This window comes from Acinetobacter sp., from assembly GCF_041919735.1.
Lineage (GTDB): Bacteria > Pseudomonadota > Gammaproteobacteria > Pseudomonadales > Moraxellaceae > Acinetobacter.
On record NZ_JAYRTF010000013.1, the window covers coordinates 57,672 to 98,595 of the forward strand.

32 protein-coding genes and 2 pseudogenes (1 of these 34 running past the window's edge) are annotated in these 40,924 nt (G+C 45.2%); 22 read left to right on the forward strand and 12 right to left on the reverse strand.

Going from position 1 to position 40,924, the window contains the following annotated elements; translation table 11 throughout:
- From moaCB to ACE3T3_RS09325, 7 genes are all read left to right on the forward strand, one after another.
- Window positions 1-547, forward strand: the 3' portion of a protein-coding gene (moaCB, locus tag ACE3T3_RS09295; protein WP_374666209.1) for a bifunctional molybdenum cofactor biosynthesis protein MoaC/MoaB. Its footprint begins 377 nt before the window's first position; 547 of the gene's 924 nt are visible here — the last part of the coding sequence; the start codon falls outside the window, past its left edge; the stop codon is at window positions 545-547.
- A complete protein-coding gene (locus ACE3T3_RS09300) occupies window positions 544-1,812 on the forward strand; it encodes a molybdopterin molybdotransferase MoeA (protein WP_374666211.1) in 1,269 nt (422 codons plus the stop codon). Before moaCB ends, ACE3T3_RS09300 begins: the two co-directional genes overlap by 4 nt.
- An 11-nt stretch (window positions 1,813-1,823) precedes the next feature.
- On the forward strand, window positions 1,824-2,579 hold the full coding sequence (gene modA / locus ACE3T3_RS09305) for a molybdate ABC transporter substrate-binding protein (RefSeq protein ID WP_374666213.1): 756 nt from the start codon (window positions 1,824-1,826) through the stop codon (window positions 2,577-2,579).
- A gap of 11 nt (window positions 2,580-2,590) precedes the next feature.
- The gene (modB, locus tag ACE3T3_RS09310) at window positions 2,591-3,274 is read left to right on the forward strand and encodes a molybdate ABC transporter permease subunit (RefSeq protein WP_374666215.1); all 684 of its coding nucleotides are present in this window, start codon (window positions 2,591-2,593) and stop codon (window positions 3,272-3,274) included.
- 2 nt (window positions 3,275-3,276) lie between these two features.
- Window positions 3,277-3,918: an ATP-binding cassette domain-containing protein gene (locus tag ACE3T3_RS09315; RefSeq protein ID WP_374666217.1), complete on the forward strand. Its 642-nt coding sequence runs from the start codon at window positions 3,277-3,279 to the stop codon at window positions 3,916-3,918.
- A 95-nt stretch (window positions 3,919-4,013) separates the two neighbouring features.
- A complete protein-coding gene (locus ACE3T3_RS09320) occupies window positions 4,014-4,250 on the forward strand; it encodes a hypothetical protein (RefSeq protein WP_374666219.1) in 237 nt (78 codons plus the stop codon).
- Window positions 4,251-4,446: 196 nt separating this feature from the next.
- On the forward strand, window positions 4,447-5,775 hold the full coding sequence (locus tag ACE3T3_RS09325) for an amino acid permease (protein ID WP_374666278.1): 1,329 nt from the start codon (window positions 4,447-4,449) through the stop codon (window positions 5,773-5,775).
- 114 nt (window positions 5,776-5,889) lie between these two features.
- Here ACE3T3_RS09325 and ACE3T3_RS09330 read toward each other — a convergent pair whose 3' ends face one another.
- Window positions 5,890-6,546: a TetR/AcrR family transcriptional regulator gene (locus ACE3T3_RS09330; protein ID WP_374666221.1), complete on the reverse strand. Its 657-nt coding sequence runs from the start codon at window positions 6,544-6,546 to the stop codon at window positions 5,890-5,892.
- Window positions 6,547-6,663: 117 nt separating this feature from the next.
- Here ACE3T3_RS09330 and ACE3T3_RS09335 point away from each other — a divergent pair, with 117 nt between their 5' ends.
- Genes ACE3T3_RS09335 through ACE3T3_RS09350 form a run of 4 tightly spaced genes read left to right on the forward strand, consistent with a single transcriptional unit; the run spans window position 6,664 to window position 11,743 of the window.
- Complete coding sequence (locus tag ACE3T3_RS09335) at window positions 6,664-7,668, forward strand: HlyD family efflux transporter periplasmic adaptor subunit (RefSeq protein ID WP_374666223.1); 1,005 nt, start codon at window positions 6,664-6,666, stop codon at window positions 7,666-7,668.
- Window positions 7,669-7,674: 6 nt separating this feature from the next.
- Window positions 7,675-9,486, forward strand: a complete 1,812-nt coding sequence (locus tag ACE3T3_RS09340; RefSeq protein ID WP_374666225.1) for an ATP-binding cassette domain-containing protein — start codon at window positions 7,675-7,677, stop codon at window positions 9,484-9,486.
- A gap of 1 nt (window position 9,487) precedes the next feature.
- Window positions 9,488-10,621 (forward strand): ABC transporter permease, encoded by a 1,134-nt coding sequence (locus ACE3T3_RS09345; RefSeq protein WP_374666227.1) that lies wholly within the window; start codon window positions 9,488-9,490, stop codon window positions 10,619-10,621.
- Between the two features lie 6 nt (window positions 10,622-10,627).
- Window positions 10,628-11,743 carry an ABC transporter permease gene (locus ACE3T3_RS09350; RefSeq protein WP_374666229.1) on the forward strand — a complete coding sequence of 372 codons (1,116 nt, stop codon included), beginning with the start codon at window positions 10,628-10,630 and terminating at the stop codon, window positions 11,741-11,743.
- Between the two features lie 397 nt (window positions 11,744-12,140).
- On the opposite strand, the gene ACE3T3_RS09355 is transcribed toward ACE3T3_RS09350, so the two are convergent.
- Both ACE3T3_RS09355 and ACE3T3_RS09360 read right to left on the reverse strand, forming a co-directional pair.
- Window positions 12,141-12,839 carry an NAD-dependent deacetylase gene (locus tag ACE3T3_RS09355; RefSeq protein WP_374666231.1) on the reverse strand — a complete coding sequence of 233 codons (699 nt, stop codon included), beginning with the start codon at window positions 12,837-12,839 and terminating at the stop codon, window positions 12,141-12,143.
- A gap of 220 nt (window positions 12,840-13,059) precedes the next feature.
- Entirely contained in the window at window positions 13,060-14,007 is a 948-nt protein-coding gene (locus ACE3T3_RS09360) for a LysR substrate-binding domain-containing protein (RefSeq protein ID WP_374666233.1), read from the reverse strand.
- Window positions 14,008-14,253: 246 nt separating this feature from the next.
- On the opposite strand from ACE3T3_RS09360, the gene ACE3T3_RS09365 reads away from it, so the two are divergent.
- The 3 genes from ACE3T3_RS09365 to ACE3T3_RS09375 all read left to right on the forward strand — a co-directional run bounded on the left by ACE3T3_RS09365 (window position 14,254) and on the right by ACE3T3_RS09375 (window position 18,437).
- On the forward strand, window positions 14,254-15,474 hold the full coding sequence (locus ACE3T3_RS09365; RefSeq protein WP_374666235.1) for an acyl-CoA dehydrogenase: 1,221 nt from the start codon (window positions 14,254-14,256) through the stop codon (window positions 15,472-15,474).
- A gap of 240 nt (window positions 15,475-15,714) precedes the next feature.
- Window positions 15,715-17,154 carry an MFS transporter gene (locus ACE3T3_RS09370; protein WP_374666236.1) on the forward strand — a complete coding sequence of 480 codons (1,440 nt, stop codon included), beginning with the start codon at window positions 15,715-15,717 and terminating at the stop codon, window positions 17,152-17,154.
- A gap of 53 nt (window positions 17,155-17,207) precedes the next feature.
- A complete protein-coding gene (locus ACE3T3_RS09375) occupies window positions 17,208-18,437 on the forward strand; it encodes a CaiB/BaiF CoA transferase family protein (protein ID WP_374666238.1) in 1,230 nt (409 codons plus the stop codon).
- A gap of 643 nt (window positions 18,438-19,080) precedes the next feature.
- On the opposite strand, the gene pcaD is transcribed toward ACE3T3_RS09375, so the two are convergent.
- The 8 genes and pseudogenes from pcaD to ACE3T3_RS09415 form a co-directional block, all read right to left on the reverse strand.
- Window positions 19,081-19,860, reverse strand: coding sequence for a 3-oxoadipate enol-lactonase (gene pcaD, locus ACE3T3_RS09380; RefSeq protein ID WP_374666240.1), 780 nt, complete (start codon window positions 19,858-19,860; stop codon window positions 19,081-19,083).
- 64 nt (window positions 19,861-19,924) lie between these two features.
- Entirely contained in the window at window positions 19,925-21,157 is a 1,233-nt protein-coding gene (gene benE / locus ACE3T3_RS09385) for a benzoate/H(+) symporter BenE (protein WP_374666242.1), read from the reverse strand.
- 49 nt (window positions 21,158-21,206) lie between these two features.
- Window positions 21,207-21,992, reverse strand: coding sequence for a benzoate diol dehydrogenase BenD (gene benD / locus ACE3T3_RS09390; protein ID WP_374666244.1), 786 nt, complete (start codon window positions 21,990-21,992; stop codon window positions 21,207-21,209).
- Window positions 21,993-22,009: 17 nt separating this feature from the next.
- Window positions 22,010-23,026, reverse strand: coding sequence for a benzoate 1,2-dioxygenase electron transfer component BenC (benC, locus tag ACE3T3_RS09395; RefSeq protein WP_374666246.1), 1,017 nt, complete (start codon window positions 23,024-23,026; stop codon window positions 22,010-22,012).
- A 90-nt stretch (window positions 23,027-23,116) separates the two neighbouring features.
- Window positions 23,117-23,626, reverse strand: a complete 510-nt coding sequence (gene benB, locus ACE3T3_RS09400; RefSeq protein WP_374666248.1) for a benzoate 1,2-dioxygenase small subunit — start codon at window positions 23,624-23,626, stop codon at window positions 23,117-23,119.
- Window positions 23,623-25,020 (reverse strand): benzoate 1,2-dioxygenase large subunit, encoded by a 1,398-nt coding sequence (benA, locus tag ACE3T3_RS09405; protein ID WP_374666250.1) that lies wholly within the window; start codon window positions 25,018-25,020, stop codon window positions 23,623-23,625. The genes benB and benA overlap by 4 nt, the downstream gene beginning before the upstream one ends.
- 83 nt (window positions 25,021-25,103) lie before the next feature.
- Window positions 25,104-26,024, reverse strand: coding sequence for a catechol 1,2-dioxygenase (catA, locus tag ACE3T3_RS09410; protein WP_374666252.1), 921 nt, complete (start codon window positions 26,022-26,024; stop codon window positions 25,104-25,106).
- A gap of 127 nt (window positions 26,025-26,151) precedes the next feature.
- A pseudogene (locus ACE3T3_RS09415) lies at window positions 26,152-26,268 on the reverse strand (hypothetical protein); the annotation flags it as partial.
- A gap of 164 nt (window positions 26,269-26,432) precedes the next feature.
- Between ACE3T3_RS09415 and ACE3T3_RS09420 the strand changes: the two are divergent.
- The 3 genes from ACE3T3_RS09420 to ACE3T3_RS09430 all read left to right on the forward strand — a co-directional run bounded on the left by ACE3T3_RS09420 (window position 26,433) and on the right by ACE3T3_RS09430 (window position 30,472).
- The gene (locus ACE3T3_RS09420) at window positions 26,433-27,347 is read left to right on the forward strand and encodes a LysR substrate-binding domain-containing protein (RefSeq protein ID WP_374666280.1); all 915 of its coding nucleotides are present in this window, start codon (window positions 26,433-26,435) and stop codon (window positions 27,345-27,347) included.
- Window positions 27,348-27,678: 331 nt separating this feature from the next.
- Window positions 27,679-29,052 (forward strand): MFS transporter, encoded by a 1,374-nt coding sequence (locus ACE3T3_RS09425; protein ID WP_374666254.1) that lies wholly within the window; start codon window positions 27,679-27,681, stop codon window positions 29,050-29,052.
- Window positions 29,053-29,170: 118 nt separating this feature from the next.
- Complete coding sequence (locus tag ACE3T3_RS09430; protein WP_374666256.1) at window positions 29,171-30,472, forward strand: DcaP family trimeric outer membrane transporter; 1,302 nt, start codon at window positions 29,171-29,173, stop codon at window positions 30,470-30,472.
- 123 nt (window positions 30,473-30,595) lie between these two features.
- On the opposite strand, the pseudogene ACE3T3_RS09435 reads toward ACE3T3_RS09430, so the two are convergent.
- Window positions 30,596-31,784 (reverse strand): annotated as a pseudogene (locus ACE3T3_RS09435) (PLP-dependent aminotransferase family protein); the annotation flags it as partial.
- Window positions 31,785-31,967: 183 nt separating this feature from the next.
- On the opposite strand from ACE3T3_RS09435, the gene ACE3T3_RS09440 reads away from it, so the two are divergent.
- The 5 genes from ACE3T3_RS09440 (at window position 31,968) to ACE3T3_RS09460 (ending at window position 40,258) form a co-directional block, all read left to right on the forward strand.
- Entirely contained in the window at window positions 31,968-32,141 is a 174-nt protein-coding gene (locus tag ACE3T3_RS09440; RefSeq protein WP_374666258.1) for a hypothetical protein, read from the forward strand.
- A 364-nt stretch (window positions 32,142-32,505) separates the two neighbouring features.
- A complete protein-coding gene (locus ACE3T3_RS09445; protein WP_374666260.1) occupies window positions 32,506-34,134 on the forward strand; it encodes a long-chain fatty acid--CoA ligase in 1,629 nt (542 codons plus the stop codon).
- Between the two features lie 295 nt (window positions 34,135-34,429).
- Window positions 34,430-35,317: a DMT family transporter gene (locus ACE3T3_RS09450; protein WP_374666262.1), complete on the forward strand. Its 888-nt coding sequence runs from the start codon at window positions 34,430-34,432 to the stop codon at window positions 35,315-35,317.
- Window positions 35,318-35,472: 155 nt separating this feature from the next.
- Window positions 35,473-37,671, forward strand: a complete 2,199-nt coding sequence (gene plsB, locus ACE3T3_RS09455) for a glycerol-3-phosphate 1-O-acyltransferase PlsB (RefSeq protein WP_374666264.1) — start codon at window positions 35,473-35,475, stop codon at window positions 37,669-37,671.
- Between the two features lie 382 nt (window positions 37,672-38,053).
- Window positions 38,054-40,258 carry an OsmC domain/YcaO domain-containing protein gene (locus ACE3T3_RS09460; RefSeq protein WP_374666266.1) on the forward strand — a complete coding sequence of 735 codons (2,205 nt, stop codon included), beginning with the start codon at window positions 38,054-38,056 and terminating at the stop codon, window positions 40,256-40,258.
- The last annotated feature ends 666 nt before the right edge of the window (window positions 40,259-40,924 follow it).

A 40,924-nucleotide genomic window follows, 5' to 3' on the forward strand; every position in this document is an offset into this window, starting at 1 on the left:
TCAAGTCAAACTGCAAACGAAAAAAGGTGGAAAATCACATTTTACCCGTGTGCTTAAGGAAAGTCTGTCAGCGTCAATTATTGTCCTGTCCGATACCGTGGCTTCTGGTAAAAAGCCTGATACCGCAGGGCAGAATGTGCTAGAAATTTTACAGGAAGCCAATTTTAGCAATATCAATTATCAAGTGATTCCAGACAGTCCAGAACAACTTTTGACACTAATAGAACAGCAAAAAAATGACTATCCGCTGATTTTAACTGTTGGCGGAACAGGTTTGGGGCCGAAAGATTTAACCGTGGAAACCATTCAGCCTTTATTAAAGCGCGAAATTCCCGGTTTGATGGAAGCCTCGCGCAGTTTTGGACAAAAACGTACGCCTTATGCAGCGCTGAGTCGTGGAGTCGCAGGTTATATTGACAACAGCCTGGTGATGACTTTACCGGGCAGCCGCCAAGGCGCGAAAGAATCTTTGATTGCGGTGCTGCCAGCCTTGGTGCATTTATTTGATGTGCAGAAAAACATTCCGCATGCGGGAGGCTATCAATGAATCAAGCCTTAAATTCAGCATTAGCGGATACTCAACAGGACAGCTGCGGAAGAGAACAAGGCCTGATCTCGGTTGATCAAGCTTTGCAGTTGATCTTTGAACATAACACACCCTTAGCTGCTGAAATTTTGCCTTTAGCGCAAGTCCTAAACCGCTATCTTTCAGAAGATATCTATTCAGATATTAATCTACCGATTTTTTCACAAAGTGCTGTAGACGGTTATGCACTTTGTGCGAAGACAGACCTTCCAGCGCAGAGCTGTTTTGAATTGGTCGGGGAAATCCGTGCAGGGCAAAGCGCAAATATGGAATTATCTGAAGGTCAGGCAGTACGGATATTTACTGGTGCAAAAATCCCGGCGGGCACGGCAACCGTGGCACGTCAGGAAATTGTACAGCTGCAACATCAGCAGATCTGCTTAACCGAAAATTTAGCGTTACACGCCGATATCCGTGACATGGGCGAAGAGGTTGCGGTAGGTCAGTTGTTGGCAAAGGCCGGACAACAGCTGACCGTTGGCGCGATTGCTTCTTTAAGCATGGCGGGGATTAAACAGATTAAAGTACAGCGTTTTCCCAAAATTGCAGTGCTCATCACAGGCGATGAAGTTGCCGATTCTGTGGCGGATTTAAACTCAGGTAAAATTTTTGATGCCAATGCGCCGATGATTCAGGCTTGGTTCCAATCACAAAATCATCAGGTAGAAATTCTGCATGTGACTGACACTGTAGAAGCTGTTGCTGCATGCTTTGAACAGCTCAAGAATCAATATGATCTGATCATCAGTACAGGCGGGGTTTCGGTTGGCGATTATGATTTCGTCCGTCCAGTCGCTTTAAAAATTGGTTTCGAGCAGATTTTCTGGAAAGTAAAACAAAAACCGGGCAAACCCATGCTGTTTGCGCAATATCAGCGTGAAGATCAAAGCTGTTGTTCATTATTGGGTTTACCGGGCAATCCAGCGGCCGTGTATATCGGCCTGCAAATTTACGTCACGGCATTATTACACGCCATGCAAGGGCAATCGCAGCCAGTGGTGTGGGCGACTGGTATTTTACAGCATGCTCTGAAAGCAGATGCGCGGGAACGTTTTTTACGCATGCATGCTGTTTTTGAACATGGCATTTTAAAAATCAGCAGCCTAGCCAAACAGCAGTCGCATATGCTCAGCAATTTAATGCATGCCAATTGCATCGTCAGAGTGCCAGCCGCTGAACCCATTCAGGCTGGACACATTCTGCACGTCTTGTTTATTCAGCATTAGGAGATGATTCAATGCACTGTTCTATAAAATTATTGTTCGCTGTCAGTTTATTTTCTCCCATGCTGCATGCCGAAACTGTGAAAATTTATGCCGCAGCCAGTTTAACCAATGCGGTCACCGATATTGCCAAACTATACAAAAAGCAAAATCCGAGTGCAGATATTGTTCCTGTGTTTGGTGCATCATCAGCACTAGCAAAACAAATTGAAGCAGGCGCACCGAGCGATATTTACTTTTCAGCAGATCAGGACTGGATGAATTATTTGCTGCAAAAGCAGAAAATTCAGGCCAATCAAGTCAAAACTCTGCTACATAATCAGCTGGTTTTAATAACGCCAATTGCCAGCAAGCAGCAGTTTAAAATGCAACCGCAGTTTAATTTTGCGCAATCTTTTCAAGGGCATTTATGCACGGGGCAAATGGAATCTGTACCTGCTGGAAAATATGCTAAGCAAAGCTTGATTAAGCTGAATTGGTTAAATAGCCTAAATGGCCGAATTGTTGGGACGGATGATGTGCGTTCAGCTTTGGCCTTTATCGAGCGCGGAGAATGTCAGGTGGGCATTGTTTATAAAACCGATGCCTTAATCAGTCAAAAAGTCAAAATCGCCGGAACATTCCCTGACTATAGCCATAGTCCCATTACTTATCCAATTGCGCTGACAGTTCAGGGGGCAAAAAATCCATCAGCAGTGAAGTTTAATCAATACTTGAAACACAGCCCGCAGGCTAAAAAAGTATTTAGCCAATATGGCTTTGGTTTATAGGTTTTTAGACCGTGCTCAGCCCTGAAGAATGGAACGCCTTGTACTTGTCGGCCAAAGTTGCAGTGTGCGCCACGCTGTTCTGCCTGCCTTTTGCCATTGCTTTGGCATGGTTGCTTGCACGCTATGAGTTTAAGGGGAAGTTTATTGCTGAAGCCTTGCTGCAAATGCCGATGGTGTTGCCGCCCGTAGTTTTGGGCTATCTGCTGCTGATTTTATTTGGTGCTAATGGCTGGATTGGACAGCTGCTAAACCACTTTGGCATTCAATTGGCCTTTAATTGGAAAGGCGCGGTTTTGGCTTCGATGATTGTGGCTTTCCCTTTGATGGTGCAGCCGATTCGCCTGTCTTTTCAGATGATTAACCAACAGTTAGAACAGGTTGCAGGTTCTTTGGGCGCAAGTCCGCAGCGCGTGTTTTACAGTATCAGCCTGCCATTGGCACTCCCGGGAATCTTAATTGGCAGCATTTTGTGCTTTAGCCGCAGCCTTGGGGAGTTTGGTGCAACCATTACTTTTGTCGGCAACATCCCTGATGAAACCCGCACCATTCCAATTGCCATTTATTCGCTGATTCAGCAGCCAGAAGGAGAGCAGGCTGCGATGCGTTTGGTCACATTGTCTTTGGTTGTAGCTTTTGGTGCATTGGTTGCCAATTATTGGATTATGCAGAAATATCAGCGGAAATTGGGAGGCTGAAAATGTTGCAATGTAATTTCCAGTTTCAATACGATAATTTTCATTTAAAGGCTGAGCTTTGCATGCAAGAGCAGCTGATTGGCATTATGGGTGCTTCAGGCAGCGGGAAATCCACCTTGCTGAACAATATTGCGGGCTTGCTGCAGCCTGTTCAAGGCTCCATTGTGCTGAATCAAAACTGTTTATTTGATGCCGAAAAACAGATTCATGTACCGATGCATCAGCGGCGGATTGCCCTGATTTTTCAAAAAGCTTGGCTTTTCCCGCATATGGATGTGCAGCAGAACCTGCGCTATGCAGAAAAATTATCTCAGCGCACTCAACAGAAATTTCAATTTCAGCAGATTGCAGATTTGCTGGAATTGAACCCTTTATTGCAGCGTAAAGCGCATCAGCTGTCAGGCGGTGAAGCGCAGCGGGTGTCCATAGGGCGTGCTCTGTTGTCATCGCCAGATTTACTGCTTTTAGATGAGCCCTTAACTGGACTGGACCATAGGCTGAAAAATCAGATCCTGCCATTTTTAAATATGGTGAAAGAACAGACGCAGCTGCCGATGATTTATGTGACACACCATGCCGATGAACTGGCCTATTTACAGGCCAATGTCATGCATATCGAAAATGGCAAAATTATTTCTGAATAAAGTCTTATGCCGCGGGCAAAGGCTGATCAGCCAAACATCAAGATAAAGCCCAAGGCCATATTTAAAGTGCAGCACAGCAGGATGAAAAAATAGAGATGGTCTGTGCTGATCTCTGCGGCAAAGAGGCTGCGCGCTATTTTACCAAGCATATTCGAGCCAATACGGCAGGTGTCAATATTCCGCTTCCGGGATCTGTGGCGTATCATAGCCTCGGCAGCTGGAAACGCCCGCTGTTTGATGATCTGTACGTCCTATGGCTCATGGCATGCATGCGATTTTATACGCCGCAAAACAATGATCCAGCGCTGAGCTTCTGCGCACAAGTCAGTTAAACCCTTGATGCCAAACCATTTGCTATGCCTGCATTCAATTGATGTGCATGAGAGAAAACATAAGGTTTTCTCTTTCTATTTTAGTGATGTTGGAGGTGTTTATTTTTAAGTATTCAATCATTAAAAAGGAATCTAATGAGTGAACAGTGAGAAAACAGCAAAATTAGGCGAAGGATTGTCCAACCGCCATATCAGCATGATCAGCATAGGCGGCGTCATTGGCGCTGGTTTATTTGTGGGGTCGTCTGCTGCGATTGCAAAGGCGGGGCCAGCAGCGGTGCTTGCTTATATTATTACCAGTATCTTAGTTTTTTTAGTCATGCGCATGCTGGGGGAAATGGCAGTCGCGCAGCCAGACACCGGATCTTTTTCAACGTATGCGCGCAAAGCGATCGGCCCTTGGGCAGGCTTTACCATTGGCTGGCTGTATTGGTGGTTTTGGGTGCTGGTGATTCCTATTGAAGCGATTGCCGGTGCAGAAATTTTGCATGCATGGTTCCCCGCAATTTCGAGCGCCGCATTTGCCTTTGCTTTTATTATTTTGCTGAGCCTTGCAAACTTTTTCAGCACCAGAAGTTTTGGCGAATTTGAGTTTTGGTTTTCCTTGATTAAAGTTTTGGCAATTGTCATCTTTATCGGCATTGGCGCAATGGCTGTATTCGGCTTTTGGCCTTTAGCCAAAGATGTCAGCGGTGTGGGCAATTTAATATCAAATGGCGGTTTTATGCCGAATAGCATGGGCGGGGTGCTGTCGGCTATTTTGATTTCAGCCTTTTCTTTTTTTGGCACTGAAATTTTATCAATTGCCGCAGCAGAGTCCAAAAATCCGCAAGAAAAGATTAAACGCGCAACCAACTTAGTGCTGTACCGCATCATCCTGTTTTTTGTGGTGTCTATTTTTCTAGCCGTAGCTTTGGTCGACTGGCGCTCTCCTGACTTGCAGAAATTAGGAACTTTTCAGTATGTTTTGATGAGTTTGAATGTGCCCCAATCTAAGCTGATTATGGATTTTGTTGTGTTTATTGCAGTCGCCAGCTGTATGAACGCGGCGCTTTACACCTCATCGCGCATGCTGTTTGCATTGGGTTCACGCCATGAAGCGCCCAAATCTGTGACTCAAATTAATGCCTTTGGCGTACCGGCAATGGCTGTTTTTGCTTCAGCATTGATTGGCCTGGTGTGCTGTGCCGTGAATTATCTGTTTCCAGGGAAAGTGTTTGGCTTTTTACTGTCAAGCACGGGGTCTATTGCGCTGCTGGTGTATTTAGTCATCGCCTTTTCACAGCTGCGCTTAAGAAGCCGATTGGAAAAAAGCGGCGCCGAAGTGCCCTTTAAAATGTGGCTGTTTCCGTGGCTGACATGGTTTGTGATTATTGTCATCATGAGCGTTCTGATTTATATGTTTCTGTCGCCGGCATACAGCTATGAAACCGCGCTGTCTTTAGGTGTTACTTTGGCCGTCGTATTCTGCAGCCTGATTGTGACCAGAAAGCGAGGCCAAGGACGTTCAGCCACGGTGAATTAGCCTAAAAAACAGCGTTGAATCATTGACCGGCTTGCCGCTTCAGCCTGTCTTGAGGGCGGCAAGCGGCCATAGAAGATCGGAACATTCTGCAGAAAAATGAGCCTTTGAAAATAATTACAAGGCGTCCTTCGGTTGAGCGCTGATTTGCTCACGCACAGCTTTTAAGCCAGCCAATGAAAAGACTTTTAAATGCATTGCCAATGCTTCTGCATCCATATGCGCAACCCGATGCAGCGGACTGGACGCATTTGAACCTGCAAAAATCAGCATAAAGCAGGGCGCCATGACGCTTAAGACGCAAGGCAGCAGCTGCGGGTGATCAATGGACAGGCCAGCTGCATCGCTGATAATCTGTCGAAGCAGTAAAAATTTGCGCGTACCGGAGTGCTCCATAAATTGTGACAGCTGTGCAGATGAAGTAAGCATTTCACGCATAAGCACCTGGCTGTAGCAGGAATTATCGGAGAATAGTTTTTCCGTTAAGGTTTTAAAAAAGTCATGCAGTTTATCTTCTGCAGGCAACGCGGATGCTGTCAGTTCAATTAAATACTGCTCATCCAAATACTGCTGATGCGCTTCCACCAAGACCGCCTGATACAGTCCGTCACGGCCTTTAAAATGATAGTTGATTGAAGCTAAATCCACTTCTGCCGCCTGCGCAATGGCCTTGCTCGTGGTTTTCGCAAAACCGTGCTGCGCAATGAGTTCTGCGGCAGTATGTAAAATTTTTTGTTTGGTGACCTCACCGTCACTGCGGTTCACGCGATGCATTTCTCAATCAGCTAAGACACATTTATTTGCAGAGCAGTATATATTTTATCTGCAGATATATGATAGTTTAAATTACATTTAAACTAATAATGACAACAGATCAGAATCGGGTGTCTTATGAAAAAGGGCGTGATGATTGCCATAGCTGTGCTTGTATTGCTTACTGGGGCAGCGGTGTATTGGTATCTCCATAAAGAGCAGTCTTCAGTTCAGGCACTGACTTTGTATGGAAATGTGGATATCCGGCAGGTCTCCTTGGCTTTTGATCAGGCCGGGCGCATCGCGCAGTTGAATGTGCAGGAAGGCGACCGCGTTAAAAAAGGTGAAGTGCTGGCGCAGCTGAATACAGAGGCTTTAGATATTCAGCGCCAGCAAGCGGAAGCTCAGCTCAAAGTACTGCAGCAGACAGTCATTGAACAAGATGCCGGCACCCGCCCAGAGCAGATCAGTCAAGCCAAAGCTCAAGTGGTTTCCGCTCAAGCGCAATTAGATAAAGCCAATAAAGATTTAAAGCGCTTGCAGGTTTTATTTCATGACACCGCGGGCCAAGCCATCAGCAAGCAGGAGCTGGATTCTGCACAAAGCAATCAAGCCACCGCAGCCGCCGCTGTTCAAGAAAGGCAGGCCAATTTAACGTTGCTGCAAAATGGCGCACGCAAAGAAGACCGTGAAGCGGCAAAAGCGCAGTCTGAGGCGGCGCAATCGAATTTGGATTTAATTCAGTATCAATTGAAGCAAAGCGCATTAATTGCGCCAGTCAATGCTGTTGTCCGTGCGCGCCTGCAGGAAGCCGGCGATATGACTTCTGCGCAAAAACCGGTGTATACCTTAGCTTTAACCGACCCGAAATGGGTGCGCGCCTATGCCAGCGAACAGGACTTGGGGCAGATTAAAATGGGCGCTTCGGCGCAAGTTGTGCGTGATTCTGCGCCCAATCAGCCGATTCAAGGCAAAATCGGCTACATTTCATCTGTGGCTGAATTTACTCCAAAAACAGTACAGACTGAAGATATCCGCACTACGCTGGTGTATGAAGTGCGCATCTATATCCATGATCCCAATGATGCTTTAAAAATGGGGCAGCCCGTCACGGTAAAAATTGCCAAATCATCCGCAGAGTAAATCAATATGGCAAATGTTCATGTGGTGGAGGCGAAAAATTTAAGGCAGGTTTTTGCTTCAGCTGCAAAAAAAGGCCCAGAGGTTTGCGCGCTGCAGGATTTGAATATTTCCATTAAAGCCGGGCAGTTAACAGCTTTGGTTGGCCCCGATGGCGCAGGAAAAACCACATTTATGCGCCTCATGGCTGGGCTGTATAAACCCAGTTCGGGTACTTTGGAGGTATTAGGCATTGATGCCGTGAAGCATCCGCAGCAGATTCAAGACAGCATCAGCTATATGCCGCAGCGCTTTGGCCTGTATGAAGATCTGAGTGTTCAAGAAAATTTGAATTTGTATGCCGACCTGCATGGCGTGCCGATGGATGTGCGCAAGGAGCGCTTTGCGCGCCTGCTGGCGATTACGGATTTAAGCCAATTTACCGAACGTCCGGCCGGCAAGCTGTCTGGCGGCATGAAGCAAAAACTGGGTTTAGCCTGCACATTGGTGCGCTCACCTGAACTGCTGCTGCTGGATGAGCCCAGTGTTGGCGTCGATCCTTTGTCCCGGCGGGATTTGTGGCAGATTATTCAGCAGCTGGTGTCTGAAGAAAATCTCAGCGTCATTCTCAGCACCGCCTATATGGATGAAGCCGAACGCTGTGCAGAAGTCTATGTCATGTACGAAGGGCAAGTGTTAAAGCAGGGGAAGCCCAATGAGCTCAGCGAACTGGTGCGTGGGCTGACTTGGCAGGCGGTTCCGCCTAAAGGCATGAAAGCCCGGACCTTACAGTCGCAGCTGCTGGATTTGCCCAAATTCATTACGGATGCCGTGCCCAAGGGTGATGCTGTGCGCTTTATTACCACGCTTGAAAACCCGCAATTGCCATCGGAATATCTGCCTGGAGGAACCCATGCAGAAGCGCGGCCGCCTGAATTGGAAGATGCTTTCATGATGTTTCTGCATCAGGCGCAGATGCAAAAACAGCAGGCTGGTTCCGCTGGAGGTCTCTCTGTTTCTGCTGGAGATACGGATCAAGGTGAGCATAGCCCCAATAATGACCTGCTGCTCATTCATACAGATCAAGCGGCAATGCAGGACAGGCAAAAGCCTGCCATCGCAGTCAAAGATTTAGTGCGGAAATTTGGTGATTTTACAGCAGTTGCCAATACAACATTTGATGTCAAGCGCGGTGAAATTTTTGGCCTGCTGGGGCCAAATGGCGCAGGAAAAACCACTACGTTCCGCATGCTCTGCGGGCTGCTGCCCGCCAGCAACGGTTCTTTAGAAGTGGCCGGCATGAATTTGCGCTATGCCCGGGCAGAGGCCCGCCGCAAAATTGGCTATGTTTCGCAAAAATTTGCGCTGTACAGCAATTTAACCGTTTTAGATAATTTAAAATTTTTTGGCGGCGCTTATGGCCTGACGGGTAAAAAGCTTAGCCAGCAGATTGAGCGCGCCTTGCAGCAGTTCGAACTGAACCCGCATGCCAAAAGCGGAGATCTGCCGAATGGCTTTAAACAGCGGCTGTCGATGGCGGCATCCTTGCTGCATCAGCCGGAAATTGTGTTCTTGGATGAGCCTACCAGCGGGATTGATCCTTTAGCGCGGCGCGCCTTTTGGTACACCATTGGCGAACTGGCAGATCAGGGCATCACTATTATTATCACCACGCATTTTATGGAAGAAGCGGAATATTGCGACCGCATTGCCATTCAAGATGCTGGCAAACTTCTGGCTTTAGGATCGCCGCAAGATGTCCGCGCGCAGGCGGGTGCCTCACAAGCGCATGATATGAACAGCGCATTTATTGCCATTGTGGAACAGGCGCGGAGGAGCTGATATGGATGCTGCAGCCTTTCTTCGGCGCTTGAGGGCGCTAATTGGCAAAGAAAGCAATCAATTGCTGCGGGATAAAAGCAGTTTGGCGATTGGCTTAATCTTGCCGATTATCCTGATTTTACTGTTTGGCTATGGGCTGTCTTTCGATCTCCATAACGGCCGTGTCGGTGTGGTCGTTCAGCAGAGGACGCTGCAAAGCGATCAGCTGATTTCCGGGCTGGAAGGCAGTCCTTATTTATCCGTCACGCCATTCAGCAATTTTCATGATGCCGAAGCCTCAATGAGGCTGGATGAAATTGATGCGATAGTCAACTTGCCATCCGATTTCGCCGCGCAGCGTGAAAATGGCACAGCCGATATTCAGATTATTACCAATGGCCGTTCCACCAGCATTGCCTCTGCGATGCAGGGCTATGTCTCCGGCGCATTTGCCACGGCGCAGCTTATTCAGGCTGACCGCAGCAATGCGCTTTCGGGTGCATCTGCAGGCGTCATTACCGTTGAACAGCGCATGTGGTTTAACGAATCCGGCAACAGCACCTGGTTTCTCGTCCCTGGCTTAATTGTTTTGATACTGACATTGGTTGGCGCATTTTTAACGGGCTTACTGATTGCCCGAGAACGGGAACGCGGCACCTTAGAAACGCTTTTTGTCACGCCAGTGCGCCCTTTAGAAATTGTCCTTGCCAAGCTTATTCCTTATATCGTTATTGGCATTGTGGATATTGCGGTCTGCCTCTTGGCGGCTGCTTGGATCTTTGATGTGCCGATTCGAGGATCACTGCTGTCGATTATCTGCGCTTCATTTTTATATTTACTGGTGTCCCTGCTGCTGGGCCTTACGATTTCCGGCTTTTCGCAAAGCCAGTTTCAGGCCAGTCAAATCGCGCTCTTGGCCAGCTTTATGCCAGCGCTGATGCTTTCAGGCTTTGTGTTTGATACACGGAATTTGCCGCTTGTAGTGCAAATCGTCAGTCAGATTCTGCCCGCGACACATTTTATGACGCTGCTTAAAACCCTATTCTTAGGCGGCGATGACTGGCGCTTATGGTTTAAAGAATGCAGTATTTTAATGATTTATATCGTAGTGCTGATGGCCGCGTCTTGCATCTCACTGAAAAAGCGCTTGAGGTAATTGCATATGACATCATTTTTTGCATGGCTGAATTACCTGATGGTGCTGGTTCGAAAAGAGTTTTTAACGATTTTCAGCGATCCGGCCAACCGCGCCATTTTGTTTGCGCCAGCACTGGTTCAGGCGCTGCTGTTCGGCTATGCCGCCAGCTATGATGTGAATCATGTGGATTATGCCGTGCTGGATCAAAGCCATGGCCAAGCCTCTGCACAGCTTTTGCAGCATCTGGATGGTTCGGGCATTTTTAAACGGACTGCGACTTTAGAAAATAATCAGCAAATTCAGAAGGTCATTGATGACCGGGAAGCTTTGGCGGTGATCACCATTCCCAGTGACTTTGAACAAAAATTGAATCAGGGGCAAAGCGCGCCAATACAAGTGATTTTGGATGGGCGAAATTCGTCTACAGCCAGCATGGCGGGCACGTATATCAATAGTGTTGTTGCTCAAGTCAATCAAATCCGTACAGGCGCTGCATCCAGCGTCAATATTGAAACACGGGTTTGGTACAACCCAAATGCAGAATCACGCTGGAGCCTCATGCCGTCGCTGATCGCCGCGCTCAGCATGATACAGACGCTGCTGTTGTCAGCGCTCTCCGTGGCGCGTGAAAGGGAACAGGGCACCTTTGACCAGCTCTTGGTTACACCGTATACCCCTTTGCATATTATGATTGGCAAGGCGCTGCCGCCTATTTTTGTCGGGCTGATGCAGTCCACGATCATCCTGCTGATCATTCTGTTTTGGTTCCAAATTCCAATGAACGGTTCACTCGGCCTGCTGTATTTTGGCCTGCTGAGCTTTAACATTGCCGTTGTAGGCATTGGGCTGTCTATCTCTTCGGTGTCGCTGAATATGCAGCAAGCGATGCTGTATACCTTTTTCCTGATTATGCCAATGATGCTCTTGTCTGGTTTATTGACGCCTGTGCAGAACATGCCGCCTGCGCTGGAAATCGCCACCTATGCCAATCCTTTAAGATTTGGCTTGGATCTTATTCAGCGGGTATATCTGGAAGGCGCCAGCTTAGATCAAGTGAAATGGAACTTTGTGCCAATGCTGGTCTTAGCTGTATTGACTTTGCCTTTGGCGGCATGGCTGTTTAGAAATCGGCTGTCTTAACGCTTGATGGCTTTACGACCTAAAAAGCTTAAAGCTAATTCCGCTTAAAAGATCCTGTTTTTACAGCTCAGGTTTTTAGAAAAAAACTGAATGATTACAGTACGGCCGTCACTTCTAAGCGGCCTGCCAGCGCCTCACTTTGCAGTTTTGAAATATTGACCAGCGGAAAAATGTATTCTTCATTCATGCTTTATACCGGTATTGTTGGCCGTCCAGCTGCGCATAGCATTTTCGGATCGTCTCAAAGAGCGATAAAAATTCAATATAAGCAATGTGATGGACTGGATTCTGCTGAATCCGAACTAAATGCCATCATGCTTCATTCAGCTGAACTCGGTTCATCCAGCATTATTTTGCTGATTGCTGTGCAAAAAAGTGCGGCCTGTTTCAGCGTGAATCAGCCCAGCAGCTGTTCTGCCAAGAACTGCATGCCCTTTACAGCAGTTTCGTTAATCAGCTGATACTGTTTTGGCACCCGCAGATGATCGGCTTTTGGGTCTATATAATATGCTTTGCAGCTGGCTGGAATGTTATGCACTAAGCCCGCAACGGGATACACAACCAAACTGGTGCCAATGACCACAAAAATGTCTGCCTGCTGCGCCAATGCGCTGGCATCTTCATAGGCCGGAACAGCTTCGCCGAACCATACCACATGCGGGCGCAGCGGATAGCCGTCTGGACATTTATCTGCGGTCAAATTCAATTCTGCACCGTTAATAGGATAAAGCTCTTGAGTATATTGCGCATTTGGCCCAGAGCTTTTGGCCAAGCGGATATTGCCGTGCAGATGCAGAACCTGAGCGCTGCCGGCACGCTCATGCAAATCGTCAATATTTTGCGTGATCACATGCACATCATAGCGGTCTTGCAACTGCGCAATCAGCTGATGCGCCAGATTGGGCTGCGCATTTAAGATATTTTTACGGCGCTGATTATAAAAACGCTGTACCAGTTCCGGATCGCGCGCCCAAGCTTCAGGAGTGGCCACATCTTCAACGCGATGCTGTTCCCAAAGTCCATCACTGTCTCGAAAGGTATTGATGTCGCTTTCTGCACTCATGCCTGCGCCAGAAAAGACCACTAATTTTTGCATGATGGCTCCTGCATTGCTGGATTATAAAAAAATTGTCAAAGACACCGACTAGCAGAAATAACATAGCAGAATCTGCTGAACAAACGGTGCATGAATCAATACATCAATGGTTATATCTTGCTGTTTAAACAATGATAAATAACAGGGGGGATTTGAAACTAGGCTGATGCATTCCAGTAAATGCCAAATAGTGATTTCACCGCATCAATCACGCTGAATTTTATACGCCAATCTTTTTAGCTTGATTCAATTCCTGCATCAGCCAATCGACAAATTTCTGGATCTGCGGGGAGGTGTCCTGACTGGAATGAACTAAATAATATTTGCGGCTGCCTTGCAGTTTTTTACTGGAAGCAATGACCAACTCCTTTTTCTGCAGTTCAGACTCAATCAGCATTTGCGGAATCAGCGCCATGCCCATGCCATGACTGGCCGCAACGGAAAGCATGGAAAACAGTTCATGGCGCTGTCCGTCAAAGGGTTTTGAATGCTGCATATGGTGCGCCTGGAACCATTCTTGCCAAATGCTGGGCCGGGTGGTTTGCTGCAGCAAAGGCAGCTGCAGCAGTTCATCATCTCTGAGGTCGTAACTGTATTCATTGAGCATCGCCGCATCTGGAAAACGCTGCTGAATCAATTTTGGCGAACAAACAGGAACCACTTCCTCATCCATCAAATAATGTGCCTGAATGCCGGGCCAGTGTTCTATCTGCTGCTGTGTTCCTGCAAAAATGGCCGCGTCAAAAATGTTTTCATTAAATAAAAACGGTTTGGTGCTGGTCTCTAAATGCACCGTAATTTCAGGATGCTGCGTATTCAGCTTATGCAGTTTTGGTAGCAGCCAGCGTGTCGCAAAGGTGGGAACAACGCCCAGTTTTAAGGTGCCGCCCAAACCTTTATGCGTCATGATGTCCGAGGTGCTTTTCTCAATGCCTTGCAAAAACGGTTTAATGCTTTTGGCATACTGCTTTCCGGCTTCTGTTAAATCCACGCCATGCCGGGTACGGCTGAAAAGCGTTACGCCCAAAAAATCTTCCAGCTGCTGAATTTGCCGTGAGACCGCACTTTGCGTAATAAAAAGCTCTTGCGAAGCATGTGTATAGCTTGAATGCTTGGCTGCGGATTCAAAGCAGATCAGGCTTTGCAGCGAAGGAATATTGCGGCGCATAGATAAAGTCCTTTTTATCGGCTGGTATCACAAATTGACATATAAGAATAATTTCCATATACCACCATGGTCTAAACATAGAGTATTGCAAGGGTTAGCGCAGTGGCGGAAATGCTTGAATTCAGACATTTGATCTTAAGTTATTCCATACACGCATATCTGCATGCAAATTAATCGTTTGAACGAAAGACTTTTCACACATAGCATCGAATCAAACAAAGAAAGTCTGATTAAGCAGAGGAAGCGATGAATCAAATGGTGAATGTGAAAAAAGCAAAAGTTCAATTTAACTGGCAAGACCCGTTTTTATTGGAACAGCAACTGACTGAAGAAGAACGCATGATCCGCGATAGCGCGCATGCTTACTGCCAAGACCGCTTGCAGCCGCGCGTGCTGGAACAGTTCCGTCATGAAAAGACCGATGCTTCAATTTTCCGTGAAATGGGTGAGTTAGGCCTACTGGGCCCAACTATTCCAGAACAATACGGCGGTGCCGGCCTGAACTATGTCAGCTATGGCTTGGTAGCGCGTGAAATTGAGTACGTCGACTCAGGCTACCGTTCTATGGCCAGCGTGCAAAGCTCTTTGGTGATGGTGCCGATTAATGAATTTGGCTCAGAAGAACAAAAGCAGAAATATCTGCCGAAACTGGCGACAGGTGAATACATCGGCTGTTTTGGCCTGACAGAACCAGACCACGGTTCAGATCCGGGCAGCATGATTAGCCGCGCGAAAAAAGTCGATGGCGGCTACCGTCTTACAGGCGCAAAAATGTGGATTACCAACAGTCCAATTGCAGATGTATTTGTGGTTTGGGCGAAAGAAGTTTCCGCTGAAGGCAATGTCGGCGATATCCGCGGCTTTATCTTGGAAAAAGGCTGGGAAGGGCTTTCAGCGCCAGCCATTCATGGCAAAGTGGGCCTGCGCGCATCGATTACCGGTGAAATTGTCATGGACAATGTTTTCGTGCCTGAAGAAAACGCTTTTCCAGAAGTGCGCGGTTTAAAAGGCCCATTTACCTGTCTTAATAGCGCGCGTTACGGTATTGCGTGGGGCGCAATGGGCGCAGCGGAATTCTGCTGGCACACCGCGCACCAATACACCATGGACCGTAAACAGTTTGGACGTCCACTGGCAGCCAATCAATTGATTCAAAAGAAACTGGCGGATATGCAGACGGAAATTGCGTTAGGCCTGCAAGCCGCGCTGCGTTTTGGCCGCATGAAAGATGAAGGCATTGCTGCAGTAGAGGGCACTTCGCTGATTAAACGCAACAACTGCGGCAAGGCTTTAGATATTGCCCGTGTTGCGCGTGACATGCTGGGCGGCAACGGCATTTCAGATGAATTCGGCGTGGCGCGCCATCTGGTGAATCTGGAAGTCGTGAATACCTATGAAGGCACGCATGATGTGCATGCGCTGATTCTTGGCCGCGCGCAAACAGGCATTGCGGCTTTCGGCAACTAAGCTGATTCAGCATGCGCTAAAGATGCTCAGACCTTGAGCGTCTTTAGCGGCTTATATCTTAAAACAGAACAGATAAGATTCATCACTATAAAGGATTCATCGTGAAATACTCTTGTAAATCTGCATGTTGCTGACCGACTTTAAGTCAAGCGGACAGAAATAAAAACAATTATCAAATCGGTTAAAAGCAGAGACATAGGAATGTCGGTGACTCATTTGGGAAAATGAGGTAAATGGATAATGAGCAATAAAATGCAAAATGGCGCAGGCGCGCTGAAACTGCCCAGCAATGTCGGGACAATGCACCGCATTCATGGCAACACCTGGAAACTGGCGTTTATTTTTGCCTTTGTATCACTGATCATTGACGGCGTGGACATCATGCTGCTGTCATTCAGCTTAACCAGTTTAAAAGCGGAATTTGGCTTAACCACATTTCAGGCAGGCATGCTGGGCAGTTCTTCACTGGCAGGCATGGCTTTAGGCGGCATTTCAGGCGGATGGGCCTGCGACAAATTCGGCCGCGTCAAAACCATTGCATGGTCAGTGGTTTTTTTCTCCATCATGACCTGTATTTTAGGCCTGACTCAAACTTATGAGCAATTTTTAATCTTGCGCTTTGTTGGCGCTTTTGGCTTAGGCTCTCTGTATATGGCCTGCAATACGCTGATGGCTGAATATGTACCCACCAAATACCGCACAACGGTGCTGGGCACGCTGCAAACGGGCCAAACAGTGGGCTATATCGTCGCAACTTTAATGGCTGGTGCGATTATTCCAGATCATGGCTGGCGCATGCTATTTTATGTGACGATTGTTCCTGCCGCTTTTGCTTTGATTTTCATGCGTTTTGTACCGGAACCGGCGTCTTGGCAAGAAGCTAAAATTGAGCAAATCAAGCGCCGTGAATTGAATTTAGAAACTGCTCCGCAAATGGCTGCTGCTGAAAAAGCGCCATCAGAAAGCATCTATAAGCGTATTTTCGGCCACAGCAATCACCGCAAAATGTTCCTGCTATGGATGAGCACAGCGGCATTCCTGCAGTTCGGCTATTACGGTGTCAACAACTGGATGCCCACCTATTTAGAAACCGAACTCAGCATGAACTTTAAGGCCATGACAGGCTATATGGTCGGCGCTTATACCGCCATGATTCTAGGCAAAATCTTAGCAGGCTATGCTGCAGATAAATTTGGCCGCCGCGTGACTTTTGTCTTCGGTACCGTTGCAACGGCTGCTTTCCTGCCAATCATCATTTTCTATAACACGCCAGCCAATATTGCGTATTTGCTTGTCACTTTCGGCTTTCTATACGGCATCCCATACGGTGTGAATGCGACCTATATGGCGGAAAGTTTTTCGACTGATGTCCGCGGCACAGCCATTGGCGGCGCATATAACATGGGGCGTCTAGGCGCAGCCATTGCCCCGGCAACAATTGGTTTTATTGCTGCAGGCGGTTCATTCACGATGGCATTTATTGTGATGGGTGCGGCTTACTTTATTGCCGGCGTCATTCCTGGATTCTTTATCCGCGAGCGTCAGTATGACCCTCAGCAAGCCACTATTTCATCAGATTCAAATTCAACAGAATCAGAAACAACAGATAGACATGCAGAAGATGCTGCCAATAGCGCAGACGTAAAATCAGCATCTTCAAAATCAATTACGGTCAGATAAAACACTGGAGATGAAGCCTATTAAAGCTTCATCTCCTAATAAGGAGTACATAGATGGGTGCATTGCAGGGTATTCGCGTATTGGATTTAAGCCGAGTATTGGCTGGCCCATGGTGCGGCCAAATTCTCGCAGACTTAGGCGCAGAAGTGATTAAAATTGAACGGCCGCAGGCAGGTGATGATACCCGCATGTGGGGCCCGCCTTGGATGCTGAACCAGCAAGGCCAGCCAACGCGTGAATCGGGTTATTTTCAATGCGCTAACCGCAATAAATATTCAGTCGCCATTGATATTTCCAGTGCAGAAGGCCAAGCGCTGATTTATGACATTGCCAAAACCGCGGATGTGGTGATTGAAAACTACAAAGCCGGGTCATTAGCCAAATATGGCTTGGATTATGCGTCATTGAGCGCGCTCAATCCAAATATTGTGTATTGCTCAATTACCGGTTTTGGTCAGGATGGCCCGCGCGCCGAAGAGCCGGGCTATGACTTTATTATTCAAGGCATGTCTGGCTTGATGAGCATTACCGGTGAACCGGATGATGCAGCTGGCGGCGGCGCGCAAAAAGTCGGTGTAGCCGTGGTGGATATTCAAACCGGATTGTATTCCACAATTGCGATACAGGCAGCCTTGCTGGCGCGCCAGCATACGGGACGCGGGCAATATATTGATATGTCTTTGCTGGATGTGCAGGTTGCGGCATTGGCCAATCAAGGCATGAACTATTTAACGTCGGGCAAAGCGCCTGAACGGATGGGCAATAAGCATCCGAATATTGTGCCGTATCAAACCTTTAAGGCCAAAGATAAGGAATTTATTATTGCTTGCGGCAACGACAAGCAGTTTAAAGATCTATGTATTGCCATCGGCTATGCTGAGCTTCTGGATCATCCCAACTATCTGCGCAATCAAGACCGGGTCAAGCACCGCGAAGAACTGATTCCTTTATTGAGTGAATATTTCCTCAGCAAGGACGCCAAAGATTGGGTGGATGCCATTCATGCCGTCAAAGTGCCTGTCGGCGTGATTAACTCTGTGGAAGACGCCTTGAATGAGCCGCAAATTCAGCACCGCAAGATGGTGGTCAATCTGCCGCATGCGCTGAACAACAGCTTTAAAGTCATTGGCTCACCGATGAAGCTGTCCGATACGCCAGTAGAATACCGCAATGCGCCGCCGCAATTGGGGGAGCATACCGCGCAGATCTTATCGCGCTTTAAAACGGCAGATGAATTGAAAGCCTTAAAAGCGCAAGGCATTATTGATGGGGAGGTCGCCTAGGTACAGTCCTAAAGCTTTCTTTTTATATGGCAGCAGCTTATGCAATATGGCTAATAAAAATGCAATCCAATGATTGAATGGCAGCCCAAAACTCGAAAACTCACTTAAAGGGCCAATTCACTAGAACTGGCCTTTTATTGATAGAATAATTCAAAGAATTCCATATAACGTGCATGATTTTGATTTTAGGCATATTTAATAATTAAGAATCTGACCATAACCAGAAATGAGCTTATTAAATTATTGAAGCAGAAGGGAATCCATCATAGCCGTTACTCTTTTGATGAAATCAAAAATTCTGAATGTATCAGTGTCTTAAAAAAGCAGAATGGTGCGTTTATTACACCAAAAGAGATAAGCCTGAACGTTTATTTTACTCTAGAGAAAAAAGTGAGGCTGATCAATTTGCAGCTGATGAGTTTGAAAGATGGGAGGGCATAAAGAACCATTTCACATCATCGCCATGATATGCAATTCAGGAGATAAGCTCCCATCAAAATAGAAATGTCTGACTCATCCAAAAGCGCCTCAAATAGAAGCATTAAGCCAGTACACATTGCTATTGATGATTGCTGGATGCTTTTTGCAGTGAAAGAGCTCAATTCAGATCAGCCATGTGCTGATCTGAATTGAATATCCGTGTTTAAGCGCTGATGAAATCTTTCACTACCTGATTAAACGCTTTGGGCTGCTCAATATTGGAGATATGCGAGGCATTAAGCTCAAACAATGAACTGCTTCGCACGTTGTTGATAATATACTGCGCATCCGTCATGGTCGTTACGGGATCTTTTTGCCCCGCAATGACCAGCAGAGGAATACGGATTTTGGCCAATTGTTCGCGCATGTCCGCTTGAGCCAAAGCTTCACAGCAGCTTGCATAGCCTTCTGGGCTGCCAGCGCCAAGGTCGTTGCTTAAAGATTCTACAATTGCTGTATTGCTTCGGATAAACGGTTCGGTAAACCAGCGTGCGGCTGCAGTATCCGCAATGGGTTTTAGGCCTTGCTCACGCACAAGCTGCGCACGGTCATTCCATGCCTGTTCTTCACCAATTTTCGCGGCTGTATTGCACACAATCACATGGTTAAAGCGTTCAGGATAATAAATCGCCAGCCATTGGCCAGTCAGCCCACCCATTGAAATGCCGCAAAAACTGGCTTCGGCAATATTCAGATAATCCAGTAAATTGACGACATCTGTCCCCAGCTGTTCTATTTGATAAGGACCCTTGGGCGCGGTAGATTCGCCATGCCCGCGGGTGTCATAGCAAATAACATAGAAATCTTTTTTGAGAAAATTGATTTGCGGCTGCCACATGCTGAACTTGGTGCCTAAAGAATTTGAAAAAATCAGCGCAGGTTTATGGCTGTTACCAAAAGTTTGGTAATTGATCTCAGCATCATTTGATCTAAATGTCGGCATTTTAAAATCTCTCCCAGACTCCCTTTAAAAAGGGAGCGGACTATTCATTTATTTTTAGACTCATTCATGACTTTGAATCAGTAGACGGTACAGTAGGCGCCTGTACTTTGGCTGCAGTTTGCTTTGGCTTGCTCAATATAAGATGAGCGATAACCCCAATACAAATACCCCAAAATACTGAACTTAGACCTAGAAAATGCATTCCAGATACGGTGGCCAAAAATGTAATTAATGCTGAATCACGTTGCGATTCATCGTGCATAGCCGCACTAATATTGGTTGTAATCGCACCCAGCAAAGCAAGGCCTGCAAGTGCGGCCACCAACTCTTTAGGTAAAATACTAAACAGCATGACGATACTGCCTGCAAATAAACCACCTAAAATATAGAACAGACCGTTGGCAATACCGGCGATATAACGCTTTTCTTTCAGTTCATGCGCATCTTTACCCGTACATAAAGCGGCCGTAATTGCAGCCAAGACAATGGTAATACCGCCTGTAACAGCTACAGCTAAAGACACAATACTTGCGGCACTTAAAATCGGTTTTGCAGGGGTGTCATAACCGCTTAATCTGATAATTGCCATGCCAGGCAAGAATTGACCGGTTAAACTTACAATTGTTAATGGAATTGCAAAGTTTAAAGTCGATGACCAAGTCCATTCAGGAGTAATAAATTCAGGAACTGCCAATGAAAAATCCATCGGAATAGGATTGATTTTTCCAAAAAGGAAACTTAAAGAAACACCTGAAATCAGCACCCAAATAATGGCGTAGCGTGGTGAAAAACGCTTGGCCAGTAAAAAGCACAGTAACATGCCAAACACGATGTAGGGCATACTGTCTGTGGCTTTAAATAATCCAACACCAAATTGAAACAAGATACCGGCCATCATGCCGGCAGCCAGTCCTTGCGGGATGGATTTGAGTAATCGATCGAAAGAGCCTGTGATACCAATGATAAAAATAATCACGGCAGAAGTAATATAGGCCGCGACAACTTCATTAAGTGAAATGTTGGGAAATAAAGCGACCAATAAAGCGGTGCCGGGTGCAGACCATGCGGTAATGATCGGGACTTTATATCGAACCGATAAAATAATCCCAGTAATTGCTGCCCCAATGGAGCTGCCCCAAATCCATGATGCCATCATGCTGGATGAAACATCGGCCTGTTGTGCTGCCTGAAAAAAGATAATCATCGGGCCAGCATAGGAAATAAGAACTGCTAAAAACCCTGCAACAGTTGCCGAAATCGACCAGTCTTCTTTTAAAGTTTTAAACAGGGTCGCCATTGTTTTTGCCTCCGTGCTTCAATGATCCTGTATTACAAAATGATCAGGATTAGCCCTGATCACCGCCGCCGACTGGCACGACCGTACCGGTCATATATGAAGATTCATCAGAAGCAAGGAAGAGAATTGCATTCACTTGTTCCTGAATGGTGCCGTAACGGCCTAAGAAAGTACGGTCAATGGTTTGATCAACCACTTCCTGCATCCATTGCTTTTCAGAGTCCGACAATGGATTGGCATTGCGCGGTACTTTACGCGGCGGCGCTTCTGTACCGCCAGTCGCGACAGCATTCACGCGAATGCCATCTTTGGAATGGCAAAATGCTAAAGATCTAGTCAATGCATTGACACCACCTTTAGCCGCAGAGTACGGAATACGGTTAATGCCGCAAGTCGCGATAGAGGATACATTGACAATCGCACCAGCCTGATTTTTTAGCATTTCAGGCAAGACGGCATGGCAGCACCACATGGTTGGAAAAAGTGAGCGGCTGATTTCTTTCTCAATTTCTTCCGGCGCAAATTCAGTGAAAGGCTTCATCCAAATTGCGCCGCCGACATTGTTAATCAGCACATCAATTCGGCCATAGGTTTCAACCGCTTTGGCTGCAACGGCTGCCGCGCCGGCATAGGTCTCCAAGTTGGCTTTCACCACAATGGCATCACCGTCATTTGCTTTAATTTCTGCTAAGGTTTCATCAACATAATCAGAAAAATCGGCTAATACAACTTGAGCGCCTTCGCGTGCAACTTGCAGCGCAACACCGCGGCCGATGCCTTGTGCGGCACCGGTTACGATAACAACTTTATTTAAAAATCTTTGACGATCAGACATTGAAAAATCTCCTAAAATTAGTTTGCAGAGAATTTTTCAAAGTGGAAGCTTGCAGGTTTAACACCTTCAGCATCTAACCAGCTGCGGACCGCTTCAACCATTGGTACAGGGCCGCAGAGGTAAATATCGACATCACCGCCATTCAGCCATTCATTTTCGATATGGCCAGTCACATAGCCTTTACGCTCATGCGCAGATTCAGGGCTTGCAACAACAGTGCGGTATTCAAACCATGGGAATTTGCTTTGCAATTCATCCAGTTTTTCAATCGCAACCAAGTCAAAATCATTGGTTACACCAAATACAAGACGTACCGGCTGTTCAGAACCTTTTTCTTCCAAAACTTGCAGCATCGACATAAATGGCGCGATGCCCGTACCGCCGGCTAGCATCACCACAGGGCGAACTACATTACGCAGGTAGAAGCTGCCAAATGGACCTTTAAAACTCATCACATCACCAGCTTTGGCATTGGCGCTGAGGAATGAGCTCATTTTGCCTTCTGGCACATTACGCACCACAAAACCGGTTAAACGGTTGCCCGGCTTAGAACTGAATGAATATGAACGCGTTTCATCTGTTCCCGGAATGCCGACATTGACATATTGACCGGCCAAGAAGTTAATGTCCGGTTGGCCTTCATCAAGCTGAATGTCGAAAGTAATGGTCGAATCTGACAAATTTTCGACACGTGACAGGGTGCCTTTAAATTCGTGAATTTCTGTTTTGCAAACATCTGAAGAGGCTTGAATTTGGAATACTGCATCTGAAGTTGGTTTGCATTGGCAAGCCAAAATATAGCCTTCAGCCGCTTCTTCAGGGGTTAATGCATCTTCAATATAATTTTCTTCAGGCATGTCAAACGAACCTGATTCACAAAATGCGCGGCATGTACCGCAAGCACCGTCTCGGCAGTCCAGAGGAATATTGATCTTTTGGCGGTATGCCGCATCCGATAAGGTTTCACCTTGTGCAACAGAAATAAAACGTGTTACGCCATCTTCAAATTGAAGTGCAACATTGTGGTTTGACATGGCTGAATATCCTATATAAATCTTTGAAACGATGCCTTTCAGCCAAATATCCTTCTGGCTGAAAGGTGTTACCTTGCTGTAAGAACAGTCTTAGAGGTGATAGATATCAATCACTTGATTGATATAATCATTTTTAAGGACAACGTATTTGCTCAGAATCTTTGGCTCAGCGCCTGAAAAATCAATTTCATAACGCGACATGCCAAAGTAGCTGTAATTGTTTTTGTAGCGGAAGCTTAAAGTGTTCCAGTTAAAACGGACGGTCACTTTATCGCCATCACGCTCAACCACTTCAATATTGCAAATGTTATGGCAGGTACGTGTATCCGGCATGGTTGCAGAAGAACGTTCTGTTTTGATACGGAACACGCGGTCCTCCAAACCTTGACGGTCAGGGTAGTAGATCAATGAAATTTCAGACTGCGGATCTTCAGTCAGTTTGTCATCATCATCCCAAGCCGGCATCCAAAAAGATGCAGTAGGGGCATAGCAATTTAGCCAATCATCCCATTGTTCATCATCTAAAAAACGTGCTTCGCGGTAAAGAAACTGAGAGATATTTTCAAGCGTTACAACGTCTTGCTGTGCGACTGCATTCATGCGCTTTCTCCCATATTTTCAGTTTCTAAATCTGCCAATTCTTTTTCAGATTGAATCGCTTGTTTCATCATTTGCAGCCAGTATTGGTGCTGTGCCAAATATAGGCCTTCATCTTCAGTTTTAATACCGCTTAAAATAGGTTTTAAACCAATTTCATTGGCAGCATCATCTGGGCCTTGAATCCAGTGTTTTGCACCGCGGCTCATGTCGTTCCACTCAAGCTCAATCCCTGCATAGCCAGCTTGGCAAGCACGGAACTCTTCAAGATCGTCTGGTGTTGCCATACCTGAAGCATTAAAGAAGTCTTCGTATTGGCGGATACGGCGTGTGCGCGCTTCAGGTGCTTCACCCACAGGGGCAATACAATAAATCGTCACTTCAGTTTTATTGACAGAAATCGGGCGTAGGACACGAATTTGTGAACCAAACTGATCCATTAAATAGACGTTTGGATACAGGCAAAGGTTACGTGAACGCTCAATCATCCACTTCGACATTGGCGCACCGAATTTTTCGGTATATTCATCCGCTTTGACAAAGTTCGGACGATCTTCTGGGTTGGCCCATTGCGTCCAAAGCAGCATGTGGCCATGTTCAAAACCGTATGAACCACCGCCTTGCTTGCCCCAAGAACCTGCGCTCATCGCACGGATATTGTCACCCGCTTCTTTTTCTTTACGCTGTTGCGTCGTTGCTGCATAGTTCCAGTGAACAGCAGAAACGTGGTAACCATCTGCGCCATTTTCGGCAGTCAGTTTCCAGTTGCCTTCATAGGTATAAGTCGATGAACCGCGAAGGACTTCCAAGCCTTGTTCTGACTGATCCACAATCATGTCGATGATTTTTGTGGTTTCGCCAAGGAATTCTTCAAGTGAAGGTACATTTGGATTTAAGCTGCCAAATAAGAAGCCTTTATAGTTTTCAAAACGTGCCACTTTTTTCAAGTCATGTGAGCCGTCTTGGTTAAAGCAGTCTGAATAACCCGCATCCGCTGGATCTTTCACTTTTAGCAACTTGCCTGAGTTGTTGAATGTCCAACCGTGGAATGGGCACGTATAAGTTGCTTTGTTGCCTTTTTTATGGCGGCAAAGCTGTGCGCCGCGGTGTGAGCAGGCGTTGATCATGGCATTCAGCTCACCTTGGCGGTTACGCGCAATAATGATCGGCTGACGACCTATGTGAGTGGTGTAGAAATCGTTGTTGTTTGGAATTTGGCTTTCGTGTGCCAAGTATACCCAGTTGCCTTCAAAGATGTATTTCATCTCTAAATCGAAAAGGGCTTGATCTGTAAATACAGAGCGATGAAGTTTAAATTCGCCACTTTCGAAATCGTCAACTAAAAGTTCGTCTATACGATCCAAATGGCTGGTGTTAATCACTGGAATACGAGGCATGTCCGTTCTCCGACTTTCCAAATGTTTTAGGGAAGTCCTTGAGATGTCCTTGCATTGACATCTCAATTCCTTTAAATATTGCGTTAAGCGCTTGCGCGGCGGCGGTCAACTTCAGTTGAAGGTGCAGCAGATTGTTCTTTCACCAATTCCACATTAAAGCTGATGTGTTTGAATGGCTCACTCATACCGCGGCGGGCAATTTCAGCTTCGTCTGTAACATCTTCAGCAGTTGCAACCAGACCATCACGAGTCGCGAAAGCAAAGTCATCCCACAGGTATTGGTCGCCTTCAATGTTGAATTGCGTGGTGAGCTTGCGGTAACCCGGTGCTGATACAAAGTAGTGAACATGTGAAGGACGGTTGCCGTGGCGGCCCAATTTATTTAAAACAAATTGAGTTGTTCCTTCAGGCGGGCAGCCATAACCTACAGGCATGGTTGTTTGCGCCACATACTTACCGTCATGATCTGAAATAATTGTACGGCGTAAGTTGAAATCAGATTGTGATTTATCAAAGAACGAATAGTTGCCTAGGCTGTTGGCATGCCAAATTTCAACTTGAGCGCCTTCGATGATGTTGCCTTCGGTATCAGTCACTGTACCTTCAATAAACAATGTCGGGATTTTGCCTTCTTCAGAACCATCATCCATACGTGCAAAGCCAACTGTTTCTGGTGCGCCAGCAACATAAAGCGGGCCTTCAATGGTACGTGGCGTGCCGCCAGTAATCCCTGCTTTTGCGTCAGCTTCGTCAGCGCGTAAATCTAGGTAATGTTCTAAACCTAAACCTGCAGCCAAAAGACCTAATTCATTGGTTTGACCTGCATCGGTAAAATATTCTAGACCTTTCCATAATTCTGATTGAGAGATATCCAAATCTTCAATTGCTTGGAATAAATCACCCAATAAACGTACAATCACTTGCTGTACACGCGCGTCTACAGGGCCAGTTGCAGTATCTACATTCATTTTTTTAACGAGTGCATCAATTTCTTGACGGTTCATACTAATGCTCCTTAAGTATGCAATTTATTTAGGTGGCTTGAATGAAAAAGGCTTTCACCTAGCTGCTATGATCCTTGTGTAAAACATTCAACTTTTAGGATACCTACGCTGCAAACATCCAATCTCATCAGCAGCTGTTTGAGCTGTCGTTAGGACGTACTGAAGAGGGATGACGGTTCAGCGCCATGACTTCAATATTCATCTATGGATAAAGCAATAACCCTTGCAAAAGGGTGTGAAGTTCTAATCTCATACTGCTTTTGACAAGCCGTATTTCAATGGATTGACACCTCACGGACTTTTCGCAATCTTGCGTTGTGTACCTGATGTGATATACCTTAGAAGAATAATATTTGACTGTCGAAGATCAAATTTGCATTTTTTTATATTTAAAAGGTATGGATGAGAATGGAACTCAGGCACCTTCGTTATTACACAGCCGTGGTAGAAGAGCAAAGTTTTACCAAAGCCGCTGAAAAACTTTTTATCGCTCAACCTCCTTTAAGCCGGCAGATCCAGAACCTTGAAGCAGAGTTGGGGATTCAGCTTTTTGAGCGCGGTAGCCGTCCGCTTAAGACCACAGAAGCAGGTCAATTTTTTTATCAGCATGCGGTTAAACTTTTGTCTAATGCTGAAGAGATTAAAACCATGACGCAGCGCATTGGTTTAGTCGAAAAAACCATCACCATGGGCTTTGTCGGTTCATTGCTTTACGGCTTTTTACCTAAAATTATTTATTTATTTCGCCAGCAACATCCGAATTTGAAAATTGAACTGATTGAAATGAGTACCACAGACCAAATTCTGGCATTAAAAGAAGGACGAATTGATGTCGGTTTTGGTCGACTACGTATTTCAGATTCAGCCATACGCCGTGTCTTGCTACGCGAAGAACCTTTATTGCTAGCGGTACATGCAGGGCATCCATTTGCACAACAAAAAGAAGGCATTTATTTAGCAGATATAGTCGATGAAAACTTATTTTTATACCCAAGCATGCCGAAGCCGAATTTCTCGACCCAAGTTCGTCAGCTATTTTCTGAACATGGACTAGATCCCAAAAAGTTAAAAGAAGTACGTGAAATTCAGCTGGCTTTGGGTTTAGTGGCGGCAGGCGAAGGGATCTGTATTGTGCCTGCCAGCGCGCGCAGTATTCAATTTTCACATTTAAACTATATTCCAATATTAGATGATACTGCTGTCAGCCCAATTTTTATGGCTCTTCGATCTATGGATGAAAGTGAATATATCCGCTCACTTTTCGATAGTATCTATCAAGTCTATGATTTGGAAGCAATAAAGTATGATCGAGTGGTGATTTAAAAAGCTTCCCAAATACAAGTTTTTTTAAATGCTGTTATTATCGTATAGATAATTAAAACAATAATAATCATGTAAATAGTCAACCTTATGCGAATTTAAGCAAAAAATCTTAAATTCGCTTTTTATCGCCTATCAATATAAAAAACAACTTAATCAATGAGTATTTTGATTGGATAGATTTAAATTATATTGCGCATAAAATATTGATATAAAACATTATTATGATAAACCTACCAAAAAGGTATAAATTTAGAGCTAATCGGTTTTGGACATGAAAAAGCCTTTGCTTCATTGTTCCACCTGCAAGGAACATCGCAAGCAGGAGGCGAGCATGAGCACACAACCTATAAATATCAATACAGTGATTGATGAAGCAAAATTTACTCCATTTCATTGGGGTGTACTGATTTGGTGTCTTTTAATTATTATTTTTGACGGCTACGATTTAGTGATTTACGGCGTTGCCTTACCGCTGCTGATGCAGGAATGGGCTCTATCTGCAGTTCAGGCGGGCATGCTGGCCAGCACCGCATTATTTGGCATGATGTTTGGCGCAATGTCTTTCGGAACGCTGTCCGACCGATTGGGCCGTAAAAAAACCATCATGATTTGCGTGGGAATCTTCAGCGGATTTACCTTCTTGGGCGCGTTTGCATCAAATCCGATTGAATTCGGCATTTTACGCTTTCTGGCAGGGCTCGGAATTGGCGGCGTGATGCCAAACGTGGTGGCTTTAATGACCGAATATGCGCCGAAACGCATCCGCAGTACATTAGTGGCGCTTATGTTCAGCGGCTATGCTATTGGCGGGATGACTTCAGCTTTGCTGGGCGCATGGCTAGTAACCGATTATGGCTGGAAAATCATGTTTTTCATTGCAGGCATTCCGTTCGTGGCGCTACCATTGATCTGGAAATTCTTGCCGGAATCCCTGATGTTTTTGACCAAGAAAGGTGAAACAGAAAAAGTCCGTGCAATCGTGCAAAGAATTGCACCGGAACAAGCAGTCTCAGCATCAAGCCAATTCAGCCTAAATGAACCGGTTGCCGGAGATGAAGCGCCATTAAAAGCACTCTTCCAGCAAGGTCGTACATTCAGCACCATGATGTTCTGGATTGCATTCTTCATGTGTTTATTGATGGTTTATGCACTAGGCAGCTGGCTGCCGAAACTGATGATTCAAGCGGGCTATTCGCTTGGCGCAAGCATGATTTTCTTATTCGCTTTAAACATTGGCGGCATGATTGGCGCAATCGGCGGCGGTGTGCTCGCAGACCGTTTCCACTTAAAGCCAGTTTTGACAACGATGTTTGCGGTTGGTGCACTTGCATTGATTCTGCTTGGCTTTAATAGCCCGCAAGCAGTGCTGTATACCTTAATTGCAATTGCCGGTGCAGCAACCATTGGTTCGCAAATCTTGCTCTATACTTTCGTCGCACAGTTCTATCCCGCTGCTGTCCGTTCTACAGGCATGGGCTGGGCTTCAGGAATCGGACGCATCGGCGCCATCGTTGGCCCAGTGTTGACTGGTGCATTGCTGACGCTTGAATTGCCGCACCAAATGAACTTTTTGGCGATCGCCATCCCTGGCGCGATAGCAGCCTTTGCCGTTTTCTTGGTGAATTTGAAGGCTTCTGTAGAAGGCTCAAAAGAAAAGCAAGCTGCACAACTCAAAAGCTCTGCAATGAAAAGCGTTGCAAATTAATCAAACATAAATTTCCAAAAACAAAATCTCAAAGCCCTTATGCACTGCATAAGGGGTAGAGAGCCGCTGTATCAAAAAACTGTAAAAAAGGAATGGGCTTTTGCCCAAAGAGGTTAGGATGAACACTCAATTTTTAAACTTTATGCTCAAACCCCTCGCATTGGCATGTGCAATTGCATTACCCATTGTGACACATGCCGCGCCTGCTTCAGAAGCAGAAGTGGAGCAGCTGCGTGCTGAGATCAAAGCGCTGAAATCCATGATGCAGCAATATATGCAGCAGCAAAATTCATTATCCAACAACTTGGCGGAAGTGAAAGCAAAGTCTGAAACAGCTGCAGCGCCTGGGCCTGGGCTTAAAGCTGAAGGATTGAGCCTAAAAACCAAAGGCGGAGCAGAGTTCAGTTTATATGGAAATATCCGTGCAGATGCTTTATATCAGGCGGAAGGCGGCAGTTTACCGCGTTTATATAACCAAATCAGTTCTGTGCCTTTAGAAGGCAATGGTGAAAGTTCAGACCGTTTAAAATCCACTCTGGCGGCTACACGTTTAGGCTTGGATTTTAAAACACCGACACAAGCTGGCGATGTCGGCGGTAAACTTGAAGTGGATTTCTTAGGCGCGAATGATGGCCTGCGCATCCGCCATGCATATTTGACTTATGGCGATTGGCTGATTGGTCAAACTTGGTCTAACTTTGCCGTTCCGGATTATATGCCGGAAACCATTGATGCATTAGGCTATGTAGGCGGCGCTGTAAAGCGGACGCCTCAGGTTCGTTATACCTACAAATTTGCTCCCGCTACAAATTTAGTTTTAGCGGCTGAAGATTCTAAAGATGACAGCTCCAATATGCGTTTGCCGGCTTTGACTGCACGGTTAAATCATAAATTCAGCGATACGTTTGCAATCAGCGCGCGTGCAATGGGCTCGGAAAAAAAAACCGATGCAGACACTGAAACCGCATGGGGCGTGGGACTCGGCGCTAAATTGGATCTAACAGATAAAACCATGGTAAAAGCCGATTACTATCATGTTAAAGGTGACAGCAGTTTTGTCTCTTGGACCAACCCAGGCTTTGTAACGAATGCCAATAAAGACATTATTGCCAGCAATGAATTTGATTCGATTACGCTTGGCATCACCCAGCAATTCAATTCACAATGGCGCGGCACATTGGGCTATGGCTACATGAAAGCCGATGACAATGCCGGCTATATCAATGCCTTTGCAGATAAAACCAAGATCAATGAAAACCTTTGGCAAGCTTGGGCCAATGTGTTCTATAGCCCAACCAAACCGATCAGCTTAGGGCTTGAATATGTCTATGGTGAACGTGAAGCGTTTGGCGCCGCGCCTAATGGCAGCACCAAAGGTGAAGATAACCGCCTGAATGCTGTAGCGATGTATAACTTTTAAGTATAGCTTCTAAAGCAAAGCTGCACGCTTCGTACTTAAAAGTGAACAAAACAGCCTGAGCTTTCAACAGAGCTCAGGCTGTTTTTATGGGTCATGCTGAAGCGAGTGAAGACAGTCCGGAAACTAAGCGATTTGAGCATGTATACTCCGGCAGATTTGATTCATCGCCTGTTCAATCTGCTCATTCCATGCATAAGAGCAGTTTAATCTTAAAAAGTTCTGCCTGCTGTTTTCCGGCATAAACAGCAGGCTTGGCGCAACACCAATCTTAAACTGTCCGTTAATTCTGGCAGGGTAATCCATAGAAAATAACCGCTAGGATAATAATCAACATGGCATGAAGCAGGCAGTTTCTGCTTTAGATGCAGAGATAAAAAATCAACTAAGGCATTTTGAATTAAGGGCCTTGCAGACAATGTGCTCATCAGCTGCAAGTGCTGAATCGCATCCGAAAATGGGCCTGCATATACCCAGCCGATGCGTGTTCCCATACCTAAAGTTTTTGAAAAAGAGGAACATGCAGCACTCTTTGATGCTGATCAAAATAGCTCATCGGCAGCGGCTTATGATGATCATAATTCAGTTCTGCATAGACATCATCTTCAATCAAATAAACTTTGTATTCATGCAGCAGGGCTGCAATACGCTGCTTAATCGAATCGCTGACTGTAAAACCTATAGGATTGTGCGTATTCAGCATCAGCCAGCATACTTTAATCAGGTACTGCTGCAGCGCATGTTCAAATGATGCCAAATCAAAGCCATGCACAGGATGGTCTGGAATCGTGATGACATGCAGGCCCAACCGCTCCGCTGCTTGCCAGGCGTCATAAAAGACACTTTGCTGCAAAAGAATATAATCACCAGATTGGGTTAATGCCTGCAAAGATAAATTCAGCGCTTCCAATGCGCCTGATGTAATGACGATGTCATCTGAAGTCCATGGCATGCCTTGAAGAACATAGCGGCTGGTAATCAGTTTTCTGAGCAATAAGTTGCTGGACGGCATATTGTCACTGTTTAAATAGCTGCTTCTTCGGTTCGCATGCTGCGCCAGCAGCTGCATAATTTTTTGATTATAGAGCAGCTCAGAATCAGGAAATGCTGAACCAAAAGGCAAAAGATCAGGAGATTGAATGAACTTCAGATAATGAAATACAGCGGAGTTAATCTGAACATTCTTTTTTAAACGGACTTCTGGGCTTGATGGCCCCGCTTCAGCCGGCAGAATCTGCCGGGGCGTGACATAAAAACCGGATTTAGGTTTTGCATAAAGCAGGCCTTGAACTTCTAAAGACTGATACGCATTCAATCCCTTCCAAAGAGCTGTATCTATATTTTAAGTGCTTATACTGAAAATAGAAGAATATTTATAACAGTTTTTATTGCAAATGGCGGTTCTGTTATATTTTTTTAGTTCATGCCTGTATATACACAGAGATCTATATCTTTTTCATAATGCACATAGAGCATAAACAGCAAACAGGCGGTTGTGATGAAAGATTCAATGAAAAATGAAGAGCAGGCAAGAAAAGCGCCTCAGTATGCCGATAGCGGGCTGTCTGATAAAGCTTTTAGAAATATGATTATCTGGTTTTCAGTCTACGCCGGACTATTCTGCCTTGGTGTGGTTATTGCCATCAATGCAGATAAAATCAATATGGGCTAAAACACTGCGCCGCGCTTAAGATCAATCGCACTTAAGATCAATATTGCAAACCCATATCACAGCATCATGCAAAACACCTTTTAAAATCGTCCTGCAGCAAGCTGGACGATTTTTTTATCCCTTAAAAATGTGTCCTGACTTGAATGCGTCTGTGGCTTATCTTCGCTAAGAATGGCCGAATAGAAAAAACATATTTTTCAGACGAAAGAAAACAGTAGTCAAAGCCAGTTTTCTAGGTTACAACAATTGGACAGCATTGATGTATGCGGAACTTATACATCGCATAGGCTTAATGAGCTTATAAGAATCAGGTATATAAAAGCCTTTTTGGCATAAAAATGGATAAAAGCATAAGGAGTACAGGATGCTTGGCAATATGATGTTTCAGCCTTTATTAATCAGCAGCATGATTGAACACGCAGGGCGCTATCATTCCGATACCACTATTATTTCTAAAAATACAGATTTAAGCATCACTGAAACAAACTGGGGCAGTATCCGTGATAATGCTAAACGGTTTGCCAATGCGCTGAAAAGCTTAGGCGCACAGCAAACGGACCGTATTGCCACCATTGCATGGAACAACCACCGCCATTTAGAATCATGGTATGCCATTTCTGGCAGCGGCATGATTTGCCACACCATTAATCCGCGCTTATTTCCGGAACAGCTGGTATTTATTATCAATGATGCGCAAGACAAAGTTATTTTATTTGATAAGACTTTTTTGCCGCTGATTAAAGCCGTTAAACCGCTGCTGAAAAGCGTCGAGCATTATATCTGCCTGGATGCGGCAGATCCTGCAGTGACCGAGCAAATGCCGGACGTCAAATTTTATGATGATCTCATTGCACAGCAGTCCGCCCAGTATGAATGGCCGGAACTGGATGAACTGTCTGCCAGCTCGCTCTGCTATACCTCCGGCACCACAGGCAACCCGAAAGGCGTGCTTTACAGCCACCGTTCTACGGTATTGCACAGCTACGGTATTTGCATGCCAGACTCTTTAAATATCTCGGCACGCGATATCATGATGCCTGTGGTGCCGATGTTCCATGTCAATGCATGGGGCACGCCATATGCCGCAGCGATGGTGGGCTGCACCATGGTGCTTCCAGGGCCGGGCTTGGACGGTGCAAGCTTAGCCAATATGATCGACACCTATAAAGTATCGGTTGCATTGGGTGTGCCGACCATTTGGCAAGGGCTGATCAATGCCGCGCTGCAAAGCGGATCTAAGCTGGAAAGCCTCAAACGCAATGTCGTTGGCGGCTCTGCTTGCCCGCCATCGATGCTGAAAACCTTTAAAGAACAGTTTGATTGTGAAACCATTCATGCTTGGGGCATGACTGAAACCAGCCCGCTCGGGACATCCTGCCAATTTAAAGCCAAACATCAATCTTTAAGTGATGATGCAAAACTTCAAATCCGCCTTTCACAAGGCCGTCCGCCATTTGGTGTAGATCTGCGCATTACCGATGAAGAACAAGGCACGCATGAGCTGGAACGCGATGGCGAAACCTCAGGCAATTTGCAGATTAAAGGCCATTGGATTATCAATAATTACTTCGGCAAATCTGAATCTGCATTAACGTCGGATGGCTGGTTTGATACCGGTGATATTGCGACTTTAAATGAGGATGGCTATTTAAAAATCAGTGACCGTTCAAAAGATTTAATTAAATCCGGCGGCGAATGGATCTCTTCTGTCGAGCTGGAAAATATGGCGATGGGGCATCCTAAAATTGCCATGGCGGCAGTCATTGCGGCTGTGCATCCAAAATGGGATGAGCGTCCTGTATTGATTGCCATTAAAAAGCCGGATGCCGATTTAACTGAATCCGAAATTTTGGATTACTACGCAGACAAAGTCGCAAAATGGCAGATTCCAGACAAAGTCATTTTTGTAGACAGCATTCCATTAAGCGGCACAGGCAAAATGCTGAAAAAAGACCTGCGAGAACAGTATGGCAATGTCTTGCTGAACAGCTGAATTTATCATTGCTGATCAAATAGCCGAATAGTTTTAAAGTTAAAGTATTGGCGGTACAGGAAGCTCAATCAACGATTGGGCTTTTTGTTTTATGGATTTGATCATTTTTAAATTGAGCGCAGAGGATAAATGCACTGCATTTAAAAACGCGTTTATGATTGATAAAAAATCCTTCAAGGAAATATAACAAAGTTCAATCATTTTAAACGGCTGACAGCCTCGTAATCCCGAATAAAAGGGAGTACATTGCAGCCTGTCCATTTCTCATTAAACCGCGAAATAATTTAGGTTATTCATGATCTCCAGCTGGATTTTATTTACGTTGATGGCGGCATTCATGCAGTCATGGCGCAATGCCTTTCAAAAGCAATTAAGCACCACAGTGGATGTTTATGGGGTTACGCTGGCGCGGTTTTTATTCGGCTTTCCTTTTGCCGCAGGGTATATCTGCTGGCTGTATCAGTCACATCCTATTATTCAGCCGGTCCATTTTACGCCTAGATTTTGGCTGTACATTTTTATTGCCGGATGCAGTCAAATTTTAGCCACCATTCTCATGGTGATGCTGTTTAAGCAAAAAAATTATGCGGTAGGCGTTGGACTGGCAAAAAGCGAGGCGATTTTAGCCGCGTTGGTTGCAGTGATATTCCTGCATGATCATTTAAGCGCTCTAGGCTGGGTTGGGGTGTGCATCGGCGGATGCGCCGTATTCTTATTGAGTAAAGGCAGTCAATCGCAGCCGTTGTCTGTCCGAACCTTGCTGATTGGTGTCGGAAGCGGGCTGAGCTTTGCTGTCACTTCGCTGCTGGTGCGCGAAGCCAGTTTAGAGCTGGCAAGCCTGCCTTTTTTGCATCGGGCATCCTGGGTGCTGCTCTGCGTGATTGGTTTCCAATGCTTGAGCATGCTGCTGTATTTATCGCTCTTTAGCCGTCAAACACTCAAAGCGATGGGACAGCGCATTGGCCTGACCTTTAAAGTCAGCACATGCAGTTTTCTGGCGTCTTTAGGCTGGTTTACTGCCATGAGCATACAGTCTGTTGCTATTGTAAAAACACTGGGACAAATTGAAATCCTGTTCAGCCTGCTGATTTCGGCATATTTCTTTAAAGAAAAACTCGCCAGAACCGATCATTGGGGCTTGGGCCTCGTGGTGATTGCGGCCATGATGGTGATTTGGACCTAAACACAAATGGCGTGATATCTGCGTAAAATCAGTCCAATTACGGTTCAAGTGACCCAGAACACAATATAGATAAATAATTTATCTCCAAATTTGCAGCAACACGCTGTATTATTTCAAGAAGAATATACCTTTATAGAAGAACTGCTGAGTACCACATGGCAACAAATACTTATCAAAATTTTTATAGAAAATTCACCAAGAAAATTTTAGATAAAATTGTCAGCCCGCAAGTATTGGGCGATACACAAATTCTGGAAAATAAAGTCAACATTGATAATCCTGACCAGTTTCCAGTCTGTTATGTCATTCAAGATGATTCGACCTCCAATCAGGTGCTGATTGATAACGAAACCGAAAAACGTCAATTGTCTTCAGCTTTTGCGCCTTTGGTCATGGGCGAGTATCAGGAAAGCGATTCATTCTTGACCTTAGAAGCCAGCAAAAAGAATGCGTCTTCTTTTTATCCGGATAAATTGATCCGCCTGGTTGAGTATTTATTAAAGCATCCGGAAAGTGATGTATTGCTTGTTCCTGTCACAGTGCTTTGGGGGCGCGCGCCGGAAAATGAAGACAGCTGGTATAAGGCGCTGATGGCGGATGCATGGACCAAACCGACTGGGATCAAGCAGGCTTTAAACATTACGCTGTATGGGCGCGAGAACTTTATTGAGTTTCATGCGCCTGTATCGTTGCGCGGCTTAATTCAGAAAGCCTTGGAAATCAGCCCGAATTTTTCACCTGCACATTATGTGGTGACTGAACTCAATACATTGTTTAACCAGTATAAAGAGGCCATTTTAGGGCCGGACTTATCCGACCGCCGCAATGTCATCAATAAGCTGATGATGACCGATGCCGTGAAAGAAGCCATTCTGACGGAAAGCATTCATAAAAAGATCAGTGTGGCGCAAGCAGAGAGCTTGGCTAAAAAATATTTGGATGAAATTGTTTCGGATTATTCCTATTCAACCATCCGTTTTGCGGATATTGCCTTAACCAAGTTATGGACACAGCTGTATGACGGTATTGAAGTGCATAACTTTGATATGGTGCGCGAGCTGTCCAAAGACTATGAACTGGTGTATACGCCGTGTCACCGCAGCCATATCGACTACTTGCTGCTGTCTTTTGTCATTCATAAGCGCGGTTTGATGGTGCCGCATATCGCTGCCGGCATTAATCTGAATATGCCTGTGGTTGGCCAGATTATGCGTGGAGCAGGGGCTTATTTCATCCGCAGAAGCTTCAGCGGCAATGCGCTGTATACCACCGTATTTAAAGAATATGTACATAGCCTCTTAAGCCGCAATACACCGCTGGAATATTTCATTGAAGGCGGCCGTTCACGTACCGGCTTATTGCTGCCTGCGAAAAAAGGCATGCTGGCCATGACCATTCAAAGCCATTTGCGCGGCAACAGCAAACCGATTGTGTTTATTCCAACCTATTTTGGTTATGAAAAACTGCTGGAAGGCTCAACCTATATTAAAGAGCTGGGCGGCCAGAAAAAGCAGGCCGAGTCTTTATTCGGCTTATTGAAATCAATTCAGAAAATTGAAAAGGTTTTTGGCAAGGTTCATGTGAATTTTGGTGAGCCGGTATACCTGGATGATTTGCTGCAAGCCAACCATGCGCCTGAACATGTGGCTTTGGAAGAAGACTTGCCGGACAGCGTCAAAGGGGCCGTCAATGCTGCCGCTGAAGATATTTTGGAAAATATCAATAAAGCCGTGGTGATTAACCCAGTCAGTTTAATTTCATTGGTGCTCTTGAATGCCCCAACTCATTCTTTGGCTGAACGCGATGTTTTGCTCCGCTTAGAGCAATTCCGCAATTATTTAAAAACCAACCGTTATGATGACCGCATGCAGATGACTGAGTTGTCAAATCATGAAATTATTCAATATGCGATTCAATTAAAACAGATTGAATTTATTGAACATGATAATGAACGCTGGGTGAAAGTCTGCGATAAGCAAGATGCCTTGCTTAAATATTTCAGCAACAACATTTTGCATACTTTTGTCCTTGCGGGATTAACGGCTTATGTCCTGAAAGCATTGTCTGCTGAAACCAATTCAGTTTCTCAGGAAGAGCTATTGACTCACATCAGCGCCGTATATCCGGATGTTAAAAAACAGTTCTTCTTAAAATGGGAAGCAGAAGATATTGCCGCGCAAATAAGCCAAGTCTTGGCATACTTTGAAGGCGAACGCTTAATCCAGCAGGCAGACGGCGATATTCAAGTTCAAGCTTCAGATGAGGCATTAAGGTTCTTATCCGCATTCGCGCATTTATATGAAATGAATTTGCCAAAAGAAGCTGAGCAAAAGCCTGAAAAAGGCCAAAGTTAAAGAATTTTCTGTTGTGAGCTTCTGAGGCTGTTTTTTAACATCGCTTTGCTAAACGCTTCATGATTAAAGCCAGACCCTAAAGTCTGGCTTTCTTTTTCGCAGTCAGGCACAAGCGCAGGGCAGAGGCTGCTGAACATAGCTCATAAACATTAATTCTCCAGCAAATGCAGACAAAAGTTATCAATTCAGTCAAATCCATCTATAATAACGGCCATCTTTAGAGAATCAGCTTCGTGCAATTGCAAAATTGCGTTGGTGTTTTCAGATTCTTGCCATTTTGTATTGTTTTTTAGTCAATTATTGTTCCGTAATGCGGCTGATTGATTCAAATTTTAAGTTTTATGCGCCATTTGCAAACGCATAAAAACATTTAGGTGCCTGCATGGAAATCAAAGTCAATTATCTTGATAATCTTCGACAAGAAGCGAAGTTCGATGACTTCACGGTAATCGCCGATCAGCCAATCCGCTACAAAGGCGATGGTTCAGCACCGGGGCCATTTGACTATTTCCTCGCGTCATCGGCACTGTGTGCAGCGTACTTTGTGAAAGTGTATTGCGCAGCGCGTGACATTCCCACAGACAATATCCGTCTATCGCAAAACAATATTGTAGATCCTGAAAACCGCTATAAGCAGATTTTCAAAATTCAGGTTGAACTGCCATCTGATATTTCTGAGAAAGACCGTCAAGGCATTTTGCGTTCAATTGACCGCTGTACTGTGAAAAAAGTCATTCAAACCGGCCCAGAATTTGTCATTGAAGAAGTGGAAAGCATTGATGCCGATGCGCAAGCCTTGCTGATGCCGAGTTTAGCTTCTGAAACCAGCACATTCATTCCTGGCAAAGATCTGCCTTTAGAAGAAACTATTGCCAATATGTCCGGCATTTTGGCTGGTTTAGGCATGAAGATTGAAATTGCGTCATGGCGCAACATTGTGCCGAATGTTTGGTCGCTGCATATCCGTGATGCGCAATCGCCAATGTGCTTTACCAATGGCAAAGGCTCAACCAAAGAAAGCGCTTTAGCGTCGGCCTTGGGTGAATTTATTGAACGTCTAAACTGCAACTTCTTCTATAACGATCAGTTTTGGGGTGAAGACATTGCCAATGCTGAATTTGTGCATTATCCCGATGAAAAATGGTTCCAGCCAGGCCCAAATGGCGAGCTGCCAGTCGAAATTTTAGATGACTATACCCGTGAAATTTACGATCCTGAAAATGAACTTTTAGGCACGCATTTATACGACACCAACTCAGGCAATATGGCGCGCGGTATTTGTTCATTGCCATTTGTGCGTCATTCAGATGGTGAAACCGTTTATTTCCCATCCAACTTGATTGAAAACTTATATTTAAGCAACGGCATGAGTGCCGGAAACACCTTGGCAGAAGCGCAGGTGCAATGCCTGTCTGAAATTTTTGAACGCGCCGTGAAACGTGAAATTTTAGAAGGCGAGCTGGCGCTGCCGGAAGTTCCGGCCGAAGTTCTGGCTAAATATCCGCGTATTGTCGAAAGCATTAAAGGTTTAGAGGAACAAGGTTTTCCTGTGCTGGTTAAAGATGCGTCATTACGCGGCCAATACCCAGTGATGTGCGTAACCTTGATGAACCCGCGTACAGGCGGAGTTTTTGCATCTTTTGGCGCGCATCCTAAGCTTGAAGTTGCTTTAGAGCGTAGCCTGACTGAGCTGCTGCAAGGCCGAAGTTTTGAGGGCTTGAATGATTTACCGAAGCCGACTTTCAGCAGCAACGCCGTAACTGAACCCAATAACTTTGTTGAACATTTTATTGATTCCAGCGGCGTAGTGTCTTGGAAATTCTTCAGCGCAAAATCTGACTATGATTTTGTGGAATGGGATTTCACCAGTGAAGGTGAACATGCCAATGCCGAAGAAGCGCAAGCCATGTTTGAAATTCTGGAAGATATGGGCAAAGAAGTCTATATGGCGGTGTATCAGCACTTGGGCGCGACAGCATGCCGTATTTTAGTGCCTGATTATTCTGAAATTTATTTGGTTGAAGACCTGATTTGGGACAATACCAATAAAGCGCTGCAATTCCGTGAAGATATTTTGAATATTCACCGTTTGGACGATGAACAGCTGGTATCTTTGGCTGAGCGTTTAGAAGAAGTTGAAGCAGATGACTACACGGATATTGTCACCTTAATCGGCATTGAATTTGATGACAATACGGTTTGGGGTCAGCTGACTATTCTTGAGCTTAAGTTGCTGATTTATATTGCGTTGCAGGAATTTGAAGAAGCCAAAGAGCTGGTTGAGCAGTATTTGCAATACAATACCAATACGGTAGAACGCGGCTTATTCTATCAATGCCTGAATGTGGTTTTAGAAGTTGAATTGGATGATGATCTGGATTTAAATGATTATGAAGCCAACTTCCGCCGTATGTTTGGTGATGAGCGTATGGATGCAGTTATTGGTTCTATGGACGGCAGCATCCGTTTCTATGGTTTAACCGAAACCAGCACAAAACTGGAAGGTTTAGACCGCCATTTACGCCTGATTGACAGCTATAAAAAACTGCATGCTGCACGAGCAAGAGCTGTAAACTTATCTATTTAATATCAAATATTTAGATAAATAAAAAGAGCTTTTCCAGTGATGGGAAAGCTTTTTTTATTACGATATTTACCCAACAAAGGCTAGGGTGTTTTTTATTCAGATGGGCCAACACCGAACATTGTATAATAATTATTCAATACAAAACAACATCTTAGAATCTTAGCAATACTGATTTTAAGAAAATTTATAAAGGATCATCATAATATTAGAGCAATAACCGATAAAAACTGATAAGTGATCAGCGATAAATACGGCAGGTAATTAAACAATGAAATGGAGTTCAATAAAGCTCATATCGGAAATTTAAAACTTGCGCTTTGGCAGGTAAACAGTATTGACGTATATTTTCTGAAAGCCGAGATTGCATCAAAAGCTTTTATACAGAGGCTCTTAAGAACATATGAAAAGAACTGACTGCCAAGAAACATGGTTTAGGAAAAGACTATTAGTATTATTAATAGTCATGTGCTTGAACAACAGCAAATTCAAATATTAATACAAATACAGTAATGCATATACTTGCATGAACTCAAGATATAGCTGTTATTCACCAATTAAAATGTCTATGCGATAAACCATTTAAAATGTCCTGTTTTTAACCACAAGAGTCAAGCACAGGATTTAAGTTTCTTTGTTCAACAACAGCTTTCTGAGCTTTACGACTTG

What these genes read in the sequence shown, in the direction of transcription:
- ACE3T3_RS09425 (WP_374666254.1), top strand. Translation starts at nt 27,679, where the DNA reads ATGAGCACACAACCTATAAATATCAATACAGTGATTGATGAAGCAAAA.
- catA (WP_374666252.1), bottom strand. Translation starts at nt 26,024, where the DNA reads ATGAACCGTCAAGAAATTGATGCACTCGTTAAAAAAATGAATGTAGAT.
- ACE3T3_RS09300 (WP_374666211.1), top strand. Translation starts at nt 544, where the DNA reads ATGAATCAAGCCTTAAATTCAGCATTAGCGGATACTCAACAGGACAGC.
- ACE3T3_RS09365 (WP_374666235.1), top strand. Translation starts at nt 14,254, where the DNA reads ATGAATCAAATGGTGAATGTGAAAAAAGCAAAAGTTCAATTTAACTGG.
- ACE3T3_RS09440 (WP_374666258.1), top strand. Translation starts at nt 31,968, where the DNA reads ATGAAAGATTCAATGAAAAATGAAGAGCAGGCAAGAAAAGCGCCTCAG.
- benB (WP_374666248.1), bottom strand. Translation starts at nt 23,626, where the DNA reads ATGAATGCAGTCGCACAGCAAGACGTTGTAACGCTTGAAAATATCTCT.
- ACE3T3_RS09360 (WP_374666233.1), bottom strand. Translation starts at nt 14,007, where the DNA reads ATGCGCCGCAATATTCCTTCGCTGCAAAGCCTGATCTGCTTTGAATCC.
- ACE3T3_RS09340 (WP_374666225.1), top strand. Translation starts at nt 7,675, where the DNA reads ATGGCAAATGTTCATGTGGTGGAGGCGAAAAATTTAAGGCAGGTTTTT.
- benA (WP_374666250.1), bottom strand. Translation starts at nt 25,020, where the DNA reads ATGCCTCGTATTCCAGTGATTAACACCAGCCATTTGGATCGTATAGAC.
- ACE3T3_RS09445 (WP_374666260.1), top strand. Translation starts at nt 32,506, where the DNA reads ATGCTTGGCAATATGATGTTTCAGCCTTTATTAATCAGCAGCATGATT.
- benD (WP_374666244.1), bottom strand. Translation starts at nt 21,992, where the DNA reads ATGTCTGATCGTCAAAGATTTTTAAATAAAGTTGTTATCGTAACCGGT.
- ACE3T3_RS09345 (WP_374666227.1), top strand. Translation starts at nt 9,488, where the DNA reads ATGGATGCTGCAGCCTTTCTTCGGCGCTTGAGGGCGCTAATTGGCAAA.
- ACE3T3_RS09325 (WP_374666278.1), top strand. Translation starts at nt 4,447, where the DNA reads ATGATCAGCATAGGCGGCGTCATTGGCGCTGGTTTATTTGTGGGGTCG.
- ACE3T3_RS09370 (WP_374666236.1), top strand. Translation starts at nt 15,715, where the DNA reads ATGAGCAATAAAATGCAAAATGGCGCAGGCGCGCTGAAACTGCCCAGC.
- ACE3T3_RS09330 (WP_374666221.1), bottom strand. Translation starts at nt 6,546, where the DNA reads ATGCATCGCGTGAACCGCAGTGACGGTGAGGTCACCAAACAAAAAATT.
- ACE3T3_RS09460 (WP_374666266.1), top strand. Translation starts at nt 38,054, where the DNA reads ATGGAAATCAAAGTCAATTATCTTGATAATCTTCGACAAGAAGCGAAG.
- ACE3T3_RS09335 (WP_374666223.1), top strand. Translation starts at nt 6,664, where the DNA reads ATGAAAAAGGGCGTGATGATTGCCATAGCTGTGCTTGTATTGCTTACT.
- ACE3T3_RS09350 (WP_374666229.1), top strand. Translation starts at nt 10,628, where the DNA reads ATGACATCATTTTTTGCATGGCTGAATTACCTGATGGTGCTGGTTCGA.
- modA (WP_374666213.1), top strand. Translation starts at nt 1,824, where the DNA reads ATGCACTGTTCTATAAAATTATTGTTCGCTGTCAGTTTATTTTCTCCC.
- ACE3T3_RS09430 (WP_374666256.1), top strand. Translation starts at nt 29,171, where the DNA reads ATGAACACTCAATTTTTAAACTTTATGCTCAAACCCCTCGCATTGGCA.
- ACE3T3_RS09355 (WP_374666231.1), bottom strand. Translation starts at nt 12,839, where the DNA reads ATGCAAAAATTAGTGGTCTTTTCTGGCGCAGGCATGAGTGCAGAAAGC.
- ACE3T3_RS09320 (WP_374666219.1), top strand. Translation starts at nt 4,014, where the DNA reads ATGGTCTGTGCTGATCTCTGCGGCAAAGAGGCTGCGCGCTATTTTACC.
- ACE3T3_RS09375 (WP_374666238.1), top strand. Translation starts at nt 17,208, where the DNA reads ATGGGTGCATTGCAGGGTATTCGCGTATTGGATTTAAGCCGAGTATTG.
- plsB (WP_374666264.1), top strand. Translation starts at nt 35,473, where the DNA reads ATGGCAACAAATACTTATCAAAATTTTTATAGAAAATTCACCAAGAAA.
- ACE3T3_RS09315 (WP_374666217.1), top strand. Translation starts at nt 3,277, where the DNA reads ATGTTGCAATGTAATTTCCAGTTTCAATACGATAATTTTCATTTAAAG.
- benE (WP_374666242.1), bottom strand. Translation starts at nt 21,157, where the DNA reads ATGGCGACCCTGTTTAAAACTTTAAAAGAAGACTGGTCGATTTCGGCA.
- benC (WP_374666246.1), bottom strand. Translation starts at nt 23,026, where the DNA reads ATGTCAAACCACAATGTTGCACTTCAATTTGAAGATGGCGTAACACGT.
- pcaD (WP_374666240.1), bottom strand. Translation starts at nt 19,860, where the DNA reads ATGCCGACATTTAGATCAAATGATGCTGAGATCAATTACCAAACTTTT.
- ACE3T3_RS09450 (WP_374666262.1), top strand. Translation starts at nt 34,430, where the DNA reads ATGATCTCCAGCTGGATTTTATTTACGTTGATGGCGGCATTCATGCAG.
- ACE3T3_RS09420 (WP_374666280.1), top strand. Translation starts at nt 26,433, where the DNA reads ATGGAACTCAGGCACCTTCGTTATTACACAGCCGTGGTAGAAGAGCAA.